The 56,316-nt window shown below is 65.9% G+C and carries 53 protein-coding genes (2 of these 53 cut by a window edge); 23 read left to right on the forward strand and 30 right to left on the reverse strand.

The features are described from left to right. The 3 genes from W930_RS0112210 to W930_RS0112220 all read right to left on the reverse strand — a co-directional run. Positions 1–919, reverse strand: partial view of a PLP-dependent aminotransferase family protein gene (locus W930_RS0112210; protein ID WP_023873027.1) — the 5' portion only. 278 nt of this gene lie to the left of the window's left edge; 919 of the gene's 1,197 nt are visible here — the first part of the coding sequence; it begins with the start codon at positions 917–919; its stop codon lies off the left edge, out of view. A 181-nt stretch (positions 920–1,100) separates the two neighbouring features. Then, entirely contained in the window at positions 1,101–2,600 is a 1,500-nt protein-coding gene (locus tag W930_RS0112215) for an aldehyde dehydrogenase family protein (protein WP_023873028.1), read from the reverse strand. A gap of 122 nt (positions 2,601–2,722) precedes the next feature. Next, complete coding sequence (locus tag W930_RS0112220) at positions 2,723–3,748, reverse strand: DUF1338 domain-containing protein (protein WP_023597691.1); 1,026 nt, start codon at positions 3,746–3,748, stop codon at positions 2,723–2,725. A gap of 166 nt (positions 3,749–3,914) precedes the next feature. On the opposite strand from W930_RS0112220, the gene W930_RS0112225 reads away from it, so the two are divergent. Further along, positions 3,915–4,832 carry a LysR substrate-binding domain-containing protein gene (locus W930_RS0112225; protein WP_023873029.1) on the forward strand — a complete coding sequence of 306 codons (918 nt, stop codon included), beginning with the start codon at positions 3,915–3,917 and terminating at the stop codon, positions 4,830–4,832. Positions 4,833–4,877: 45 nt separating this feature from the next. Here the strand turns inward: W930_RS0112225 and W930_RS0112230 are convergent, their stop codons facing one another. Together W930_RS0112230 and W930_RS0112235 are read right to left on the reverse strand one after the other, a co-directional pair. Then, positions 4,878–5,525, reverse strand: a complete 648-nt coding sequence (locus W930_RS0112230) for a YitT family protein (protein WP_023873030.1) — start codon at positions 5,523–5,525, stop codon at positions 4,878–4,880. A gap of 143 nt (positions 5,526–5,668) precedes the next feature. Beyond that, positions 5,669–6,766 carry a branched-chain amino acid aminotransferase gene (locus W930_RS0112235; protein ID WP_023873031.1) on the reverse strand — a complete coding sequence of 366 codons (1,098 nt, stop codon included), beginning with the start codon at positions 6,764–6,766 and terminating at the stop codon, positions 5,669–5,671. Between the two features lie 414 nt (positions 6,767–7,180). On the opposite strand from W930_RS0112235, the gene W930_RS27200 reads away from it, so the two are divergent. Next, a complete protein-coding gene (locus W930_RS27200; RefSeq protein ID WP_025249872.1) occupies positions 7,181–7,528 on the forward strand; it encodes a hypothetical protein in 348 nt (115 codons plus the stop codon). A 54-nt stretch (positions 7,529–7,582) separates the two neighbouring features. On the opposite strand, the gene yfcF is transcribed toward W930_RS27200, so the two are convergent. Continuing rightward, complete coding sequence (yfcF, locus tag W930_RS0112245; protein WP_023873033.1) at positions 7,583–8,266, reverse strand: glutathione transferase; 684 nt, start codon at positions 8,264–8,266, stop codon at positions 7,583–7,585. A gap of 271 nt (positions 8,267–8,537) precedes the next feature. Between yfcF and W930_RS0112250 the strand changes: the two genes are divergently transcribed. From W930_RS0112250 to W930_RS0112275, 6 genes are all read left to right on the forward strand, one after another. After that, positions 8,538–9,437, forward strand: coding sequence for a LysR substrate-binding domain-containing protein (locus W930_RS0112250; RefSeq protein WP_023597685.1), 900 nt, complete (start codon positions 8,538–8,540; stop codon positions 9,435–9,437). A 104-nt stretch (positions 9,438–9,541) separates the two neighbouring features. Continuing rightward, positions 9,542–10,462, forward strand: a complete 921-nt coding sequence (locus tag W930_RS0112255; protein WP_023597684.1) for a LysR family transcriptional regulator — start codon at positions 9,542–9,544, stop codon at positions 10,460–10,462. A 250-nt stretch (positions 10,463–10,712) separates the two neighbouring features. Then, positions 10,713–11,576: a VOC family protein gene (locus tag W930_RS0112260; RefSeq protein WP_023597683.1), complete on the forward strand. Its 864-nt coding sequence runs from the start codon at positions 10,713–10,715 to the stop codon at positions 11,574–11,576. 46 nt (positions 11,577–11,622) lie between these two features. Beyond that, positions 11,623–12,339, forward strand: coding sequence for a class II aldolase/adducin family protein (locus tag W930_RS0112265; protein ID WP_023597682.1), 717 nt, complete (start codon positions 11,623–11,625; stop codon positions 12,337–12,339). A gap of 156 nt (positions 12,340–12,495) precedes the next feature. Continuing rightward, positions 12,496–13,833 (forward strand): MFS transporter, encoded by a 1,338-nt coding sequence (locus tag W930_RS0112270; RefSeq protein ID WP_023873034.1) that lies wholly within the window; start codon positions 12,496–12,498, stop codon positions 13,831–13,833. A gap of 129 nt (positions 13,834–13,962) precedes the next feature. Further along, positions 13,963–15,123, forward strand: a complete 1,161-nt coding sequence (locus tag W930_RS0112275; RefSeq protein ID WP_031627427.1) for a porin — start codon at positions 13,963–13,965, stop codon at positions 15,121–15,123. 86 nt (positions 15,124–15,209) lie between these two features. On the opposite strand, the gene W930_RS0112280 is transcribed toward W930_RS0112275, so the two are convergent. The 3 genes from W930_RS0112280 to W930_RS0112290 all read right to left on the reverse strand — a co-directional run bounded on the left by W930_RS0112280 (position 15,210) and on the right by W930_RS0112290 (position 20,014). Next, the gene (locus tag W930_RS0112280; RefSeq protein ID WP_023597679.1) at positions 15,210–16,259 is read right to left on the reverse strand and encodes an aldo/keto reductase; all 1,050 of its coding nucleotides are present in this window, start codon (positions 16,257–16,259) and stop codon (positions 15,210–15,212) included. Positions 16,260–16,361: 102 nt separating this feature from the next. Further along, a complete protein-coding gene (gene ligD / locus W930_RS0112285; protein WP_023597678.1) occupies positions 16,362–18,992 on the reverse strand; it encodes a DNA ligase D in 2,631 nt (876 codons plus the stop codon). 8 nt (positions 18,993–19,000) lie between these two features. Continuing rightward, on the reverse strand, positions 19,001–20,014 hold the full coding sequence (locus W930_RS0112290) for a Ku protein (protein WP_023597677.1): 1,014 nt from the start codon (positions 20,012–20,014) through the stop codon (positions 19,001–19,003). A gap of 296 nt (positions 20,015–20,310) precedes the next feature. On the opposite strand from W930_RS0112290, the gene W930_RS27205 reads away from it, so the two are divergent. Continuing rightward, complete coding sequence (locus W930_RS27205) at positions 20,311–21,060, forward strand: membrane protein (protein WP_023597676.1); 750 nt, start codon at positions 20,311–20,313, stop codon at positions 21,058–21,060. Between the two features lie 31 nt (positions 21,061–21,091). Continuing rightward, positions 21,092–21,343, forward strand: coding sequence for an MJ0042-type zinc finger domain-containing protein (locus W930_RS0112300; RefSeq protein ID WP_023597675.1), 252 nt, complete (start codon positions 21,092–21,094; stop codon positions 21,341–21,343). A gap of 11 nt (positions 21,344–21,354) precedes the next feature. Here the strand turns inward: W930_RS0112300 and W930_RS0112305 are convergent, their stop codons facing one another. The 6 genes from W930_RS0112305 to gtdA all read right to left on the reverse strand — a co-directional run bounded on the left by W930_RS0112305 (position 21,355) and on the right by gtdA (position 27,889). Further along, positions 21,355–22,263, reverse strand: coding sequence for a 2-hydroxyacid dehydrogenase (locus W930_RS0112305; protein WP_036641388.1), 909 nt, complete (start codon positions 22,261–22,263; stop codon positions 21,355–21,357). Positions 22,264–22,591: 328 nt separating this feature from the next. Further along, positions 22,592–23,935 carry an MFS transporter gene (locus tag W930_RS0112310; protein WP_023597673.1) on the reverse strand — a complete coding sequence of 448 codons (1,344 nt, stop codon included), beginning with the start codon at positions 23,933–23,935 and terminating at the stop codon, positions 22,592–22,594. 208 nt (positions 23,936–24,143) lie between these two features. After that, positions 24,144–25,361, reverse strand: coding sequence for a 3-hydroxybenzoate 6-monooxygenase (locus tag W930_RS0112315; protein WP_023873037.1), 1,218 nt, complete (start codon positions 25,359–25,361; stop codon positions 24,144–24,146). A gap of 40 nt (positions 25,362–25,401) precedes the next feature. Next, on the reverse strand, positions 25,402–26,043 hold the full coding sequence (maiA, locus tag W930_RS0112320) for a maleylacetoacetate isomerase (protein ID WP_023597671.1): 642 nt from the start codon (positions 26,041–26,043) through the stop codon (positions 25,402–25,404). 9 nt (positions 26,044–26,052) lie between these two features. Then, a complete protein-coding gene (locus W930_RS0112325; protein WP_023597670.1) occupies positions 26,053–26,751 on the reverse strand; it encodes a fumarylacetoacetate hydrolase family protein in 699 nt (232 codons plus the stop codon). A 100-nt stretch (positions 26,752–26,851) separates the two neighbouring features. Further along, positions 26,852–27,889, reverse strand: a complete 1,038-nt coding sequence (gene gtdA / locus W930_RS0112330; protein WP_023597669.1) for a gentisate 1,2-dioxygenase — start codon at positions 27,887–27,889, stop codon at positions 26,852–26,854. Positions 27,890–28,106: 217 nt separating this feature from the next. Here gtdA and W930_RS0112335 point away from each other — a divergent pair, with 217 nt between their 5' ends. The 3 genes from W930_RS0112335 (at position 28,107) to W930_RS0112345 (ending at position 30,679) form a co-directional block, all read left to right on the forward strand. Further along, positions 28,107–29,057, forward strand: coding sequence for a LysR family transcriptional regulator (locus tag W930_RS0112335; RefSeq protein WP_023873038.1), 951 nt, complete (start codon positions 28,107–28,109; stop codon positions 29,055–29,057). Between the two features lie 76 nt (positions 29,058–29,133). Beyond that, positions 29,134–29,715: a Holliday junction branch migration protein RuvA gene (gene ruvA, locus W930_RS0112340; RefSeq protein WP_023597667.1), complete on the forward strand. Its 582-nt coding sequence runs from the start codon at positions 29,134–29,136 to the stop codon at positions 29,713–29,715. A gap of 55 nt (positions 29,716–29,770) precedes the next feature. Further along, complete coding sequence (locus tag W930_RS0112345) at positions 29,771–30,679, forward strand: LysR family transcriptional regulator (RefSeq protein WP_023597666.1); 909 nt, start codon at positions 29,771–29,773, stop codon at positions 30,677–30,679. A 62-nt stretch (positions 30,680–30,741) separates the two neighbouring features. Here the strand turns inward: W930_RS0112345 and W930_RS0112350 are convergent, their stop codons facing one another. The 3 genes from W930_RS0112350 to W930_RS0112360 all read right to left on the reverse strand — a co-directional run bounded on the left by W930_RS0112350 (position 30,742) and on the right by W930_RS0112360 (position 34,267). Continuing rightward, entirely contained in the window at positions 30,742–32,058 is a 1,317-nt protein-coding gene (locus W930_RS0112350) for an MFS family transporter (RefSeq protein ID WP_023597665.1), read from the reverse strand. A gap of 340 nt (positions 32,059–32,398) precedes the next feature. Beyond that, positions 32,399–33,262: a VOC family protein gene (locus tag W930_RS0112355; RefSeq protein ID WP_023873039.1), complete on the reverse strand. Its 864-nt coding sequence runs from the start codon at positions 33,260–33,262 to the stop codon at positions 32,399–32,401. A gap of 132 nt (positions 33,263–33,394) precedes the next feature. Then, complete coding sequence (locus tag W930_RS0112360) at positions 33,395–34,267, reverse strand: LysR family transcriptional regulator (protein WP_023873040.1); 873 nt, start codon at positions 34,265–34,267, stop codon at positions 33,395–33,397. Between the two features lie 190 nt (positions 34,268–34,457). Between W930_RS0112360 and W930_RS0112365 the strand changes: the two genes are divergently transcribed. From W930_RS0112365 to W930_RS0112390, 6 genes are read left to right on the forward strand one after another with little or no spacing between them, the layout of a single operon-like run. After that, positions 34,458–35,318, forward strand: a complete 861-nt coding sequence (locus tag W930_RS0112365; protein WP_023873041.1) for a transporter substrate-binding domain-containing protein — start codon at positions 34,458–34,460, stop codon at positions 35,316–35,318. Between the two features lie 29 nt (positions 35,319–35,347). Beyond that, positions 35,348–36,019 carry an amino acid ABC transporter permease gene (locus W930_RS0112370; RefSeq protein WP_036641394.1) on the forward strand — a complete coding sequence of 224 codons (672 nt, stop codon included), beginning with the start codon at positions 35,348–35,350 and terminating at the stop codon, positions 36,017–36,019. Beyond that, complete coding sequence (locus W930_RS0112375) at positions 36,009–36,671, forward strand: amino acid ABC transporter permease (RefSeq protein ID WP_023873044.1); 663 nt, start codon at positions 36,009–36,011, stop codon at positions 36,669–36,671. The genes W930_RS0112370 and W930_RS0112375 overlap by 11 nt, the downstream gene beginning before the upstream one ends. A gap of 33 nt (positions 36,672–36,704) precedes the next feature. Continuing rightward, a complete protein-coding gene (locus tag W930_RS0112380; RefSeq protein WP_023873045.1) occupies positions 36,705–37,664 on the forward strand; it encodes an agmatinase in 960 nt (319 codons plus the stop codon). A 14-nt stretch (positions 37,665–37,678) separates the two neighbouring features. Further along, a complete protein-coding gene (locus W930_RS0112385; RefSeq protein WP_023873047.1) occupies positions 37,679–38,407 on the forward strand; it encodes an amino acid ABC transporter ATP-binding protein in 729 nt (242 codons plus the stop codon). Between the two features lie 49 nt (positions 38,408–38,456). Next, positions 38,457–38,870, forward strand: coding sequence for a RidA family protein (locus W930_RS0112390; protein WP_023597657.1), 414 nt, complete (start codon positions 38,457–38,459; stop codon positions 38,868–38,870). Positions 38,871–38,946: 76 nt separating this feature from the next. Here the strand turns inward: W930_RS0112390 and W930_RS0112395 are convergent, their stop codons facing one another. The 5 genes from W930_RS0112395 to W930_RS0112415 form a co-directional block, all read right to left on the reverse strand. Further along, positions 38,947–39,537 carry a hypothetical protein gene (locus W930_RS0112395; RefSeq protein WP_025249861.1) on the reverse strand — a complete coding sequence of 197 codons (591 nt, stop codon included), beginning with the start codon at positions 39,535–39,537 and terminating at the stop codon, positions 38,947–38,949. Positions 39,538–39,802: 265 nt separating this feature from the next. Further along, on the reverse strand, positions 39,803–40,138 hold the full coding sequence (locus W930_RS30100) for a DUF6587 family protein (protein ID WP_145929423.1): 336 nt from the start codon (positions 40,136–40,138) through the stop codon (positions 39,803–39,805). A gap of 17 nt (positions 40,139–40,155) precedes the next feature. Then, the gene (locus W930_RS0112405) at positions 40,156–42,018 is read right to left on the reverse strand and encodes a ferrous iron transporter B (RefSeq protein ID WP_023873050.1); all 1,863 of its coding nucleotides are present in this window, start codon (positions 42,016–42,018) and stop codon (positions 40,156–40,158) included. Positions 42,019–42,023: 5 nt separating this feature from the next. After that, the gene (locus tag W930_RS0112410; RefSeq protein WP_023597653.1) at positions 42,024–42,260 is read right to left on the reverse strand and encodes a FeoA family protein; all 237 of its coding nucleotides are present in this window, start codon (positions 42,258–42,260) and stop codon (positions 42,024–42,026) included. A 203-nt stretch (positions 42,261–42,463) separates the two neighbouring features. Then, complete coding sequence (locus W930_RS0112415) at positions 42,464–43,198, reverse strand: hypothetical protein (protein WP_023597652.1); 735 nt, start codon at positions 43,196–43,198, stop codon at positions 42,464–42,466. Between the two features lie 238 nt (positions 43,199–43,436). On the opposite strand from W930_RS0112415, the gene W930_RS0112420 reads away from it, so the two are divergent. Further along, complete coding sequence (locus W930_RS0112420) at positions 43,437–44,756, forward strand: MFS transporter (RefSeq protein WP_023597651.1); 1,320 nt, start codon at positions 43,437–43,439, stop codon at positions 44,754–44,756. 139 nt (positions 44,757–44,895) lie between these two features. Further along, positions 44,896–45,879 (forward strand): M14 family metallopeptidase, encoded by a 984-nt coding sequence (locus tag W930_RS0112425; RefSeq protein ID WP_023597650.1) that lies wholly within the window; start codon positions 44,896–44,898, stop codon positions 45,877–45,879. Between the two features lie 119 nt (positions 45,880–45,998). Here W930_RS0112425 and W930_RS30675 read toward each other — a convergent pair whose 3' ends face one another. From W930_RS30675 to W930_RS0112440, 3 genes are all read right to left on the reverse strand, one after another. Then, on the reverse strand, positions 45,999–47,447 hold the full coding sequence (locus W930_RS30675; RefSeq protein ID WP_023873051.1) for a GntP family permease: 1,449 nt from the start codon (positions 47,445–47,447) through the stop codon (positions 45,999–46,001). Beyond that, positions 47,448–48,566 (reverse strand): patatin-like phospholipase family protein, encoded by a 1,119-nt coding sequence (locus tag W930_RS30680; RefSeq protein WP_024788502.1) that lies wholly within the window; start codon positions 48,564–48,566, stop codon positions 47,448–47,450. A 112-nt stretch (positions 48,567–48,678) separates the two neighbouring features. After that, the gene (locus tag W930_RS0112440; protein ID WP_023873053.1) at positions 48,679–49,101 is read right to left on the reverse strand and encodes a helix-turn-helix domain-containing protein; all 423 of its coding nucleotides are present in this window, start codon (positions 49,099–49,101) and stop codon (positions 48,679–48,681) included. Between the two features lie 169 nt (positions 49,102–49,270). Between W930_RS0112440 and W930_RS0112445 the strand changes: the two genes are divergently transcribed. After that, on the forward strand, positions 49,271–50,272 hold the full coding sequence (locus tag W930_RS0112445) for an LLM class flavin-dependent oxidoreductase (protein WP_023873054.1): 1,002 nt from the start codon (positions 49,271–49,273) through the stop codon (positions 50,270–50,272). A gap of 45 nt (positions 50,273–50,317) precedes the next feature. On the opposite strand, the gene W930_RS0112450 is transcribed toward W930_RS0112445, so the two are convergent. Both W930_RS0112450 and W930_RS0112455 read right to left on the reverse strand, forming a co-directional pair. Next, the gene (locus tag W930_RS0112450; protein ID WP_023873055.1) at positions 50,318–51,586 is read right to left on the reverse strand and encodes an FAD-binding oxidoreductase; all 1,269 of its coding nucleotides are present in this window, start codon (positions 51,584–51,586) and stop codon (positions 50,318–50,320) included. An 84-nt stretch (positions 51,587–51,670) separates the two neighbouring features. After that, positions 51,671–52,504 (reverse strand): aldo/keto reductase, encoded by an 834-nt coding sequence (locus tag W930_RS0112455; protein ID WP_023873056.1) that lies wholly within the window; start codon positions 52,502–52,504, stop codon positions 51,671–51,673. A gap of 579 nt (positions 52,505–53,083) precedes the next feature. Between W930_RS0112455 and W930_RS0112460 the strand changes: the two genes are divergently transcribed. Then, positions 53,084–53,656: a cytochrome b gene (locus tag W930_RS0112460; RefSeq protein ID WP_023873058.1), complete on the forward strand. Its 573-nt coding sequence runs from the start codon at positions 53,084–53,086 to the stop codon at positions 53,654–53,656. Positions 53,657–53,817: 161 nt separating this feature from the next. On the opposite strand, the gene W930_RS0112465 is transcribed toward W930_RS0112460, so the two are convergent. Further along, complete coding sequence (locus W930_RS0112465) at positions 53,818–55,908, reverse strand: TonB-dependent receptor domain-containing protein (RefSeq protein WP_023873059.1); 2,091 nt, start codon at positions 55,906–55,908, stop codon at positions 53,818–53,820. 242 nt (positions 55,909–56,150) lie between these two features. Further along, positions 56,151–56,316, reverse strand: partial view of a DUF2946 family protein gene (locus W930_RS0112470; protein ID WP_023873060.1) — the 3' portion only. The gene runs 332 nt beyond the window's last position; 166 of the gene's 498 nt are visible here — the last part of the coding sequence; its start codon lies beyond the right edge, outside the window — the gene reads right to left on this strand; it ends in the stop codon at positions 56,151–56,153.

Below are 56,316 nucleotides of genomic sequence, written 5' to 3' on the forward strand. Positions count from 1 at the left end.
CGTCGCACTTGCGCCGATAAGCCTCGGTGATCGTCGGCAAGTGTCGAGCGAGCGCGCCATCCGCCAGGTACTCGGCGGCAATTGCCTGCGTCCACGGCACGCTGCACAGATCGACGGTTTGCTTGGCGACCACGCAACGCCGCGCGATCTCGGGCGGCGCGACGGTCCAGCCCACGCGCAGCCCCGGCGCCGCGATCTTCGACAGGCTCGAGAAGTGCACCACCCAGTCACGCGAGCCGGGGACCTCGGCGGTGAGCGCGAGCATCGTCGGCACCGTCTCCCCCGCGAATCGCAGATCCCCGTACGGATCGTCCTCGACGATCACGAAGCGGTACTGCACGGCGAGCCTCAGCAGCGCGAGGCGCCGCTCGCGCGAAAGCGTGGCACCGGTCGGATTGGCAAACGTCGGTACCGTATAGAGCAACTTCGGCACGGGCATCCTGTCCTCGCGCAGCCAGGCATCCAGATGCTCGACATTCAGGCCATCGGCGTCGACGGGCATCGTCACGATCGTCGCCTGTGCAAGGCGCAAGGCCTGCAGTGTCGCGGGATACGCCGGCTGCTCGGTCACGACGACATCGCCCGGGGTGACCATCACGCGCAGCAGCAGATCGAGCCCTTGCTGAGAGCCGGTCGTCACGACGAGCGATTCGGGGGCGCACGGCGCGCCGCGCGACGCCATGAGCGTCATGAGCTGGGTCTTGAGTTCGGCGAGCCCGTCGGTCGGCCCGTATTGCAGGCAACGCGTCGGTTGCGCGAAGGCGCGCGCCTGCGCGGCGGCAAGACCTTCGACGTCGAAAAGCTCGCTCGCCGGGTACCCGCCCGCGAACGAGATCATGCCCGGCTCGGACAGGTACTTGAACAATTCGCGAATCGGCGAACCGGTCGGGTTGGCAAACGGGGAGGTGAAGGCGTACATGTGGGCCTCGCTGGCGAAAGCGTGACGAATCGGGGCGTGGTTCCGAAGGGGGGGCGGCAAGCCGGGGCGCCGGCGCCCCAAACAATATCGACGACGAGCGACGACGAGCGGCGACGAGCGGCGACGAGCAGCGGGACGTCATGCATGGCGCACGTCGTCCCGCGCGTCCGCTATTGCGACTTCACTCGATCGAGAAGTCGATGCCTTGCGCGAGCGGCAGGGCGGAAGAGTAGTTGACGGTGTTCGTGGCGCGGCGCATGTAGCCCTTCCACGCGTCGGAGCCCGACTCGCGGCCACCGCCGGTTTCCTTCTCGCCACCAAACGCCCCACCGATCTCGGCGCCGCTCGGTCCGATGTTGACGTTGGCGATACCGCAGTCGCTGCCGGCCGACGAGGTGAAGCGCTCGGCTTCGCGCAGGTCGTTGGTGAACACGCACGACGACAGGCCGTGCGACGACGCGTTGTTGGCGTCGATGGCTTCGGAGAAGTCGCGGTACTTGAGCACGTAGAGAATCGGCGCGAACGTTTCCGTGAGCACGACTTCCGTCTGCGACGGCATCTCGACGATGGCCGGCTTCACGTAGAAGCCATTCTCCAGGCCTGCCACGGCGTGGCGTTCGCCGCCGGTGACCTTGCCCCCCTGCGCGCGTGCCTGATCGAGTGCGGCCTGCATGCGCGCGAAGGCGCCTTCGTCGATCAGCGGGCCCATGAGCGTGCCACGCTCCAGCGGATTGCCGATGGCGACTTTGCCGTACAGCGTCTTCAGGCGTTCGACGGTTTGTTCGTACACGCTCTCGTGCACGAACAGGCGGCGCAGCGTGGTGCAACGCTGACCGGCGGTGCCCACGGCCGAGAACAGGATGCCGCGCAGCGCAAGTTCCATGTTGGCGCTGTCGGTCACGATGCCGGCGTTGTTGCCGCCGAGTTCGAGAATCGAACGGCCGAAGCGGCGTGCGACTTCCACGCCGACCTTGCGGCCCATTTCGGTGCTGCCGGTCGCGCTCACGATTGCCGAGCGCGGATCGGCGACGAGCGCCTCGCCCACGTCGCGACCGCCGATGACGAGGGCGGTCAGGCCCTCGGGGGCATCGCCGAATTCGGCAATCACCTCTTCCATCAGCTTGTTCACTGCCAGGGCGGTGAGCGGCGTCTTCTCCGACGGCTTCCACACCACGGCATTGCCGCACACGAGTGCGAGCGCGGCGTTCCACGACCAGACGGCCACCGGGAAGTTGAAGGCGGAGATCACCGTGCAAACACCCATCGGATGCCACGTTTCCGCCATGCGGTGGCCGGGACGCTCCGAAGCGATCGTCAGGCCGTAGAGCTGGCGCGACAGGCCCACGGCGAAGTCGCAGATGTCGATCATTTCCTGGACTTCGCCCAGGCCTTCCTGAAGGATCTTGCCGGCTTCGAGCGTGACGAGCGCACCGAGCGCCTGCTTGCGCTCGCGCAGCTTTTCGCCGAGCAGACGCACCAGTTCGCCGCGGCGCGGCGCGGGCACGTTGCGCCAGGCGGTGAATGCGGTTTGCGCGCGCGCAAGGGCGGCCTGGGCGTCGGCGACAGAAGCGCTGGCCACGCGTCCGATCAGTTCGCCGTTGATCGGCGAATGCACGGCGATGTCGCCCGCTTCGGCCAGCTTGGCAATGCCCAGTTCGTTGAGGATGGAAGTTGCGTTCACGTGGATACCCCTATGGAATTCAGTGTTGGCCGCCGGTGCCGCTCACCGGTGTCGGCAGGTGAGGTGGCGGCACGGGCACATGGGTATTGTGCGCCGAGGCCGCCATGCCTCGCTTGACTGGGCTACTTGGCGTTGGCCGTCATCTTGAAGATGCCCTGCGCGTTGCCGGCATCGAAGCGAAGATCGATCTTCCAGCGACGGTTGACGGTGTCGTACTCGCGATGGCGCGTGATGAACTCGTAGAAGGAGCCGGGCACTTCGCGCGCCACGATTTCGCCATCCTTGCCACGGAATTCGCGACGCACCGTGTCGGCGCGATAAGCCGTCTGGAATACGCGGCCCGAGCGCGAGCGCTCGACCTCGGGCTTCATCGGGCGACCCTTGGCCTTCTCGGCGTCCGACAGGGCGAAGACGTCGTCCACGCGATCGGTCGCATGGTTGAACGCGTTGCCTTCGGTCGCGATCCAGGCCATCTCGGCGGATTCGGCCAGCAGCAGTTCGTAATCGGCCTCGCTCGGCACGTCGTGCTGACGCGCGAACGCACCCACGATCACCGGCAGGAGCGCCTGAGCGATATCGAGCGGCAGCGTACCGTCGCGCTCCAGTTCCCAAAGCTGCGCGACGGCTGCCGGCGTGAGCGGGTCCTTCGAAGTTCCCACCACGCGCGACACGGCTTGCTGGAAGGTCTCGGAGAAGCGCTCCGGATGCAGCTCGCTCACGAAGAACTGGGAGATCTCTTCCGGGGCGTCTTCGTGAGCGTAGGCGCGCCCGGTCATGCCCAGACGATCGAGCGGATAGCGACCATTCGGGCGAAAGCCCAGCGGGCGCAGAATGCGCGTGAAGGCCGCCTCGCCCGGTGGCAGGGCGCCATTGTCGGCCCAGCGCACGGTGCGTAGCGCGCCGTGGTCGAGATAGACGCTGCCGCCTGCGGCAATCGCTTCCTCGGTGTAGGTGCGACCGTTCGGCGAGCGTGCCAGCAAGTCTTCGAACAGCGCCATGTTCATCGCCTGCGCCAGTTCGGCGCGGGTCACGAGGCCGGGCTCGCCGTCCGACAGAATCGACGGCGAATTGAGCGTGGCGAACAGCGCGTCGGTACGCGCCTGCCCGATCAGGGAAACCAGCAAGGATTGCACATTCGCATTGCGCATCGTGATGTCTCGCAGGGAAGACGCCGTCTCGGGCGGCGTCGCAGGGGGGCGGGGCGGGCATGGGATGCATTTCCCCATACCTTCTTGCAGTGACAGCATTATTGGAACGGACGCGACGCCCGTAAAGCGAGATAAAATTGCCACTTGATGCCTTTTGGGAATCAACATGCGCAAATTCAAGACGCCCGGCACCGCGGCGCTACTCGCCTTCGAGGCGGCGGCCCGGCACGAGAGCTTTACCCATGCGGCGCGCGAACTGTTTCTGACGGAGAGCGCCGTGTCGCGTCAGATCGCCACCCTCGAGGCACAACTGGGCGTACGCCTGTTCGTGCGCGCCAAGCAGCGCGTGGTGCTCACGCGGGCCGGACGTCTATACAGTACCCAGGTGCGGCGCACGCTCGAGCAACTCGATCGCGACACCCTCTCGATCATGGCGCACGGCAGTGGCGGCGGCTACCTGGAGCTTGCGGTGCTGCCGACTTTCGCGTCGGAGTGGTTGATTCCCAGAATGAAGGACTTCGACGACCGGCATCCGGACGTGCGCGTGAACATGGGCGTGCACACCGACCTCTTCACGTTCGACGAGACGCACTTCGAGGCGGCCATTCACTTCGGTCAACCCACGTGGCCGGGGACGTCGTCGGATTATCTGTTCGGCGAGGAGGTGGTACCGGTATGTCGGGCGTCGTTGCTGCGAGGGCCGGTGCGTACGGCGGCCGATCTGCTGGACTACCCGTTGCTGCACTCGACGACACGGCCGAGCGCGTGGACGCAATGGTTCGCCGAGCAACGCATCGAGGACAACCGTACGTTGCAGGGCGTGCGCTACGAGTTGCATACGATGCTGATCGCGGGGGCCGCGGCGGGATTGGGAATAGCGCTCGTGCCGAAGTTCTTCGTCGAGGGGCAATTGCGCACGCTTGGCCTCACGATTCCGTTCGACGTGAAGAGCGTGGCGGGGTCGGCCTATTACCTCGTCTATCCGACCGAGCTCACGCACGGGCAGCCGCTCAGTGTGTTTCGCGAGTGGCTGCTTGGGCAGGCGAGCGCCTACCGGCCGTCGGGCCGGCAGGACGCACGGTAAGCGCTGGAACCGCTGGAAGCAAGAATTCGGACGAGCGGCGTCGGTTCAGCAACCGGTGTAGCGTCCCGGTCGGTGCCACGCCACCACCATGCCGCTCATGGCGACGGCCGACAGTGCCGACCAGGCGACGCGTCCCGCCGGGATCGTGGCGAGCGAGGCGAGCAGGATCGTGCTGTCAATGCAGACCTGCGAGATGCCCGCATTGATGCCGCGCTTGCGTTGGAGCCACAGGGTAACGATGCCGGTTCCGCCCACGCCGGCACCGTGACGGGCGAGCGCCAGGATACCCATGCCGCACAGCGTGCCGCCGACGAATGCCGCGAACAGCGGATTGACGAAGGCGACGTTGAACGTCTTCGGCATGGCCGCCAGTGCGAAGGTGATGCCGAAGCTCGCGACGGTGGACTTGAGCGCGAAACGCGGGCCCATCGTGAAGTAGGCGAACAGGAAGAACGGAATGTTCACCAACGTGAAGATGGTGCCCACCGGTAGGGGAAAGACGTAGGAAGCGAGCAGCGCAATGCCGGCCACGCCGCCGGTGACCAACCCGGCAGCCTTGAGCAGCACCAGACCGACCACCACAAATGCCATGCCGATGACCATCGCATAGATGTCTTCGAACACGGAGTGCGGAACGCCGATTGTGTCGGCTGCCGCAATGACGCCGGATGCGGCGCCCGAATCGTGTTTCATGATCTGCAAGTCAAGTACAACGAGACGGCGCGCCCGACTCTCCTTATGTCGTGACGCGCCGTCCAAGATTTCCCGCGTCGCTGTCTCGGGCGACGCGCAGCTTCACAGCTTGTTATGGCGATACGGCAGGCGATTGCGTGAAATTACGCCACGTGGTGGACCCAGCCGAACGGATCGGCGACCTTGCCACGTTGAATGCCGGTGAGTTGGTCGCGAATGCGCTTGGTGACCGGGCCTTCGCCGCCGTCGCCGATGGCGAATTCGCCGTTCGCGTGGCGCACCTGGCCGATCGCCGTCACCACTGCCGCCGTGCCGCAGGCAAACGTTTCCTTCACGCGGCCGCTGGCGGCATCTGCCTGCCATTGCGCGAATTCGTACGGCGTTTCATTGACCGTCAGGCCTTCGCGCTTGGCGAATTCGATGATCGATGCGCGCGTGATGCCCGGCAGGATCGTGCCCGACAGCGGGGGCGTCTGGAGCGAACCATCGTCCATGACGAAGAAGACGTTCATGCCGCCGAGTTCTTCGATCCAGCGGTGCTGCGCGGCGTCGAGAAACACGACCTGATCACAGCCCTTGGCGCTCGCTTCGGTCTGCGCGATCAGGCTGGCCGCGTAATTGCCGCCGCACTTCGCCGCGCCAGTGCCGCCGGGCGCCGCACGCGTGTACTGGTCCGAGACCCACACGGTCACGGCCGACTTGCCGGGCTTGAAGTAGGGGCCGACCGGACAGGCGATCACGCAGAAGATGTACTCATGCGCCGCACGCACACCGAGGAAGCTTTCCGAGGCGAACATGAACGGGCGGATGTACAGGCTGCTGCCTTCCGCGCTCGGGATCCATGCCCGATCGATGTCGACCAGCTTTTCCACGGCTTCGAGGAACACGGCTTCCGGCAGATCGGCCATCGACATGCGCTGGGCCGATTCGCGAAAGCGCCTGGCGTTCGCTTGCGGGCGGAACAGGGAGATCTTGCCGTCTTCGCCGCGGTAGGCCTTCATGCCCTCGAAGATTTCCTGCGCGTAATGCAGCACGGCGCATGCCGGGTCGATCTGGAACGGGCGGCGCGCTTCCACCTTCGCGTCGTGCCAGCCGGTGCCCTCGGTCCAGCGGATCGTGACCATGTGATCGGTGAATACGCGGCCGAACACCGGGTTAGCCAGCTTGGCGGCGATCTGGTCGGCGGGGGTGGGGTTGGCGTGCGGCTCCACGACAAAACGCAAAGGATTATCAGCGCTCATGTTTCTTCAATGTCTCGGCAGAGGTGGCTTGAGTCGTCAGTGCCGTTAACGTAAACGGCAAGGTGCCAATATTTTCCTCCTTTCGGGGCCCGGCTGTCGACTGAATTCACCGCGAATCCCGTCACGTCGGGGCACGCGGGCCCGGAACGCCGGAAAATCTCGGAATTTGGCCGTTTTTTGCAGGAATATCGCGAAAATTTCGCCGATAGGTGGCGGGTGCTGGCCAGGAACGGGGCGAGCGGGGGTAACAGTGTGTAAAAAAACATTTCCGGTCACGAGGCGTGCGCGCTGGACATTTAAGATCGGAGGCGGATGATGGCGGCAACGCCAGCGGATACGGTGCCCTGAGTGACAGGGTGGACGCCGCAGGCGTTTCGCCAGGCGGGCGGCAAAGGGAAAGGGGGGAGAAGCCGAATGAAATCGACGACGATTCGGATGTTGCGTGCCTATCTGCTCGTGGCTTCGCTCGGGGCCGTGTGTATCGACGCCTGCGTGGTGATCGCCATGCTGGTGTTCGACGTGCCGGAGTCCGTCTTCACCTCGGCGGATTTTCGTATCGCGATGGCGGGCTCGCTGCTGCTGCTCATGCTCGCAGCCCGCTCGCTGGCCGGTGCAGCCTATCAGGCGGCGCTCTCGAGCCGCCACGCCAGCGTGGACGGCGAGGGGCGAAAGGTCGCATTGCGCGACGACTGCCCTCATCGCTGGCTCGTCCTGTTTCACATCTTCATTCACCGTCAACCGCTGGCTGCGGCGGCCGTCTGAGCCGGTCGGAGCCTGTCGATCCCATCGAGCCTGCCAGTCCGCCGCGGCAGGCGCTTACGCGACCGCTTTTCCTGGCTCGTGGCCGACGGCGTCTCCCGGACGCGGCGGGCGCGCCATGGCCATCCACTCCTGCACGGCCGGTCGGGCGAACTGACGGCGTGCATACGCGACGAGCGGCGCTGGGACCACGTCGTCGTTATAGATCAGACGATTGAGCATCAATGCGAGATCGACGTCGGCGATGCACCACGCATCGAACAGCGACTCGCGGCCGTCGGGCAGCAGGCTTTGCGCGACGGCGATCAGCTTGCTCGCGGCCGTGTAGCCGGCGTCGGACAACGGGGCGGCCGTTGGCGCGTAGAAAATCACTTCCGTCGAGCGCTCGGCCCGCAACGCCCCCAGATCGCTGCGCAGCCATGCCTGCACCTGACGTGCGCGGGCACGCTCGCGCGCCTGCGCGGGATAGACCGGCACCTCCGGCGCGATCGTCTCGATGTATTCGCTGATCGCCGACGATTCCGACAACGTGAAATCGCCGTGCACGAGCGTCGGCACACGGCGCGTAAGCGACATGTCCGCGAAGCGCGACTCGCAATGCGCGCCTTGCAGCAGATCGACGGTGCGCAGCTCGAAGGGCAGCCCTTTCTCGCGCAGCGTGACGAAAACGGAAAGGGCATAGGGGCTGGTGAATTGCGTGTCCACGTATAGCGTGAACGGGGCGGGGGCTGCGGCAGGCACGTTGGGCTCCTGAAAAAGTGAATGGCGGGCGACGCGCGACGCTCGGCATGGCTGCCGGACCTCAGCGCCCGATTTCCTCGCCCGCACAGGCCTATCTTGCCGTACTGCCGCGGTGATAAGCTACGACACAAATCGCCGATCAGCTGTGAGAAATATTCACGGCCAATCGGGTCGTCGGCAAACGCCACGTTGCGCTCCATCGCGCCCTATTTAGCTCCATTTAGCCCTATTGAGCCCTGTAGCTCCCCTCGGGTATTCCGGCCTCCGCCCCATGAATTCACAACGTCGCTCGCGCCCGCCGCTGGCCAATCTGGAAACCGTCTGCCTCGTGGCGCGTCACGGTTCGTTCACCGCCGCGGCCGAGGCGAGCGGCCTGACGCACGGGGCGATCAGCCGCCGTGTCGGCGCCGTGGAGAACTGGCTCGGGTGTCCGCTGTTCGAGCGGCACGGGCGCGGCGTGAGTCTGACGTGCGACGGCCAGCGTTTCCTCGGCCGCGTCGAGCACGCGTTCGACGTCATCGACGCGGCCGCCGACCAGTGGCATCAGGCACGCAAGACACCGGCCGTGCGCCTGAGCGTGGTGCCGTCGTTCGCCAAGCTCTGGCTGCTCGAACGCCTGAGATCGCTCGAAGCCGGCGAGCCGTTCATCGACATTCAGGTGACGACGGAACACCGCAATGCCGATGTCGGTGCGGGCGAGGTTGACATCGCGCTGCGCTACGGCCGTGGCGGCTGGACAAGCATCGACGCGGAACCCTTGATGTCCGAAACGTTGTATCCGGTCGCCTCGCCGGAGGTCGCGGCGCGCCTCGCGGGCGCGGATGTGGCGCAAATGCTGGCCATGCCGCTGCTGCACGACTCCGATCTCACCGGCTGGCGCGCGTGGTGCGGCGCGCAGGGCGCGAGCCTGCGCCCGCGAGCGCGCGATCGTCGCTTCGAGGATTACACCGTGGTGCTGGCGGCCGCCGAAGCCGGTTTGGGCATTGCGCTCGCCCGAGCGCCGCTGGCCGACGGCTGGCTCGCGCGCAGCCGGCTCGTGCGCGTGTCCGATGTGGAAGTCGAGTGTCCGTTGCAGTACCACATCGTGACCGCCAAACGTGAGAAGCGCCCCGAGGTGCTGGAAGTCATCGCGCGTTTGCACGCGGCGGTGCGAGCGGGCGCGCGCACGTGATACCACGAACGTCGCCGTGCGCGCGGGCGGGGTTTACCGCACTGCGCACGCGCCCGAACGTTGCCTAAAATGCGGCAGCTTCTTGCAGGACGGTACGGCTGGGGATGAACTTACGCTCGCTCGATCTGAATTTGTTGCTCGTGTTCGAGTCGCTGCTGCGCACGCGCAGCACGACGGTGACGGCCGAGGAACTGAACCTCACGCAATCGGCCGTGAGCAACGCCCTCAAGCGCCTGCGCCTCGCGTTCGGCGATCCGCTCTTCGTGAAGACACCACAGGGCATGCTGCCGACCGATCTCGCCAACTCGCTCGCACCACCCGTCACCGAAGGCCTTGCCCTCATCCGCAGCGCGCTCGAGGCGCCGCAGGACTTCGAGCCCGCCAACGCACAACGCACCTTCCGCCTGTACCTGAGCGACATCGGTCAGCTGATCTTCATGCCGAAGCTCATGGCCACGCTCGCGGCCGAGGCCCCCGGCGTGCGCATCGTGACCGTCGACACCACGCCGCGCGAGGCGCAGAACGCCATGGCGATGGGTGAGATCGACCTCACGCTGGGTCTGTTCACCCGATTTTCGTCGGGATTCCATCAGCAACGCCTGTTTCGCGAGCACTATGTCGCCCTGGTGCGCGAGGGACATCCCACGATTCGGGAGCGGCTTACGGGGGAGGCGTTCCTCGGCGCCGCGCACGCGGTTTATCGTCCCACTGCCGGTAATCACGACCTCTTCGAGACGGCCGTCGAGCAGTGGTTCGCACAGTCGGGGCGCCAGCGGCACGTGGCGTTGCGCATGGCGCATTCAATGGGCCTCTCGGCGCTGATTGCCGCGAGCGACCTCGTGGTGTGCGTGCCCACGCGGCTCGGACGCGCGCTCCAGGCCGCCGCCGATCTGCGCACGCACGCATTGCCGTTCAACGGTCCCGAGTTCGACATCTCGCAACTCTGGCACGAACGCTTTCATGCGGACGCCGGCCATCGCTGGTTGCGCAGCACCATCTTCCGGCTTTTCCACGGCGAAGACTGATCCCGGCCGGCCGCTTCCTCCGCTTCCTCCTCTCCCTCCTCTCCCTCCTTCCACCGTTCAAGCGAGTCCGGCGCGCGTCCGCCATCGCCCCAGGCCGCGCCGCGTCCATGCTGCACCCCCAATTCACGACGTAAATACCGCGCATTTACGCAATTTGTTGGCGTCATGCGGCGCCGCTCCTTATCGTATCCCTCACGACATAAACCGGGCGCCAGTCCGGGACACAAACTTTATCCGCAGGAGACAGGCGGTGATCAATCTGCACGACATCCGTTACGTGCGGCTGGGCACGCGCGACCTCGAAGGGGCTACGCGCTACGCGCGCACCATTCTCGGTTTGCAGGAAGTGCGCCGCGAGGCCGGTTGCGTATTCCTTCGCAGCGACAGCCGCGACCATTCCGTGTGCTATTTCGAGGGGGATCCGACCGACCATACGGTCGCGTTCGACATCGCGAGCGACGCTCACTTCGACGCGGCCGCGGCCCAGCTCGAGGCGATGCGCATCGATTTTCGCCGGGGCACGCGCGACGAGGCGCACCTGCGCCGCGTGGCGGACTTTCTCTCCTTCCGAGATCCCACGGGTAACCAGATCGAGCTGGTGCTGCGCGCGGCGCAGACCGGACGCGGTTATCACGGCGAGCGCGACGCGGGCATCGACTCGTTCAGTCACGTCGGGTTGTGCACGACCGACGCACGACGCGACGAAGCGTTCTGGACCAGCGTGTGCAACGCGCGGGTGTCGGATCGCATCGGCGAAGCCCCGCTGCTGCGCATCGACGAGGTGCATCACAAGATCGCGTTGTTCCCCGCGAGCCGCGCGGGCATCCAGCACGTGAACTTCCAGGTCAACGGTATCGACGACCTCATGCGCTCCTGGTATTTCCTGCGCGAGCAAGGCGTGCCGATCCGCTTCGGCCCCGGCCGCCATCCGACGTCGCACGCCATGTTCCTGTACTTCGCGGGCCCCGACGGCATGGTCTACGAATACTCCACCGGGGTGCGAACGATTGCCCCGGAAGACGAAGCGACGTACGTGCCACGCCAGTTCCCGTTCGATCCGACCGGCTTTTGCATGTGGGGCGCCAAGCCCGAGATTCCCGAATTTTCGGCCTGACGCATCGCGTCGATTTCTCCGGCGACGACAAGCGTCGCGTTTGCCCATGACACCACACACACTCGACGGCGTCGCCGACCTCGATCGCGCCGTGCGCGTGGCGGCCCGCACGCTCGCCCGCGCTGGTCTGGCTCACGCCTATGGCCATTGCAGCGCGCGTCTGGACGCCGAATCCTTCGTCGTTTGCGCTGCCCGCCCGATGGGGCTGATCGGCGTGGGCGAGGCGGGCACTGTCGTGCCCGTCGACGGACCGCTGCCGGACGGCGTGCTCGGCGAGGTCCGTCTGCATCAGCAGATCTATCGCACGCGGCCCGACATCGGCGCAGTCGCCCGCACCATGCCGCCCCGGACGATGTCGCTCTCGACGCTGCGTCGCACCCCACGCGCGTTGCACGGGCCCGGCACCTACTTCGCGCCCGGCGTGCCGCTCTGGGACGACCCGCAACTGATTCGCACCGATGCGCAGGCTGAAGCGGTCATCGCGACGATGGGCGGCAACGCCGCCGTCGTCATGCGCGGCAACGGCGCGGTCGTCGCGGCGGACACGCTCGAGGCGATGGTCGCACTCACCTGGTATCTCGAAGACGCCGCACGCGTCGACCTGGAGGTGCTTGCACTCGAAGCCGCGCAGCCCGCGTCGTTTTCCGCCGCGGTGCTCGACGCGGAGGCGTGCAGCGCTCGCGCCACACGCTCGGGCCGCATCATCGAGCGCATGTGGGAATACCTTTCGGCGGGCGACCCCGAATTGCCCCCTATCCGGTGACGCCGCGGCGCGCGGCGTAACACGCCGCGAAATCGCGTCATGCGCAGTTGTTTCAGGTAATCGCCCCCAACCGGCGGCGCGGCATTCACAGAGCGTCGACAACAGACGCCACCGCCCGCCGCCTTGCCCGCGGTCACGACCGCACAGGAGACAGACATGGAAATATCCGCTTTGATGAATCGCAGGGGCATCACGCCGTTTCAATGGCGCGTGATCGCCCTGTGCTTTCTGATCGTCACGCTCGACGGCTTCGACACGGCCGCCATCGGCTATCTCGCGCCGGCCATTCGCACGGAATGGGCGATGGCGACAACGAGCCTTGGCACCGTGTTCGGCGCAGGTCTGGGCGGCCTGATGCTCGGCTGCTTCATCTTCGGTCCGTTGGCCGACCGTATCGGCCGAAAGCGTGTGCTGATTCTCTCCGTGATCCTGTTCTCGGTGGGCAGCATCGCCTCGGCCTTCGTCCATAGTCCCAGCGAGCTCGCCGTCATGCGCTTCCTGACCGGCATCGGGTTCGGCGGCGCCATGCCCAACGCCATCACGCTGAGCTCGGAGTACTGTGCCGAGCGCATGCGCTCGCTGCTGGTGACGGCCACGTTCTGCGGCTTCACGCTGGGCTTTGCCATCGGTGGCGAGATCGTCGCGCAGACGCTGCCGCACATTGGTTGGCGCGGCGTGCTGATCGCCGGCGGCGTGGTGCCGCTCGCGGTCGTGCCGGTGCTCATGCGCTGGTTGCCGGAGTCGATGCGTTACCTCGCCGCGCGCGGCGATCGCGCCGAGCAGTTGCTGGGCATCGCGCGTCAAATCGACCCGCAGGTCACGCGCATCGACCCGGAGGTCGCCCCGGCCGGGGCTTCGGATTCGGCGGTGGGCGGACTGTTCGCCCGTCGTTATGTGGTCGGCACGATGCTGCTCTGGGCGACGTACTTCTGCACGCTCTGCGCGTTCTACCTGTTGACGAGCTGGTTGCCGCTCGTCGTCAAGGATTCGGGCTATTCGCTCGCCGAGGCGGCGCGCATCGGCGCAATGCTGCCGCTCGGCGGCACGGTCGGTGCGGTGCTGATCGGCTTCGCCATGGATCGTACGAGCCCGTACCGCGTGCTGGCGGCATCGTACGTGATGGCCGGCGTGGCGCTGTGCGTGCTTGGCACGGTGACGCATCAGGCAGGGTGGCTCATGCTCGTGGTGTTCCTCGCCGGCTTCGGCGTGGCCGGCTCGCAAACCGGTGCCAATGCGTTGACGGCGGCGTATTACCCTACGGCGTCGCGCGCGACCGGCGTCGCATGGGCGCTTGGCGTGGGACGTCTCGGCTCGATTCTCGGGTCGAGCCTGGGCGGCGTGCTGATCGCATCGTCGTCGAGCATCGCGCAGGCGTTCCAGATCGTCGCCATCCCGGCGTTCCTCGCGGCGGCACTCATGCTGGTGATGCGTCGTCGCGTGAGCTGGGCGAGCGCGCGGACGCCGGCGGCCAAGTCCGCGGCAGGCGCCGTCTGAACCCTTTCGTCGGTTACGGGGCGAATGCAACGCGTTCGCCCTCGCAGCATCCGCCACGCCATCGTCCCCCGACGGGCGGCGCGGCGGCGCTTCTCGTCGTTCACCGGCCGACACAGGCCGGACCACCACATGATTCAATGGAGACACACCGTGACCCACAAGGGACTGCCCGCGCTCGCGCTGGCCGCCGGTCTGGCGCTGGCCGGCACATCCGCCTCGGCGCAAACCGTGACGCTGTACGGCATTCTGGACACCGGCGTCGAGTACCTCTCGCATGCCGGCACGAACAACAGCTCGCTCGTGCGCATGCCTTCGAACACCGGCTCGCTGCCATCGCGCTGGGGCCTGCGCGGCGATGAGGATCTCGGTGGTGGCCTGCACACCGTATTCGCGCTCGAGAGCGGCTTCAACGTTCGCGCAGGCGACCTGAACCAGGGCGGCCGGATGTTCGGCCGCCAGGCGTGGGTGGGATTGTCGAATCCTTACGGCACGCTGTCTTTCGGCCGTCAGTATTCGATGACGTTCTGGGTCATGGGCGACGCCGACATTCTCGGCCCCGACCTCTACGGCAGCGGCTCGCTCGACAGTTACATCCCGAATGCGCGCAGCGACAACACGATCGCTTACAAGGGCGTTTTCCACGGCCTGACGCTCGGCGCCACCTACTCGTTCGGTCGCGACAGCGGCGGTACGGGCAACTCGCCGGGACAGGGCACGTGTGCGCAGGTCCCCGGCCAGATGACCGCGTGCCGTCAGGTGTCGGCGATGCTCAAGTACGACACCTCGTGGTTCGGCGTGGCCGGTGCGTGGGACGAGCAGCGTGGCGGCGCCGGCGCGGCGGCGAGCTTCTTCAACGGCGCGGCCGCCGTGCCGCTCACCAGCTCGTCCGACAAGGACACGCGCTGGCAATTGAACGGCTATGTGAAGGGCGGCAACTGGAAGGCGGGTGCGGGGTGGCTGGGGCGTCGCGTGCAAACGGCGTCGGCGGCGGTCGCCGATGTGAATTCCGACATGTTCTACGTCGGTGCGCTGTATCAGTTCACCCCGGCGTTCGCGGTGGACGGCGAAGTGTTCCGCATGCTCAACTCGCGTCAGAACACGCGCGCCACGATGGCCACGCTGCGCGGCACTTACTTCCTCTCGAAGCGTACCGCGCTCTACACGCAGGTCGCCTGGCTGGGCAACAGCGAGCATGCCGCCTACTCGGTCAGCTCGGGCGGGCCGGGCGGCGCACCGGTGGCGGGCAGCAATCAACTGGGCGTGAACATCGGCATGCGTCACACGTTCTGATGCCGTGACGCAAAAGGCCACGGCGCACCGTTTGCACGGTGCGCCGTGGGGCGTTTCGCGCCGAGGCGCCGTGCGCCACGCTCGCGTTACAGCAGACCGGCTTCCGCCAGCTGGGCGCGACGCGGATCGCCCTGGCGCGAGAGCATCCAGCCCGGGTACTCGCTCGGCAGCGCGCTGGCCGCGTCGATGGCGGACAACTCGCGCTCGTTCAGGGTCACCCGTGTGGCCGCGATATTGTCGTCGAGCTGATCGACGCGCTTCGCGCCGATGATGACGGAGGAGACCACAGGCTGGGCGAGCAGCCAGGCAAGCGCGATCCGCGCGACCGAGACGCCCTTCTCGGCGGCGATGCCGCGCATGGCGTCGATCACGTCGTAGGCGCGTTCCACGTCGACCGGGGGGAAGTCGAAGGCCTGACGGCGGCTGCCGGACTCGCTCTGGCCGTCACGCGTGTACTTGCCGGAGAGCAGGCCGCCCGCGAGCGGACTCCACACCATCAGGCCAACGTTCTCGCTGCGCAGCATCGGCACGATTTCGCGCTCGAGGTCGCGCCCGGCGACCGTGTAGTACGCCTGCAGCGATGCAAAGCTCGCGAGGTTCAGGCGAGCGGAGATGCCCAACGCCTTCGCGATTTGCCAGGCGGCCCAGTTGGACACCCCGATGTAGCGGACGTGCCCGTGGCGTACCAGGGTGTCCAGCGCACCGAGTGTCTCCTCGATCGGCGTGGCCGGATCGAATCCGTGTACCTGGTACAGGTCGATGTGATCGAGCTGCATGCGCTTGAGGCTGGCCTTGATGCCGTCCATGATGTGGTAGCGCGACAGGCCTCTCGAGTTGGGGCCTTGCGCTCCCGTCGCGCCGAAGACCTTGGTGGCGACCACGACGCTGTCACGCGGCACCTTGAGGTTGCGCAGCGCCTGGCCGGTGAGCACCTCCGACTGGCCTTCCGAATACACGTCGGCGGTGTCGATGAAGTTGATACCCGCATCGAGCGCGCGACCCACGAGCGCGTCGACGTCGTTTTGCTGCAGGTGCCCGATCTTGCTCCAGAGTTCGCCCTGCCCGCCGAAGGTCATCGTGCCGAGGCACAGTTCCGAGACGAAAAGGCCGGTGTTGCCGAGTTTGCGTTGTCGCATTGCGTCGCTCCGTTGAATTGGCTGCCCATTGCACGAATCGTTGGGGGAGAGGGTGTGCACGGGATGGGATGAATTATGCGGTGCTGCGTTGGTATGACTGTACTAGCGCGCCGTCGCCCGCGTCAGCCGGGTCAATATTTCCTTGGTCAACCGCTGCTGCGCGGCCTTGTCATAGCCCTCCCAGGGGTCTTGCCTCAGGGAGGAGACGTGTTCCACGGCGTTGCGCACATTCCATGCATCGGCGCCGGGCAATGCGGTCAGATCCTCCCAGCGAACCGGCATCGATACCGCCATGCCTTCGCGCGCCCGCGACGAATAGGCGCACACGGTCGTCGCGCCGCGGTAATTGCGCAGATAGTCGATGAAGCATTTCCCCACGCGATGCTTCGGCCCCATCGTTGCCGTGAAGCGATCCGGAAATATGCGCGCCATGTGCCGGGCCACTGCCTCTGCGAAGGCCTTGGCGACGTCCCACTCATGACGGCGTGCCAGCGGTGTCACGATGTGAAGACCGCGTCCCCCGCTGGTTTTCACGAAGGCGGTCAGGCCCAACTCGTCGAGCAATCCGCGAATCAGCCGTGCGCCTTCGACGACGGCCGCGAAATCCAGGCCTTTGCCGGGGTCCAGGTCGAAGATGACGCGATCGGGACGCTCGATCAGATCGCTGCGTGCATTCCATGTGTGAAACTCGACGGCGCCCATCTGCACCGCGCCGACAAGGCCCCGCACGTCGTCGATCTGCATGAGCGCCGCATGATCGGGATCGAGCGAGGGATCGAGCGTGTGCACGCCGGGCATCGTCTTTGCTGCGTGCTTCTGGAAGAACATCTCGCCGCCGATACCCTCCGGCGCACGCAGTACCGCCACCGGGCGCCCGGCCAGATGCGCAAGCATCCAGGGGGCCACGGCGTGGTAGTACGCGGCAAGTTCCGCCTTGGTGACCTCGGAGTGGGTATCCATCACCCGATCGCCGTGGGTGATCTTCACGGGCAACGAAGGGGGTTCTGCGTTCGATTTCGCACTGCGCGGCATTGGCGATGTCTCCTTGTCGGGGCGACCACGTTGGCGGGATGGCGCGAGCGCGTTGACGGTTCCACGCATGCGCGCCTCGCGGCGAATGTCCTTCGCGGGCTTGTCGTCGCGCATCGCCACGAACGACGCCTGGCGCACGTTGCCGTCGCGGGTCCACTCGGCGAAGCGCACCTCGGCCACGAGCGTGGGTTCGAGCCAGCGCACGCGTGCGGCGCCGGCAGGCTTCGGCGCGGGCGACAACGGCGCGCGCGGCGATCGCACGGCATCGAATCGCTTGCGCAGGCGCAGCAAGGCATCGGTGTCGAAGCCCGTGCCGACCTTGCCCGCGTAGCGCAGCGTCTTGCCGTCGTCATCGTAATACCCCAGCAACAACGCACCGAAGCCTTGCCGCGTGCCGGACGGTTCGGTGAAACCGAGCACGACGAACTCCTGACGCTGCGAGCACTTGAGCTTGCGCCACGCATCGCTGCGTCCCGCGACGTAAGGCGAATCGTCGCGCTTGACCATGATGCCTTCCAGTCCGGCCTCGCACGCGCTATGCCACAGCGATTCGAGTTCGCCGCTCACCGGTTGCAGCACGCGCACGGCGTCGGTTTCCCCACCTTCGAATATCGCCGCGAGCGCGGCCTGTCGTTCGCGCAACGGCATGTCGCGCATGTCGTCGCCATTGCACCACGGCATATCGAAGACGTAGATCAGGATGGCGTCCTGCGCGTTCGCATCGAAGGCGCGTTGCAACGCCTGGAAATCGGGTAGACCGTGCGCGCCGACGACCACGGCTTCGCCATCGAGCCACGCGTTGGGCAGGGCGCATTTGCGCAGCGCGTCGCACGCGGGACGAAAACGATGCGTCCAGTCCTGCCCCGAGCGCGTGAATACGCGCACGTCGTCGCCGTCGATGCGGATCAGCACGCGGTAACCGTCGAGCTTGATCTCGGCATGCCAGCCAGCGGACGGCGGCGCTGCGTCGACGAGGGTGGCGAGCATCGGGCTGAGTGTCGTCGGCGGGCTTTGGGACGATTGACGAGAAGTCTTGCGCGTTCGCGTTCGGGTTGTGGTTTTTGCTTCGGTTCTCGCAGCAGCGGACCGCGTTTGCGTGGCGGCGGGTGTCGACGCCTGAAGCGTGGTGGCGTGGCGTGTGCCATCGCGCCGGTGGATCAGCAGCCATTGCGGTTGACGCGCCGGCTTCGTGGTGCGAACGAGCGTCCAGTCTCCGTCGAGACGCTCGCCGTGCAAGGTGAACGACAGCTTGCCGTCCTCATAGTCGCGCCGCGCGTCGCCGTGCGGCTCCCACGTGCCGCTGTCCCAGATGTCGACGTGCCCGGCACCGTAGTTTCCCGGTGGAATGTCGCCTGAAAAATCCGCGTATGCCAACGGATGATCCTCCACCTGAACGGCCAGTCGCGGGCGGCTGACGTCGGGGCCGGGCTGCTTCGGCAGCGCCCACGACTTCAGCGTGCCGTCGAGTTCGAGCCGGAAGTCGTAGTGCAGATGACTGGCGTCATGGCGCTGGATGACATACCGCATCGCGCGTCCTTGCGCGGCGCGCTCGCCGCGCGGTTCTGGCGTCGCCGCGAAATTGCGCCTGGCATCGTAGGCGGCCAAAGCATCGGGCGCGTCGCGCGACGACGAAGGGCGCTGCGAGCGCTTCGGGCGCTTCGGGCGCTTTGGACGTTTCGGACTCGCGTCGCGTCTTGTCATGCGTGACCTCAGTCGGCTTTCGTACGTTTTGCCGTGGGCTGCTTTGACACCTTCGCCGCCTTCGTGGTTTTCCCCGCTTTCGTCGCCTTCGTCGCCTTCGTCGCAGCGGGCTTCCGCGGTTGGCGCGTGGACGCCTTGGCAGCTTTGGCAGCTTTGGCAGCCTTGTCCGCGGCCGCGGTCTTCGGTTCGACATCCTGCACGGCTGCCGCCTCGCGCTTGCCGCGAGTGCCGAGACTCTGCCTGAGCAGGGCCATGAGGTCGGCAGTACCGCCCGCGCCTGGCAGCTTCGGCGCGCTGGCTTCGATCTGGGCGACCTCGCGTGTCTGGCCCGAAGCGATCTTGCGGTCGATGAGCGCCTTCAGGTCGTCCTGGAACGTGTCGCGAAAGTCCTGTGGGCGCCACGGCCCGGACATCTCGTCGATCAGCCGTACGGCCATGTCCAGTTCGCGCTCGCCCGGCGCGGCGAGTTTGCCGAGCTTCTCGCGGGTCAGGCCGACCTCGGCCGGGTCGCGCATTTCGTCCTGCCAGCGCAGGGTGTCGAGCACCAGCGCATCGCCCGCCGGCGCGAGCACCGCCAGGTGTGCGCGCGTGTGCATCACCACGCGGGCGATACCCAGCTTGCCGGCCTTGACAAGCGCCGCGTGCAACAGGGCGTACGCCTTGGCGCCGCCGCGTTCGGGCACGAGATAGTACGGCGTGTCCAGGTACATGAACGAGACGTCGCTGGCGTCGACGAACGCCAATATGTCGACGGTTTGCGTGGCTGCCGGGTTCGCGGCGCGGATCTCATCGTCGCTGAGCACGACATAGTTGCCCTTTTCGAACTCGTAGCCGTGCACGATCTGGTCGCGCGGCACCTCCTTGCCGTTCTCCTTGTTGACGCGCTTGTAGCCGACCGGCGACATGGTGCGCTTGTCGAGCCAGTCGAGATCGAGCGTGTGCGTGGTGGAGGCGGGAAACAACGTGACCGGCACGTTGACGAGTCCGAAGCTGATAGCACCCTTCCAGATTGCGCGAGCCATATGTGCTCCCAAAGCGGCGTTCCGAGGGTTGGCGCGGGTGAATCATCCAATCGGCGGAATTCACATGACTGGATTGACAGGTGCCCGCGGGCGTTACCTTGCCATTACCTTGCCAGTATAGGAGGCATGAAGGTGCGATCGACGCGCCGTCCCGCGGGTTCCCGGGTATTGATTTTCTCAATGCGTCGTCGCCGGCCATAAGGATTCCTTGATGAAACAAAGCCGATGGACGTCTATCCCACAAAGACCACTGCGACCACTGGGACAGTAGGCAAATCAGACAAGGGAGGTTGACGATGGCGATGATCGTGGCAGGACGGTTCACGACGTTCGATCAGGCGAATCTGGTGGCAAGTCGGCTGTACGACCGGGCGTTCCGGCCGGCCGATGTCTCGGTCTTCTTTCTCAATCCCACGGGACAGCACGCCCGGTTTCCCATCGGCGGCGATGTCGATGCGGATGCCGCCGCGCGTCCCGCGGGCCGCGGCGCGGCCCAGGGCGTGATCGCGGGCGGCGCATTCGGATTGGCCGTGGGGGCGCTGCTCTTTGCGTTGGTCTGGCGTTTCTGGTTGGTGCCGGTCGTCGGCATGATGGGCGGCGCCTACCTCGGCGCGTTTTTTGGCGCGTTGCGGCGCATGCGCGGCCGCGAGCGTGTGTCGGCCAGTCAGGCGGGGTTGCGCGACGCCGGCGTGATGCTTGCCACGCACGTGAGCGAGGCCACGGCCGACACCGCGATTGCCGTGCTGCGAGATGCCGGGGCGGCCGAGATCGAACAGGCCGACGGTGTTTGGGAGAACGGCGAGTGGCGAGACTTCGATCCGCGCGAGCGCGTGCATCGCGCCCCGGCGCCGGAGGGCCATGCCGAGCCGACCGTCGGCGTGGCGGCGAACGATTTGCCGACGAAGGCGCCTGCGTCGCCCCATGGCGAGACTGGTGGGGCGACGCGGGATCGACGGCCCGAACTGCCAGACTGGCCCGGCCAGCCCGACGATCCGGAAGCTTCCGATCCTGGCCACGGCCGTCCCCGCCGCACGGACTGGTTGTAGAATCGATCACGTCGTCGACAGGAGAACTGCCATGCGATCGATCCACACCGGTTTCGTTGTCTGCCCGACCTGCAAGGCCCGTTTTCCCGTGGCGGCGAGCGAGCCCACCGTCAAGGCGCTGAGCGATTATCTTCATTCGGATGCCGAAGTGAAATGCCCGACGTGCGAAACGGTCTTCACGACGGGCAGCGCCCGGAGCAGCATCGAGTTCGAACCCGTCAATGACGGCGTCACGCTTTCCGCGTCGCCGGAGCGCAGCATCGACGGGTTGGACAATCACTGACGCGCGCGCACTTACAGCGGCGTCATCACCGGCTCACCGGCAAGGTAGCGTCGCGCGTTTTCGAGGAACATCGCGAGCGTGGCCGCCTCGGCTTCCGGTGAGCGCCCGGCCACGTGCGGGCTGAGCACCACGTTCCGCAAATCGATGAGCGCCGCCGGAGGGGAGGGCTCGCCCTCATAGACGTCGAGCCCGGCGCCGGCGATGGTGCCGTTGCGCAACGCCTCGGCCAGCGCGGCAGTGTCGACGATGCTGCCGCGCCCCAGATTGACCAGAAAGCCGTCTTTGCCCAGGGCCTTCAGGACTTGCGCGTTCACGAGGTGGTGCGACTGCGCGCCGCCGGGCGCGGTCACGACGAGATAGTCCGCCCATTCGGCCAGCGCCAGCACGCTGTCGAAGTATCGGTAATGGGCCGGCACGTCGTCGCGAGGGTTGCGATTGCGATAGCCGATCTGCATGTCGAAGCCTTCGCCGCGCCGGGCGAACTGGCGTCCGACGGCGCCAAGACCCACGATTCCCAGCTTCTTGCCCGACACGCCGGGCTGCATCGGCAGCGCGTCGCGCCACACGCCCTTGCGGCAGGCGGCGTCGTATTCCGGAATGCGGCGCACGGCGGCGAGCAGCAGCGCAAAGCCCTGGTCGGCAACGGTGGGGGCGTTGGCCCCGGCACCGTTGACCGCCGTGATCCGGCGCGCGTGCATGGCGGCCACGTCCAGGTTCTCGTATCCGGCACCCAGTGCGCTCACGAATTCGACCTTTGGCAAATGCGCCAGCTCGGCCGCGCTCAGGCCACGTGCGCCGTTGGTGAGGACGAAGCGTGCGCGCGCGCCTTCCGCTCCCCAGCCTTGCGGCTCGGGATGGTGGCTCGGCCGGTAGATCACATCGAAATGGGTCTGCAGTTCGGACAACTGCTCGGGGTGCATCGGGATGACGACCAGCAAGGGGGGCAGCGACACCTTCAATCTCCGTCAGAGGGCATGGGGTTGCGCGGCGCGCGATGTCGTCTGTCGCGACATCGCTAGGGCGCCGTCATTCAGCACTCTAGCCGGATCCCGAACGATTTGCGCGGCACGTCGCCACGCGCCCCGCTCGCGGGGCCGACGCCGACAACGCCATAAAAAACAGGCGGGCGCCAGCGCGGATGGCGACTGGCGTCCGCCGGGGAGAAAGCGTCGTGGTTGCGTGTGGCGAAACGACTAGACGCGCTCTACGCTGACCGGGGCGCGTGCGGACGTTTAAGCGGTCGCCTCGTCAGACCGTGGCGCCCACGGCAAGCGTGGCCTGACGGTGGCGCAGGCGACCGAGCGTGAGCATCGTCAGACCGGCGAGCACGGCGGGCACGCCGATGGCCGCGAACAGCGCCGGCATCGACCAGCCCATGGCCAGCATCGAGGCACCACCCACCGAGCCCACCACCGACCCCAGGCGGCCGACGCCGTTGGCCCAGCTTACGCCCGTGGCGCGGCAGTCCGTCGGATAGAAACCGGCGGACAGTGCGTTGGCGCCGACCTGGCCGCCCGATACGCAGAACCCGGCCCAGAACACTGCGACCGACGCGAGCAGCGGCGAACCGGCCAGCGGTCCGACTGCCGCGATGCAGACGCCCGCCAGCACGTAAGCCGTTGCCAGCACATAGTGCGGATTGATGCGGTCCATCAGCCAGCCGAGCACGATGGCGCCGAGCGTGCCGCCCACCTGGAACATGGCAGTCACGATGGCCGCGTTGCGAAGCGTCAGGCCGTTCGTGCGCAGCAGCGTTGGCAACCAGCTCGACAGCAGGTAGATCACGAGCAGGCTCATGAAGAACGTGGCCCAGAAGAGCAGCGTGCCGCGCAGCAGTTCGGGCTTGAACAGGTGTCCCACCGGCGAAGTGGTCGATGGCCGGGTCGCGAGGTTGAACGTCGCGCCACGCAGGTCTTCCTGCGGGGCGATGCGCTGGAGCGAGGCCGCCACGCGCTCGGGAGACTTGCCGGCCATGACCAGAAAGCGTACCGATTCGGGAAGCGCGCGCATCAGCACCACGCCGAGCACGATCGGCATGACGCCACCGGCGATGAGTACCGAGCGCCAGCCGAACGTCTCGATCAGACCGGCCGACGCCAGGCCGCCCAGCGCCGAGCCGAGCGTGAAGCCACAGAACATCGTCGTCACAAGGAACGAGCGGCGCGAATCGGGACAGTATTCCGAGGTGAGCGTGATTGCGTTGGGCATGGCGCCGCCGAGGCCCAGCCCCGTAAGAAAGCGCAGGGCCACGAGGTGCCACAGGTCCGTCGACCAGGCCGACGCGAGGCTGGCCACGCCGAAGAACATCACGGAAAAGATCAGGATGGTCTTGCGGCCGAACTTGTCGGCGAGCGGTCCGAAGATGAACGCGCCCGCCATCAGGCCGGCCAGCCCGGCGCCGAAGAGCGGGGCGAGCAGGGCGGGCGAGAGCGACCACTCCGCACGAATGGCGGGGGCGATGAAGCCGATGGCTGCCGTGTCGAAGCCGTCGATGGCCACGATCAGGAAGCACAGAACGACGATCATCATCTGGAACGGCGAAATGCGATGCCGGTCGATGAATGCCGTCACGTTGATGGGGGTGGCTGGCATGGTTGTCTCCTCGAAGGTGCCAGAGGCGTTGTCGGCCGACAGGCCGACATTGCCGAATGCATTGCAGTGTTTGTTGTTATGGGTACGGCATGCCAACGCGTCGCGGGCTGCGGCGCGGCGGACGTTGGCGCGACGTCGTTGGGGACGTCGCGCCAGGGCACTACGTGACTACAGGGTGATTTGGGTGATTCAGCCCGCGCCGTGCGTCTCAGGCGTCATTGAGCCAGGGCGTTTGCGACAGGCAGTTCTCGGCGCGCCAGCCGTGCAGCCACTGCAGCGCGTCGTAATACTGCGTTTGCGTACGACCTTTCCACAGCGAGTTGCGCACCCAGCGATCGACGCCCTTCGCGTGGTACACGCGGCCCATGTCGCGCGCGCCGTAAAGCACGCGAGCCGTGCGCGGAATGCGCGCATGTTCGTAGCGGCGGAACGCGTCGACGAAATCGCCGTTCGCGGCCGCATACGCCGCGCCCAGCGTGACCGCGTCTTCCAGCGCCTGGCAGGCGCCTTGTGCGATGTATTGCGTCATCGGGTGCGCGGCGTCGCCAAGCATCGTGGCGCGCCCGAAGCTCCACTGATCCACCGGATCGCGATCGGCGGTGGCCCAGCGTCGCCACGACGTCGGGCGGTCGAGCATCTGGTGCGGCAGGGGATCGATTCCCTGGAAGTACGACAGCACTTCTTCCTTGCTGCCGTCGCGCACGCCCCAGACTTCCTGCTCGCGGCTGTGGAACGTGACCACCAGGTTGTATTGCTTGCCGCCGCGCAGCGGGTAGTGCACCAGGTGGCAGTTCGGTCCGGCCCACACGACCGGCGCATTGACCTGCAGGTCCTTCGGCATGTTCTCGACGTCGACGACGGCGCGATACACCACGTGACCGGTCACGCGCGGCTCGTCGCCGATCAGCACGGCGCGCACGGCGGACTTCACCCCGTCGCAGCCGATCACGGCATCGGCCGTGTGGCGCTCGCCATGCTGGTCGATCACCGTCACGCCGTGCGCATCCTGTTCCAGCGCGACCACGCGCGTGGCCGTGCGGAACTGGATCAGCGGGTTGCGTTGCACCGCTTCGAGAATCGACAGATGGATGTCGGCCCGGTGAATCACGGCATACGGGTTACCGAACCGTTCGCGGTACGGCGCGCCGACGTCGACTTGCGCGATCACGCTGCGATCGATGGCGTCGCGCAGCGTGATGTGATCGGTGAAGACCGACCGCCCGCGTGCGGCTTCGCCGACGCCGAGGGCGTCGAGCGCGGCGAACGCATTGGCCGCGAGCTGAATGCCCGCGCCGATCTCGCCAATGGTCTCGGCCTGCTCCAGGAGTTCGATGCGCACGCCCTGATTGGCGAGCGCGAGGGCGGCGGCCAGGCCACCGATCCCCCCGCCAACGACGAGGGCCTTGGGTTGATGGGTTTGATTCATGATTGTCTCCTGCGGCCCTTCCAGCCGTTGCGGACGTCGATCAGGCCGAATAATCCGGCTGGCGGTTGGGGGCGGCTGCGAGGAACGCCGGGTGCGTTTGGGCCACGGCGTATACCGCCATCGCGCGCGGATACGCCGACATATCGCAGCCCATGCGCTGTGCGTTGGCGATCTGCGGCACCAGGCACACGTCGGCGAGTGTCGGCGCGTCGCCGAAACACCACTTGCCGTGGCCGTGCCTGGCCAGCAACCGCTCCACGCCCGCCATGCCTTCGGCGATCCAATGGGCGTACCACGTGTCCTTCTGCTGCACCGACAGACCCATCGGGCCCTGCAGGTACTTCAGGATGCGCAGGTTGTTCACCGGATGGATGTCGCAGCTGATGAGCATCGAGAGTTCCAGCACGCGTGCGCGGGTCTCGATGTCGCTCGGGATCAGCGGCGTGCCCGGATACTTGGCGTCGAGGTAGTCGAGAATCGCGAGCGACTGGCCGAGCGACAGATCGCCGTCGACCAGCGCCGGCACCGTCGCCGACGGATTGACCTCGTCCACGTAGGCTTCGGCGCGATGCTCACCCACGCGGATATTCACCGGCACGGTGTCGAACGACAGCCCCTTGAGCGCGAGCGCGATGCGCACGCGATACGACGTCGAGCTGTTGAAGAAGCTGTAGAGCTGCATGACCTTGCCTCAGACCACGCGCACGGTGATCTCGCCGAGGCCTTCGACGGCCGTAACCATGGTCTCGCCCGCCTTGACCGGACCCACGCCTTCCGGCGTGCCGGTGTAGATCAGGTCGCCCGGTTCCAGGCGGAAGAACTGCGAAAGATACGAGACCGTTTCGGCCACCGACCAGATCAGGTGCGTGATGTCGCTCTTCTGCTTCTGCACCCCGTCGACCGTCAGCGAAATCGCGGCCTTTTCGATATGGCCGACGCTCGAGGCGGGGTGGATCGGGCCGATCGGCGCCGAGGCGTCGAAGGCTTTGCCGATTTCCCACGGACGGCCCATCTCGCGCATTTTCATTTGCAGGTCGCGACGCGTCATGTCCAGACCCACGGCGTAGCCCCACACATGCTCGAGCGCCTGCTCGAGGGGGATGTCCGAACCGGCCTTGCCGATCACGGCAACCAGCTCGGCTTCGTAGTGATAGTTGCTCGTTTGCGCCGGGTACTTCAGTTCGAGCGTCTCGCCGTAGGCCACCGGAATCACGGCGTCGGCCGGCTTGCAGAAAAAGAACGGCGGTTCACGGTCCGGATCGAAGCCCATTTCGCGGGCGTGCGCGGCATAGTTGCGGCCAACGCAGTACACGCGGCGCACGGCGAACTGATCGTTGCTGCCAACAACGGGAATGGCGACGGTGGCGGGCGGAGCGAAGACGAAGGACATAGGTTTTGACTCGACGAATAAAGAGGAAAGCGGGGCGCCGCGTTGCGCGTGTTTCGTGTGCGATGTCCGCGGGGCCGATGTGTCGTGTGTGCGCGCTGACTCAGGTGCGCGACTCGCGCAGCAGATTCAGCGCGGCGAGTACCGGGCGGTCGGAGTAGCTGAACAGCACGGCGTCTTCGAGCGCGGCGAGTTGCACCGGGGCCCACGACGGTACGACGAAGTGGTCGCGCGGCTCGAACTGGAACGTCTCGTCGCCGATGCGCACCGTACCGCGACCTTCCACGACCGAGAAGACGGTGGCGTCGGTGCTGCGATAGGTCTTGCCCTGGAAGCCTGCCGGGAGGTACTGCATGAAGGTCGCCATCGTCGGCATCGGCCAGCCGCCGGTGGCCGGATTCACGTAGCGTAGCTTGATGCCGTCCCACGCATCGAGCTCGCCGTTGCGGTACAGCGTGTCGAGCGCCTCGCGCGAGCGCTCGTACGGATAGCTGAATATCGGCGAGGTGGGATCGCTCACCTTGTGGTGCACCGGCAACATGTTGAACCCGTATCGCGCAAAGCTGTCGCCCTCGGGCCGCTGCACGGGCTGCTGCGATTCGGGGTAGTTCTCCGCGAAGCCGGCATCGAAATACTGCACGAGCGGAATGTCGAGACCGTCGAGCCACACCACCGGTTCGCCGTCCGCGGGGTTGCCGTGGTCGTGCCACGTCCACGACGGCGTGATGATGAAGTCGCCCGGGTGCATGGTGGTGCGCTCGCCGTTCACGGCGGTCCAGGCCCCGCGACCTTCGACGATGAAGCGCAGCGCCGACTGCGTATGACGATGACTCGGCGCGATCTCGCCCGGCAGAATCAGTTGCAGCCCGGCGTAGAGCGAGCCGGTAATGCTCGACGAGCCCGGGGTGCCCGGGTTCTGCAGAATCAGCACGCGCCGCACCGCTTCCTCGGCGCTGATGACACGCCCGGCTTCCATTACCAGCGGACGCACTTCGTTGTATTTCCAGATGGCGGGCACCACGCGCGGGCGCGGTTGCGGGGGCACGAGGCTGTGCAGCGATTCCCACAGCGGGGCCATGTGATTGCGGCCGATGTGCTCGTAATAGGCGGCGCGCGCTGCGCTGGGTGCGCGTTCGGACATGCTTGTCTCCGGGTTGGCAGGGGGCCCGGTCGGCGGGCGCCGCATTCGCGTCCTCTCGGTGTCGTGCAGGGCGCGCGCGGCGGGCTTTCGGGTCTATGGATAGCGTTATACTCGGCGAGACATATTCTTTGAAATGAAATAATCATCGGATCCATACGAAAAATCGTATGGGTCGAGACGATTTTGGGGCGCCCCCAGGGGTGCCCGGAGACTGCGCATGGATTGGACCCATCGCCTGCGTCTACGCAACCTGCAGATGCTCCTGACCCTCGCGGAGACCGGCAACATGAGCCAGTCCGCCACGCTGCTCAACACGACGCAGCCCGGATTGTCGAAGTGGCTCAAGGATCTCGAGGACGATATCGGGCTGCCATTGTTCGAGCGTCAGGCGCGGGGATTGCGCCCGACGGTGTACGGGGAATCCCTGATCGAACATGCGCGCCGCATCGAGGCGCAACTCGATACCGCGCGCGACGATCTCGACGCCATGCGCGAGGGCGGCAGCGGTCTGGTGGCGATCGGCACATCGGGCGCGTCGTCGGCCGACACGGTGCCGCTCGCCGTGCTGCTGCTTCTGCAGCGCATGCCGCGTGTGCAGGCGCGCGTGATCGAGAACACGATGGACCGGTTGATGAATCAGCTCGCGCACAGCGAGATCGATATCGTGGTCGGGCGCTCGGCCCCCGAATTGCAGGACCGCAACGTGCGCGCCGAAGCGCTCTATCTGGAGCCGCTGCACTTCGTCGCCCGAGCCCGGCATCCGGTTTTTTCGCTCGCGCAGGTCCAATGGGAGGACATTCAGCGCTACCGCTGGGTCGTATGGCCTCGCGGCACGCCGATACGCAATGCGCTCGAGGCGGCGCTCGCCGAAGCCGGGTATCCGCTGCCGAACGACACGGTGGAGTCGAACTCCACGATTCTCAACCTGACGCTGCTTAACAACAGCGACATGATCGGGCTGGCGTCGCACCGCACGGCCAGCCGCTTGCAGGCGCTCGGCGCGCTGCGGATCGTGCCGCTGCGACTGGCGGGATTCGGGGCGATCTCGATGTACTGGCGCGACGACGGCGCCAACCGCGCGGCCGTGGCGGCCGCCCTCGAGTGTTTGCGCAGTGCCGCCACGCGTTCGACCGGCGACGCGGTGATCGGCGTCACGGACCCGAGGTAGTCCCGCGTTCGCGTGGGTTCGGGGGCGGCCGTTTGCTACACTTGCCGCCTGTCGAAGTCACTCTCTCGGGGCGTCAATGATTGGCCGCATCTCCGGCACGCTGCTGGAAAAGAATCCGCCGCACATCCTGGTCGATTGCCAGGGCGTGGGCTACGAAATATCGGTGCCGATGAGCACCTTCTTCAATTTGCCGAACGTTGGCGAGCGCGTCACGCTGCTCACCCAGTTCATCGTGCGCGAGGACGCCCAACTGCTGTTCGGCTTCGGCTCGCCCGACGAGCGCAACACGTTTCGCGAGCTGCTCAAGATCTCGGGCGTCGGCGCGCGCACCGCGCTGGCGATCCTCTCGGGCATGAGCGTTGCGGACATCGCACAGGCCGTGACGCTGCAGGAATCGGGGCGTTTGACCAAAATCCCCGGCATCGGCAAGAAAACGGCCGAACGGCTGCTTCTCGAACTCAAGGGAAAGCTCGGGGCGCAGTTGGGCACCGTGGCCGGCGTCGCAACGCCGCACGATCACAAGAGCGATGTCGTCAACGCGTTGCTCGCACTAGGCTATTCCGACAAGGAAGCGCTTGCCGCCGTCAAGTCCGTGCCTGAAGGCACGGGCGTGTCGGAGGGCATCAAGCACGCACTCAAGTCGCTCTCCAAGGCATGAGGCTCGGTCGGGGCGAGGGAAAGACGACGCCATGACGATCGCGTGAGGACACGGCATGCAACTGCGATGGCTGGAAGACTTCGTCGAACTCGCGCGCACGCGCAGCTTCACGCGTGCGGCGGAGAACCGCTTCGTCACGCATCCGGCTTTCGGGCGTCGCATCCGCGCGCTGGAAGAATGGGTGGGCACCCGGCTGGTCGAGCGCAGCAAGCCGCTGGAACTCACGGCGGCGGGCACCGTATTTCTCGACGCCGCGACCAACGCGCTCGATATTCTTCACAGCGCTCGCACCCAGTTGCAGGACGCCGCGCCCACGCTGGAAAACAATCTGAAAATCGCCACCGGGCGCACGCTCGCCGCGACATTCTTCCCCGATTGGTACGACCAGATGGTCGCGCGCGTCGGCTTCTTCAGCGCCACGCTGTCCACGAGCGGGGCGGAAGAGGCGATTCTTCGACTGGCGGCGGGAGAAGTGGATCTGCTGATCGTGTATTCGAGTGCGCACACGCGACTGCTCATCGATCAGGAGCGGTTCGACTGGCTCAGCGTGGCGCGTGAAGTGCTGGTGCCGGTCAGCGCCCTGGACGCCAAAGGGCGCGCCAGATACCGTCTGACGGGTGGCCCGGCGCCGATTCCGTGGCTGGCGTTCACGCGCACGCTCACGCTGCGCGCCGTACTGGCCCGCCACCTCGCGGAGATGCCGAACCGCCCGATGCTCAAGCCCGTGTACCAGGCGGATTCCTACGAGGCGATTCTGGCAATGGCACGTCGGGGCACCGGCATTGCGTGGTTGCCTCAGCGTCTGGTGGCCGACGATGTCGCACGTGGCACACTGGCCATCGTCGGCGGCAAGGATTGGCAGATCGGGTTCGACATCGCGCTTTACCGCCGCGCTCACCAGCCGCACAACGTGCTCGACGCCATCTGGCAGAGCGCGCGACAGGCGTCAGGCGACGATGCCTGACACGACCAGCGAGCCTGCGAGCGCAAGGCCGGTGCGGCGAGTGCTCGCACCGGCCGATACGATCAGTGCTCGTGGTGAAGGTACTTCGCCTGACGCGGCAGGCGCAGGCTCACGAGGAACGCCACGATCATCATGCCGGTGACGTACCAGTAGAACGTCGGCTCCATCCCGGCCTTCTTGAGGCCGAGGGCCACGTATTCCGCCGAGCCGCCGAAGATGGCATTGGCGACCGCGTAGGCCAGGCCCACACCGAGCGCGCGCACTTCGATCGGGAACATCTCGGCCTTCACGATACCGCTGATCGACGTGTAGAAACTCACGATCGCCAGCGCCAGGCAGATCAACAGGAATGCGGCGGTCGGGCTTTGCACGGTCTTGAGCGCGGTCAGGATCGGTACCGTGGCGATGGCGCCGAGCGCGCCGAACAACAGCATGTTGTTGCGGCGACCGATCCTGTCCGAGAGCATGCCGAAAATCGGCTGCATGCACATGTAGACGAACAGGCAGCCGGTCATCACGTAGCTGGCCGTCTTGATCGGCATGCCGGCCGTGTTCACCAGATACTTCTGCATGTAGGTCGTGAACGTGTAGAAGATCAGCGAACCGCCCGCGGTGTAGCCGAGCACCGTGAAGAACGCCGCCTTGTGATGACGGAACAGACCCGCGAGCGTGCCCGCCTCGCTGTTGCTGCGGCTCGCATTCGTCGACGTCTCATGCAGCGTGCGACGCAGCATCAGCGCCACGACGGCCGTGACCGCGCCGACCACGAACGGAATGCGCCAGCCCCAGGCCCTGAGCTCGGCGTCGGACAGCAATTGCTGAAGAATCACGACCACGAGCACGGCAAGCAACTGTCCGCCGATGAGCGTCACGTACTGGAACGAGGAGAAGAAGCCGCGGCGGCCCTTGAGCGCCACTTCGCTCATGTACGTGGCCGTGGTGCCATACTCGCCGCCCACCGACAAGCCTTGCAGCAAGCGTGCGAGCAGCAGCAGCGCGGGCGCCCAGGTGCCGATGCTGGCGTACGTCGGCAATGCCGCGATCAGCAGCGAGCCGAAGCACATCATCATCACGGAGATGACCATCGAGTTCTTGCGGCCGTTGCGATCCGCGATACGGCCGAAGAGCCAGCCGCCGATGGGGCGCATCAGGAAGCCGGCGGCGAACACCCCGGCGGTGTTGAGCAATTGCGCCGTGGGATCGGCGCTCGGGAAGAATGCGGGGGCGAAGTAGATCGCGCAGAACGCATAGATGTAAAAGTCGAACCACTCGACCAGGTTCCCGGACGATGCCGCAACGATCGCGAAAACGCGTTTGCGAACTTCTTCGGGGGTGGGCGGCGTGTCGATTCCGGCGGGGGTTGTCGCTGTGTCTCTCATTTCTACTGGCGATGGGGCATCGCGTTAATTACTGCGTTTGCAACATGACGCACCGGCGGTTCGCCGCATCCAGCCCATATATACATTTCATATATGAAGGAGGCAGGCGCCGACGCGTCGCGGGGGCGGGGCCACTATAGCGGTTCGGAACGGGGGCAGACAATGCCCGCAACGTGTATCGATTATTGTGAATATAGAAACAATCGTCTGGATTGTTGCGTTGCAGCATGGTGATGACGCCCGCCGGGCGGGCGTTCGCCCGAGCACGGCGTCTGTTTCGGTGAGCGCGACCGGAAAGCGGAAAACACAAAAATATTTTTGACCGCATGTGCCTGCCGATTCAGCTGCCGTGTTGTTCCTCCACGAACTGAAGCGCGACATGAAAGCCGTCGGCGGCGGCCACCAGCACCGAGCCGTCATCGCGTGTGGTGTGGGGCACGCCACGCTCGCTCAGCGTCGTCCGGGTGCGTGCCAGAGAGCGCGTGCGAAGGATCAGTGCGACACCGCGCTCGCTGCCGTCGTCCGTGACCTCGAGCTTCCCGAAGCGCTCGGCGGCTTCGGCCGGGGTGTAGAAGTGCACGCGGGCACGGCCGGCTCGCATCGAATAGCCGAGCGTGCCGGCGGCTTCGAGTACGCCGGGACCGAAGACGCGATCGTAAAGCGCGGCCGTGACGGCGGGATTCGGCGACGTGAACACGTACCCGGCGATGTCGGTGACGCCATTCGGATGCTCGCGCCACGCGTCGTGCCAGACATGTTCCGGCGTGAGGTGATGGCAGAAGAACGCGCGTCCGTTGCGCACGAGATCGATGCCCAGGCGCACGGTGCGAAAACGGGCATCGTCGGTCGTGCCGTCGGGCAACGCAACGGGACGAAAGAACGTCAACGGCGGCTCCATGGCCACGCCGCGTGCCTGTAACGTTTCGAACACTCGCTGTACATCGTCCGTCTTGAAGCACAGCCCTGTGAGGCCGAGCGGTGCCTGCATCACATCGGGGCGGGCCGTCGACTTGCCGGCTTCGTAACCGAGCAGTTCGAGGTAGTTCTCGCCGAAAACGGCGAGGTGGTTGCTGCTGCCCAGCGAGTGGTGTCCGCGGGGGGTGAGCGAGAAACCCAGGCGGCGGTAGAGGTCGAGCGCGCCGTCCAGGTCGCCCTTGACGTTGACGACGACATGATCGAGCACGGGCGCGGGGAGCCGGGTCATGCCCGGCCTCCCATGCGAAGCGGCGAGAACGAAACGAGGCAGGCAATACGGTAAGGCATGACGACTCCCGGGGGGGCGATAGGACGATGCACCATTCTAAGAGCCTGAGGGTGCACGACAAGGGGTGCCGATTTATACCGGTCGATGGCACTGGGCCAGAAGCTCGAGAAAGAGATCCAGCGCTCGCGTTCTCGGGCGCGACGCTTCGGTGATCGCGCTGATGGCGTTTTCGTACTCCAGTCCTCCGGGCACGCGCATGAGCGCATGGCGCTTTGCGAACGACGCGGCGTAGTACTGCGGCAACAGACCGACGTAATGGCCGGACAGCACCAGCATCGCCACCGCTTCGAGTCCCGAGGCCGTGGGGCCGCGTGCGAGGCCGAGCGAGTTGAGCGCTTCGTGCACGAACGGCTGCGTTCGATAAACGAGCGGCAGCCGGGCGGCCTCCTTCAGTTGGTGCCGCGCGACATACAACTGGTGACGTTCGATGAACAGCGGCTGGTAACGAAATCCGGCCTCGCGCCGGTACATGCCACGAATGGCGATCTGCACGCGGCGCTCGCGCAGCGCGAGATCCAGTTCGTTGAACGTCATGACGGTCAGTTCCACTTTCACGTCCGGCGCCTGCGCCTTGAGTTCCGCGAGCGCTTCCGGAATGTGGCAGCCGACATCCGACACGATGTGCTCGACCATGCCGATGGACAGCGTGCCTGAGAGCACGCCGCGCACGGCGTCGATCTCGGGCCGAATCCGCTCCAGCGACTTCAGTGCGTCGCGTGCCAGTTCCAGCGCGACCTTGCCCGCATGCGTGAGCACGAATCCCGAGGGCCCTCGCTCGCACAAACGTGCGCCCAGGGTCTCCTCGACGTCCCGGATGTGACGACTGATCGACGCCTTGGACATGTTCAGCTGCTTTTCCGCCGCGGCGAATCCGCTCGCTTGCGCCACGGCGCAGAAGATGCGCAACGAGCGCAGGTCGCGCTCACTGAATTCCCGATTCGCCACGATCCGCTCTCCGGCCGGCAGGCGCCGGGGACCGGCCGGACGGCGCATGCGCAAAAGGTTTCGTTTTTTGAAACCATACCAATAAAAAAATCATTTTTCATGCTCTTTTTGCCCGCATACATTGGGTTCACGAGGCCCATCGCGCCGATGCGCCCGAACGACTCGAAACCCACTCCACGCGAGGCAAGCGATGAAGACCTGCTCCAGACGATCCTTTGTAAAGGCGACGCTCGTATCGGGCGCCGCACTGGCCCTCCCGGCCGTTTCCTCGCTGGCGTTCGCCGAAGGCGGCACGCTCGCCGACATCAAGAAGCGCGGCAAGCTCGTCGTGGGAACCGAGGCGGCCTACGAGCCGTTCGAATTCGTGGAAAACGGGCAGGTGGTGGGTTACGGACATGACGTGCTCGAGCTGATGGCCGCCAAACTCGGCGTTCGGCTCGAACAGATGAACCTCCCGTTCCAGGGGTTGCTGCCGGGCCTCATGTCCCACAAGTTCGACTTCGTGGCCACGAGTGTGGGTATCACCCCCGAGCGCGCCAAGCGTTTTGCGTTCAGCCAGCCGGTCGGCGTGGTGCGCTCGGTGCTGATGGTGCGGGCGGACGACGCGGCCATCAAGCAGGACATGGACATCGCGGGCAAGACCATCGGCACGCAGATGGGCTCGTCGTCGCAGCCGGTGGCCGATGAATTCGAGAAGGAACTCAAGGCGAAGACGGGCAAGGGCTATGCTGGTACGCGCCTGTTCCAGGCCTATCCGGACGTGTCGAACGCGTTGGCGAACAAGACCATCGATGTCGCGCTCATGCCCTCGAACATCGCGGCCGTCCAGATGCGTCGGCAGCCCAAAGTCTTTCGCATCGCGGGAACGATCGGGCAGCCCAAGCTGCTTGCGTGGGTCGCCAATCCGAACGATCTCGAGATCCGCAAGTTCATCAACGATTCGCTCGACGAATTCCGTGCGAGCGGCAAACTCGCTGCACTGCAGACGAAGTGGTTCGGTGCACCGATGGAGACGCCGCACGACAACTATCTGCCGCAGGGGGCGATTTGACAGCGGCGGCGCTGCTCGAGGGGCTCGGCATGGGCAGCATGGCAGGCGTGATGGCGCCGTTCCTGGAAGGCGTCGTATCGGGCACGGCGATCACGCTCGCGGCGTCAGCCGCGGCATTCGCGATCGGCCTGGCGCTCGGGATCGTGCTGCTGCTCATGCGCATCTCGTCCATCGCGGCGCTGCGTGCCGTGGTGGTGCTGTGGGTGAGTCTGATCCGCGGCACGCCGGCGCTGATTCACATGCTGATCGCCTACTACATGGTGCCGGCGCTGTTCGATATCTCGATCTCGCCGATCACGGCCGGCATTGCGGCGCTCGCGTGCAACACGAGCGCATACATCGTCGAGATCCTGCGCGGCGCGCTCGGCACGCTCTCGCACGGGCAGCGTGCGGCGGCGTACGCGATGGGCATGCGCGCCACGCAGGTCTGGCGCCACGTGCTGCTGCCGCAGGTCATCTACCGTGCCATTCCGCCGCTCACCAGCGAGTTCACGATCCTGCTCAAGGCGTCGTCGCTGATGTCGATCATCGCCGTGCCCGAGCTGGCAACCGTGGCCCGCAACGCCACCTTGCAGACCGACATGCCGCTACAGGTGTTCGCGATTACCGCCGCGGTGTATTTCATTGCGCTGTTCTGCATATCGGCCGCCTCGCGCGCATGCGAGCGCCGAGTCTCGAGGATGCTGCCCCATGGCCATTGATTTTTCCATCGTGAGGGAAGCGGTCCCGGTGCTGCTCGAAGGACTGCGCGTGACGGCGCTCGTGAGCGTCATCGGCATTCCGCTGGGGATCCTGATCGGCATCGTTGCCGCGTATTCGGCGCAGTCGCGCACGATCCTGCGTCCCATCGCGCTGGGCTACGTCGAACTCGTGCGCAATATCCCGTACCTGATCCTCGTCTACCTGTCGTTCTTCGGTCTGCCGAAACTGGGCGTGAGCGCGTCGGCCATGGCCGTGGCGGTGGGCTGCACGGCGTTCTACACCGGCGGATATTTCTGCGAAATCCTTCGCGCGGCGTTGAGAAGCGTGGCGCGAGGGCAGACGCACGCGGCGCTCTCGCTCGGCATGACCTATTGGCAGACGCAGCGGCATGTCGTCGCGCCGCAGCTGTTCGGCTTTCTGATTCCGCCGACGACCAGCCTGGTGATCATGATGTTCAAGGATTCAGCGATCTTCTCGGTCATGAGCCTGCCGGAGATGACCTACCAGAGCAATCTGCTCACTGCAAACACATTCGCCTACGTCGAAGTGCTCGGCACGACGGCGTTGATCTACTGGGCCAGCAGTGTCTTGCTGGCCGGCGTGGGACGGCGGCTCGAAAACGTGGTCGGGCGACGTACCCGGCACGTATGACGACCGCTCGGACTTTCACCAAAGGACACTGACATGACGACTTATACCGTGGCACCCCGAACCGGCCATCCGACACTGCTGTACTCGGAGCTCGATCTGGATATCGACAACCTGAGGGCCGACATTGCCGTGCTGGGCATGCCATATGGCGCGCCCTACGCGGCGTCGGACTTCAGCAACGATCAGACCAACGCGCCGTCGGCCATCCGCCAGGCGACGGATCGCGTGGTGCGCCGCCCGGGGCACTACGACTTCGACATCGACGGCCCGCTGCTGCAGGGGCGCACCGATATTCGGTTCGTGGACTGCGGCGACATCATTCCCGACCTGACGCAGCCCGGCGAGCACTACGCGCGTGCCGAGGCGGCGGTGCGCCGGATCGCGGCCGGTGGCGCCATGCCGATCGTGCTGGGCGGCGATCACGGCATCACCACACCCGTACTGCGAGGGCTCGATCAGAAGGGGCCGATCACGCTCGTGCACATCGACGCGCATCTGGACTGGCGCGACGAAGTCAATGGTGTGCGCGAGGGACTGTCGAGCCCGATCCGGCGCGCTTCGGAGATGGCGCACGTCGCAAGCATCGTGCAGATCGGTCTGCGCGCCCAGGGAAGCGGTCGTCCGGAGGAGCTTGTCGCGGCGCGCGCTTACGGTGCACAGATCGTGACCGCATACGAGTTGCACGACATCGGCATGGACGCCGTGTTGGCGCGCATTCCCGACGGCGGCAATTACTACCTCACCATCGACGCCGACGGTCTCGATCCGTCGACCATGCCCGCCGTGGCCGGCCCCGCGCCGGGCGGCGTGACGTTCGTGCAGGCGCGCAAGCTGATTCACGGGCTCGTGCGCAAGGGGCGGGTCGTGGGGATGGATATCGTGGAGATTCAGCCTGCCAAGGACGACGCGAACCAGATCTCCTGCATCACCGCAGGCCGACTGATTCTCAATCTCATTGGTGCGTCGATTCGCGCGGGGCACTTCGACAAATGAGCAGCGCGCAACCCATCATCGAGATACGCGACGTCGACAAGTGGTACGGCACCCATCACGTGCTCAAGCAGTGTTCCACGCAGGTCGCGAAAGGCGAGATCGTCGTGGTGTGCGGGCCGTCCGGGTCGGGCAAGTCGACGCTGATCAAGACCGTCAATGCGCTGGAGCCCATCCAGAAGGGCGACATCGTCGTGGCGGGCACGTCGCTCATGGCAGCGTCCACGAATCTGCCGAAGCTGCGCCGCAAGGTGGGCATGGTCTTTCAGCATTTCGAGTTGTTCCCGCACCTGGACATCACGCGCAATCTCACGCTGGCCCAGCAGATCGTGCTCGGCAGGGAGGCCGCAACCGCCCGCGACAAGGCGCGGGCGCTGCTCGACCGCGTCGGCCTGTCGGCACATGCCCACAAGTATCCGGGGCAGCTCTCGGGGGGCCAGCAGCAACGCGTGGCGATTGCGCGGGCGCTGTCGATGGATCCGATGGCGATGCTCTTCGACGAACCGACCTCGGCGCTCGACCCGGAGATGGTCAACGAAGTGCTGGACGTGATGGTGGAACTCGCCCGCGAGGGCATGACGATGATGGTCGTCACGCACGAGATGGGCTTTGCCCGCCGCGTGGCGAATCGGGTCGTGTTCATGGAGGACGGCGCCATCGTCGAAGACAGTCCGACCGACAGCTTCTTCAACGACGCGGCGAGTCCCGCCGCCAAACGTTTCCTTTCCAGGATTCTCGCGCACTGAACCGCAGCGCGCGACATATGACGTTCAACCGATAACCTGACGAGACACCATGACGCACACCCGAATTCGCAAGTTCAATACCCGTGACACCTATCCCGAGCAAAACCTCGACAACGACCTTTGCCAGGCCGTCATCGCCGGCAACACGATCTATCTGCGCGGACAGATCGGCCAGGACCTCGATACCCGCGAGTCGGTCGGCATCGGCGATGTCACCGCGCAAACGGAAAAGGCAATGGCGAACGTCGCCATGCTGCTCGACGAGTGCGGCAGCCGGCTCGCCGACATCTGCAAGGTCACGGTCTATATCGTGGACCCGCGCTATCGCGAGGCGGTCTACAACGTCATGGGGCGCTGGCTCAAGGGCGTTTTCCCGGTGTCGACGGGCATCGTCGTGCAGGCCCTGGCGCGGCCGGAATGGCTCGTCGAGATCGATGTGACGGCTGTGAAGCCGACGGCCTGAGCCCGGTCGTAATACATGGTGCGTAATGCGTAATGCGTAATGCGTTGTGTGTCACACGCTGCGCGCGGGCCGGTGTTCAGAACCGTCGTTTGACGTACACGGTGGCGCCGATGGCGCGTTGGCCGAGCAGCGGTATGCGCGCGGTCGCGGAGACAGTCCAGGCGTCGGTTTTGAGTGCCAGGCCCCGCTTCGGGTCGGACCCCAGCTTGTCGTCGGCGTTGTTCCATTGCACGAACGACAGTGTTGGCGACGAGGATGGGCCGATGAAAAGATAATGCTGCGCCGTTTGCGTGGCCGTGGTTTCGTTCGGCGAGCCGATCCAGTCGGCGAGGTGGTTGTCGTGGGCCGCGATGACACCGTTGACCGCTTCGATGCGCGTGTAGAGCAGCGCGCTGTCGTCGGCGAAGCGGGTCGCGTCGACACGCTCGCCACGGGCGGCGATGTCTTCGCCGGCGCGCCCGAACGGATAGACCGTGACGGGCACGGGCGGCACCACGGCGACGGAGACCGGCGCGGGTGGGGCGGGGACGTGGATCGGCAGGGGCGCCGGGCCAAGATTGGCCAGCATCATCTGTTCGGATGACCCCGGGGTGGCGCCATCAGCGATCGCCACGCTGCTCAGCGTGGCAACGCAAGCGCCTATCATCCATTTGTTCAGGCACGTCATGGACATGCCTCCCATAAAGGAATGGCAACGCTAAGTCGCTGGCCCCACTTTGACTGCGCATGACGCGCTTCGCATTACAAACTTTCTGAAATCCCTGCACCGTCTTGTGCGGTGTTTGCGCGCCGTATGCATTTAGGAAGTGTAGTCAGACATTTGCGTCCCGCCACCCTTATTTGCACCGAGTGTGATCGGGCGCAAATGCGCGCTCGCGCACAGGCCCGCCGGACCGGGCCCGGCGGACGTTCCATGGCGCGCGCTCTCGGGTTTATCCTGAGGGCGGCCGATGGCGCACCGAATTCGCGGCTCGCTCGGCCTTCGCCCATCCTGCCATGTCGCGATGCACCGTGACCGTGACCGTGGACGTCCGTTCCGGCGTGGCGCATTGCGACGTGGAGCAACCGCCGCAACCGCTCGCGCATCCGGAGGCGGGCGTGGAGACCTGCCGCCTCCTGCGCGGCACGGGCACGCCTCGTCGCGCCAAGGCGTCGAAAAGTCGACGGCCGACCGCCCGGGTCTGACGCGGCAACAGATGCCGCAGCACCGACAACGCACTGGCCACGACAATCACGGCGACCACGACATATTGAACGGCAGGGGACATGGTGGCGGCTCCTTGTCTCAGATCAGCCAAAGCGCCAGGCGATACGTGGCGAACGACACGATATAGGCCAGGCCGAACATGTAGCCGAACGAAATCATCACGTAGCGCCAGGACTGCGTTTCCCGGCGGATCATCGCGAGCGTCGACATGCACTGTGGCGCGAAGGCGAACCATGCGAGCAGCGACAGTGCCGTGGCCACCGAAACGTTGGACGACAGCGCGCTCGCCAGTCCGGCCGCGTCCTCGGCGCCGCCGGCGACCGCGTAGACCGTCGCGAGCGCGGTCACCGCCGTCTCGCGGGCCGCGAAGGCGGGAACGAGGGAGAGGCTGATCTGCCAGTTGAAGCCCAGCGGCGCGAAGATGACCTGAAGCGCCCGGCCGATGTATCCCGCGAACGAGTAGTCGATGGCAGGTCCGATGGCGCCCGCCGGCGGCGACGGGAACGTCGAGAGGAACCACATGAGGACCGTGAGCGCGAGGATCACCCCGGTCAGGCGCCGCACGAAGATCCAGCCGCGCTCCCAGAGACCCAGTGCCAGATTGCGGACCTTCGGCATGCGATACGACGGCAGTTCCATGAGCAGTGCCGGCTGCGAGCGTGCACCGCGCAAGCGTCGGGCGATCCATCCCACGGCCATCGCCCCGAGGATGCCCGCGGCGTACATCGCGAAGAGCACCAGCCCCGGCAGCTTGAAGACGCCCAGCACGGGCCGGTCGGGAATGAACGCGCCAATGAGCAGCGCGTATACCGGCAGACGCGCCGAACAGGTCATCAGTGGCGCGACAAGGATCGTGGTGATTCGTTGACGAGGATCGGCGATGCTGCGCGTGCCCATGATGCCGGGAATCGCGCACGCGAAACTCGACAGCAGGGGAATGAAGGAGCGGCCGGTCAGGCCGACCTTGACCATCATCCGATCGAGCAGGAAGGCTGCGCGTGGCAGATAGCCCGATTCCTCCAGCACGAGGATGAAGAAGAACAGCACCAGAATCTCGGGCAGGAAGCCGAGTACCGTGCCCAGGCCACCGAAGAGGCCGTCGACGACCAGACTTCGCAGCGGACCGTCGGACAGCCCGGCGCCGACCTGCTCGCCCAGCCAGCCGAAGCCGTCGCCGATGGCATCCGTCATGGGTTTGCCGATGAAGTACACCGCCTGGAATATCAGGAACATCACGGCAGTGAGCACGATCATGCCGAACACCGGATGCAGCGCGATGCGGTCCAGGCGTTCGTCGACGCTATCGGTCATCGCGGGCGCACTCACCGACGACGCCATGATCCGACGGACTTCGGCGTGAAGATCGCGGCCCGCGAGATCGGTCGTTGCAACGCGGCTTGCGCTTGCGTCGCCCGTACCGCCATCTCGGGTGAAGTCGTCGAGCGCCTCGATCAGCGCGCCTACGCCGGTGCGGACAATCGCCACCGTTTCCACGACGGGAATGCCCAACTCGCCCGAGAGCGCGGCCACATCGATTTCGATGCCGCGTCGACGGGCGGCGTCCATCATGTTCAGGGCCAGTACGGTGGGGCGACCCAGCGCCAGCACTTCGAGCACGAAGCGCAAATGCAGGCGCAGGTTCGTGGCGTCGACCACGCACACGATCACCTCGGGAACCGCTTCGCCCGGATAGGCGCCGTGCAGGACGTCGTGCGTGACCTTCTCGTCGAGACTGGTGGCCGAGAGGCTGTAGGTGCCGGGCAGGTCGAGCACGCGGACCGTCGTGCCCGCGGGCGAGACGAACGCGCCTTCCTTGCGCTCGACGGTGACGCCGGCATAGTTGGCGACCTTCTGGCGCGCGCCGGTCAGGCGATTGAAGAGTGCGGTCTTGCCGCAGTTGGGGTTGCCGACGAGGGCGATGCTGAGCGTGGTCGATGGCATGCGGTTCACCCCAGCCGGACCTGAACGCGCGCCGCTTCGTCGCGGCGCAGTGCGAAGCGCGTCGCGCCGACCTGCACGACCATCGGGTTGCCGCCCCAAGGCGCCAGCGCAACCACGCGCACCGGTTCGCCGGCCACGAAACCCAACTCGCGCAAGCGATGCGCGATGGCATCGGGTTGCATCTGATCGACGACCGAATCCACGGTCGCGGTACTGCCCTTCTTCAACGCCGACAACTGCATGATACGGATATAACGCGAACGATAATTATTCGCAGTATAAGCAGGGTCGGTCGAATTCCGAAGGGCGGGATAGGGGATGGGCGGCGAGCATATTCATGCGCGGCGCACCGGACCTCAATGCGGTCGGGGCGTTCGGGGCGGTAGGGGGCGTGACATCGCCTTCGCCTGCGGCCATATGCCGCACCCGAACCCGCCCTGGCGCATCATTGCCCTGCCAGCGCCTTCGGTAATGCGTAGCGGGCGCCGTCGTATTCAAGGGTGACGTTTGCGCCTCTCGAGGTGCGCTCCTTGCTCGCGCAGTCGTTGCGAGTCGGCTTGTTCGTGGTGGTGGTGGTCTTTTCGCTGACGACGAGGCTGGCGTAGCCATCCTTTCCCGGCGCGCCGACGGAAACGATGCGCGAGGTGTCGGTGAAGCTTCCCGCGCAGTTGCCGTCCCATTCGCCGCCGCTCGACTGCGTGGCCAGCCCGTCGACGACCTTGCGCAGCGTGGCGCCGTCGACGACATACAGGCTGAGCGTCGTTTGCGAGAAGGGATTCACGCGCGACGATCCTTCAAGCGTCGTGCGTGTGCCAAACGCAGTGACTTGAGGTGTCAGGCGCCACGCTGCCGTATCGAGCGCGAGTCCGCGCAGCACGATGGCATCCGACGTGATGGCGGCCTTCTCGAAACGATGCGCGACGATCTTGCCGCTCTGGCTATCGGCGACGAGCACTTCCACGTCATAGACCCGGTCCTCGTCGGTGCCGCCGGGTTGCGGCAAGGGGAGCACGGCGAGCGTCCAGGCGGGGTTCGCGGGCCAGACCTTGCAGGTGGCGAAGTCGGTGTCGAGCGTGCGGCCGGGCTGGAGCGTCTTCGCCCAACCGGTCAGGCGATCCTTGCAATCGGCATGGGCGAGCAACGGCAGGCACAACAGGGCGGCGGCGAGGGCGTGGCGCATAAGTGTCGGGAAAATGGCCGGAGTGAACGTGCATTCATTCTACCGATGGGCTTCGGTTCGAGGCGCGGCCCCATCGCTCCAATCAGCACTTCTGCGTGCCGAAACGGCACGGAGCCAGAATTTCTGCCGCCTACACTCCGCTTCCTGAGACTGGCAGGGGGTCCGGGGCGCGCATCGAGTGCGTGCCGCGCGACCGCCAGACATTTCCAACGCCAGCAGTAATCCAGAGGAGCAGGGCATGACAGGCAACACCCAACCCCACAACCCGTGGCGCGAGATCTGCGCCGCGAGCATCGGCAACGCACTCGAGTTCTACGATCTGCTGATCTACGGCTACTTCGCCATCGTGATCGGTCAGTTGTTCTTCCCGGCGCACGATGCCACGACGTCGCTGCTGCTGGCCGTCGGCACTTTCGGTATCTCGTTCGTCACCCGCCCGCTCGGCTCGATCATTCTCGGCAGCTACGCCGACCGCGCCGGCCGCAAGGCGTCGCTCACCGTGTCCATCGGCCTGATGATGCTAGGCACCGCCATGATCGCGTTCGCACCGACCTATGAGCAGATCGGCATTGCCTCGCCGCTCATGATCATCGTCGCGCGCATGCTGCAGGGATTTTCCACGGGCGGTGAGTTCGGCGCCGCCACAGCTTTCATGGTCGAGCACGCCGACGCCAAGCGGCGCGGCTTTTTCGCGAGCTGGCAGATGTCCACCCAGGGTCTCGCCACGGTGCTCGCAGCCGGAGTCTCCGCGCTGCTGAGCCTGCTGTTGAGCGCCGACCAATTGAGCGCGTGGGGCTGGCGCGTCGCGTTTGCCGTCGGTCTGCTCATCGGTCCGGTCGGTCTCTACATCCGCCGCAACATCGACGAGACCGCCGACTTCAAGAAGCTGGGCGAGAAGCAACGCGAGACGTCGCCGCTGCGCGAGGTCTTCGGCCGCGACCGCGCGAACATGCTGCTCGGCGCCGGCGTCGTGGCCGCCGCCACGGCGTTCAACTACGTTCACAAGCTTTACATGCCGACGTACGCGGTCAAGCAACTGCACATTCCGGCCACGTCGTCGTTCATCGGCGCCGTGGTCACCGGCGTGATGCTGATGATCGCCGCGCCCGTGGTCGGACACCTCTCGGATCGCTTCGGCCGCATTCGCGTGATGCTCTGGGCCCTGATCCTCGTGGGCGCGACGACCTACCCGTTGTTCGTGTTGCTCAACAAGTACCCCACGTTCCAGACGCTGCTCATGGTGCAGGCGCTGGTCGGTCTGCTCATCGCCGTGAGTCTCGCGCCGCTGCCGGCACTGCTCGCCGACATCTTCCCGACGAGTACGCGCGGCACCGGCCTCGCCCTGTCGTACAACTTCTCGGTGACGCTCTTCGGTGGCTTCGCGCCGCTCATCGTGACCTGGCTGATCGACGCCACCCACAACAAGCTCGCGCCGAGCTTCTACGTGATGGCCACTGCCGTACTGAGCATCGCCGCCGTGATCTCGCTGGGTCGCCGCGTTCGGGCGGGCAAGATCGCGGGCGTCACGCACGGCGGTGCGCGCGCCTCGAAAGCCTGATCGCCCGCGGACGATCCTGCACGAGGCCAGTCCAGGCACCAGGATTTCACCGCGGTTCTGTTTCCCGCCGCAAAGACGACGTGCGCCGTTCTCACGGTAACGTCGTCGTCTTTTTCGGCACCCTTGCGGAGCACTACTCATGACCACGCTCGAAGCGATTCGCGCCGCCCTGCCGGCGTACCCCATCGAAGTCCCGTTCCCGGATATCGCCCGCTGGCGCGAAGGCAACACCGGCGTCGACTACCTGCACACGTTCGACAGCGGCAAGCCCGGCAAGCACGTGATGATTCTCGCCCTCACGCATGGCAACGAAGTGAGCGGCGCCATCGCTGTCGACACGCTGCTCGCCGCCGGACTGCGTCCCACCTCGGGCCGCCTGTCGCTGGGCTTCGGCAACGTCGGCGCCTATGAGCAGTTCAGTGCGGAGAATGCCGATGCCACGCGCTTTCTCGACGAGGACATGAATCGCGTATGGACGCCCTCGACGCTCGACGGCGAGCGCCAGAGCCGCGAGCTGACGCGCGCGCGCGCGATGCGTCCGTTCATCGACACGGTGGATCTGCTGCTCGACATCCACTCGATGCACGAAGCGTCGGCGCCGCTGATGATGACCGGCCCGCTGGAAAAGGCCGTTGCACTCGCGGCCGAACTCGGCACGCCCGAACACGTCATCATCGACAAGGGCCACGCGAACGGCACGCGTATGCGCGACTACGGCGGCTTCGGCGACGCGGCCAGCCCGAAGAACGCCCTGCTCATCGAGACGGGACAGCATTTCGCCGCAAGCGCGCGCGACGTGGCGCTCGACAGCGCCGCGCGCTTCCTGCTGCATGCGGGCGTGGTCGCGCAGGCCGACGTCGCACGGTTCCTGACGCAGACGCCGCCCGCCCGGCAGAAGTTCGTCGAGATTACGCAGCCGGTCGTGGCCCGTTCGATGGATTTCCGCTTCTCGCAACCGTTCACGGGACTGGAAGTCATCGAGAAGGCGGGCACCGAGATCGCCCGCGACGGCGACGAGGTCATCGTCACGCCTTACGACAACTGCGTTATCGTGCAGCCGTCGATGCGCCACCTTGGCGTGAATGTCACGATGATGCGTTTGGGTCGCCTGCTCGATCGTTGATCGACGCGGGACGTTGCCGCCGACGCGGTCGGCGGCCCCGGACACGAGAGCACGGGCCGGCGGATCGCAAGATCGACGGCCTGTGCGGCTTCCGGGGCAGGGCGCACGGGCGCGGCGCGCTAGAAGGTGCCGACCAGCGAGCCGACGACGATGACGGCCACGAGCGCAATCAGCGCGCTGACGATACTCGCCATGACGATGTCGAGATAGCTCTCCCGATGCGTGCTGCCGCACACGGCGAGCAGGGTCACGACGGCGCCGTTGTGCGGCAGGCTATCGAGCGTGCCCGATGCGATCACCGCCACACGGTGCATCAGTGCCGGATCGATGCCGTGCTGCGCGGCGAGGCTCACGTAGGCGGGGCCGAGTGCGTCGAGCGCGATGGTCAGGCCGCCCGAGGCCGAGCCGGTGATGGCCGCGAGCAGATTCGCGGACAGGGCCAGCGAGACGAGCGGTCCGCCGTCGATCGACAACACCCAGTCACGCACGACTTCGAAGCCCGGCAGGGCCGCGATCACACCGCCATAACCCACGAGACTGGCCGTACACATGATCGGCAGAACCGACGCGTTGGCGCCGGCGTCCATGGTCTTGCGCAGGGCGGGCAGGCGCCGCCATTGCAGCGCGATGAGCACGACGATCGCGCTGGCCAGCGCGATGCATACGCCCCACACGCCCGCCACGCTTTGCAGCGTCATGCCGCCCCATCTCGGTTCGGCAAGAGAACTCGCGTCGAGCCGGGGGAAGACGATCACGTTCATCACGAAGTTGCCACCGATCACGACGAGCAGCGGCAACGCGGCCGTGAGAATGCCCGGCAACTCACTGCTGCGATGACCTTGTTCGATTTCCGCCGGATCGAATTCCCGCGCGACGCTGGCGCGCTCGCGAACGACTGTCGGGTCGGCGGCCTTGTCCCAGACTTCGTGCTCCGCGTAACCATGTCCGGCGCGGCGCGCCTGCGCCTCGCGCCACGACAGCCACCACAGTCCCGCCCCGAGCATGATGGCGGAGGCCATCAGCCCGAGGCCCGGAGCGGCGAACGGCGTGGTGCCGAAAAAGGGCATGGGAATGGCGTTCTGGATGGACGGCGTGCCGGGCAGGGCGGACATCGTGAAGGTTGAAGTCCCCAGCGCGATCGCGGCCGGCATCAGGCGCACGGGGATGTCCGCTTCGCGAAACAGTGCGTGCGCCATCGGTGCGAGCACGAAAAACGCCACGAACAGGCTGACGCCGCCGTAGGTGACGAGCGCGCCGCCAAGCACCACCGCGAACATCGCCCGGCGTGCGCGGAGTTTGTCGGTGAGAAACGCGGCGATCGCACGCACCGATCCGCTGTCTTCCATCAGCTTGCCGAACAGCGCGCCGAGCAGGAACAGCGGGAAGAACTGCGCGACGAAGCGCGCGGCGTTCTGCATGAAGGTGTGTGTCCAGTGCGCAAGCATCGGCTCGCCGGAAAGCGCGGCGGCGAGCATGGCGGCCGCGGGGGCGAGCAACAGCACGCTCCAGCCGCGGTATGCCAGCCAGACGAGCAGCCCAAGACCGATCAGGATGCCGGCAAGCTCCATTCAGATCGTCTCCTGAAGCGGGTCGAGATCGAACGACGCGCGCCGACCGAGATCGGCACCATGCGTTCGCAGGAAGTGCTCGGCGCAGCGTCGGCCCTCGTCGCGCAGCATCGCGAGGAAATCCCATTCGGCCGAGAGCTTCGATGAGTAGCCCAGCGTGGTCATCATGTCGCTGGCGATGCGGTGCATGCGCATCTGCGCCCAGCGCCGGCCTTCGCTGCTGCCCGCGTCCACGACCTGGCGCAGCACCGAGATCATGCGCAACTCCTTGAGGAGCGTGGCGTTGAACGAGACTTCGTTGACGCGGTTGAGGATCTCGCGGGCCGAACGGGGAACTTCCGTGCGTTCCACCGGATTGACCTGCACGAGAATCGTGTCGCACGACGACGTTTCACGAATCAGCGGCGTGATCGTCGGATTGCCCGCGTAACCACCGTCCCAATAGGGTTCGCCGTCGATCTCGATGGCGTGGTACAGCATGGGCAGGCAAGCCGATGCCAGCAACACGTCCGCCGTCATCTCGGCATTTCGGAAGACACGACCGCGCCCGGTTCTCACATTGGTCGCGGTGATGAACAATTGGATCGGGCAGGCAGCGATGCCGTCGAAGTCGATGTGATCGGCGAGCAGGCGCCGCAGCGGGTTGAATTCGAGCGGGGCGAGGTCGTACGGCGAGACGACCCGTGCGGCCAGATCGAAGAACATGAAGAACGGGGAGTTATCGAGCGACCACCGCCCGAGCACGATGTCGAGCGGCGTGCGGCGCAAGGGACTGAATCGCCCCGCATGCGCGACGTCACGCCAGAATTGCTCGAGCGCGCTACGTGCGCCCTCCGGGCCGCCATGCGCGTAACCGGTAGCGAGCACCGCCGCGTTCATGGCACCCGCGGATGTGCCCGAGATGCCTTCGATGTGAAACGGGCCGCCGCTGGCCATGGCTTCGAGCAGCCGGTCCAGTACGCCCCATGTGAAAGCGCCATGGGCGCCGCCCCCTTGCAGCGCAAGATCGACGGGCAGGGTGCCGGGCGCGGCCCGACTGGCGGTGGCAGGGGCGTCGCCAGCCGTACGACTGGCAGCACTGGCACGTGGCCGGCGTGGATTGCGTTGAGTGCGTGGCATGATCCCTCGGCGATGCGACGCGGCACCGGCAGGGGCCGGCCGCGGGGGGCGTTACGAGAGTAAGGTTGCAGGCGGTACGCAGGTTGCGCTGCAACATAACCACTGTCTCAGATTAGGAAGAAATCGGCAACCGTGCCGAGCGATCGCCGCGATTCTCCTGATCGGCGGTCTGTGACGGCTTGCCTCGTCGCAGGCTCAGTTGAGCGAGCACGTCGGCGTGCTTGTTGCCCCAGCGGTAAAGCATTTCGATCGGTTCGATGAACAACTCTCCTAGCGGCGTGAGCGAATACTCGACCTTGGGGGGCACCACGGCGTAGACCTCGCGGTGAATCAGCCCGTCGCGCTCGAGTTCGCGCAGCGTCTGCGTGAGCATCTTCTTGGAAATGCCGGGCAACCGACGCAGCAATTCGCCGGTGCGGGTGGTGCCGCACTGCAACGCGTAGAGGACCATGCTCGTCCACTTCACGCTGAAGAGTTCCAGCACGCGGCGCGGCACGCAGGTTTCTTCGAAGACGAACGGCTCGGGTTTGTTCATGGTAACCAAATGGTGACTATCTAACGAAAAGGTGCCTACTGGGGGTTTCGATCCTTCGTCACTATACTTTGTGGCGACAGTGCGCGTCACCCGGGAGTGTCGTTCCGGCCGCCCGACGGACTGCCGGAGGATCGCCCCGGACATGACGCGCAGACCAATGGAGAACCCCATGAGCAGTTTGTCGAAGACGGCCATCTCGATGCTGGATCTGGTGCCGGTGCGCGCCGGTGGCACGGTGGCCGAGGCCCTGAAGCAATCCACGGAGCTCGCGCAGCACGTCGAGCGTCTCGGCTTCACGCGTTTCTGGCTGGCCGAGCACCACAACATGGACGGTATTGCGAGTTCCGCGACCGCGCTGCTGATCGGGCACATAGCGGACAAGACGTCGCGCATTCGTGTCGGGTCGGGGGGTGTGATGCTGCCGAATCACCCGCCGCTCGTCGTGGCAGAGAATTTCGGCACGCTGGCCGCGTTGTATCCCGGGCGTATCGATCTGGGACTGGGGCGCGCTCCTGGCGCGGATCAGGCGACGATGCGTGCATTGCGCCGAGACCGGCTGTCCAATGGCGACGACTTCCCTGAACAGGTTGCCGAGCTGCGCGCGTTGCTGGCGCCGGCCCAACCCGGTCAGCGGCTGGTGGCGACGCCGGGCGCGGGCAGCGACATTCCGGTCTGGCTGCTGGGCTCGTCGCTGTTTTCGGCCCAGCTTGCCGCCCATCTGGGCTTGCCCTACGCCTTTGCGTCGCATTTCGCGCCGCGGTTCCTGTTCGATGCGATACGTCTTTACCGCGAGCTTTTCCGGCCATCGGTCGTCCTCGACAAGCCGTACGTGATGGTCGGCGTGCCGGTCGTGGCCGCGCCGACCGACGAGGAAGCGAGGTTCCTCGCCACGTCGTCGCAGCAGAAGATTCTTGCGCTGATGCGCGGTCAGAGCCTGAAGCTCCAGCCGCCGGTAACCGACATGGACGAGCGCTGGGACCCGGCCGAGCAGCATTCGGTGGAAGCCTTCCTCGGGGTGGCGGTGGTTGGCGGGCCCGAGCGCGTGAAGGCGGGGTTGTCGGATCTCGTCGAGCGCACGCAGGCCGACGAGCTGATGCTCGTGACCGACATCTACGACCCCGCACTGCGGCTGCGTTCGTGCGATATCGTGGCCGCCGTCTGCAAGGACTGACATCGCGCGAGTCCGGGGAGGGGCCGGGGCTCCGGGCGCTGCCGACTATCGGAAGCGACCGATGGAGAACGGGGAAAGGTCGATGTCAGGACGTTCGCCCGACACCAGGGCGGCGATCGTGCGACCCGTCGATGCCGCCGCGGTCAGACCCACATGTCCGTGTCCGAAGGCATAGAATGCGTTCGGCACTTTCGATGCGGCGCCGACGACCGGCAGCGAGTCGGGCGTGCTCGGCCGGAATCCCTGCCAACGCGCCCCGTCGACCGATTGCGAAGGCTTGGCGCCCGCCACGGCGCCGGGGAACATCTTGTGCAACTGACCGAGCAGCAGGTCGGCGCGTCGCCAGTTCGGCGGCGCCTGCAGTCCCGCTAATTCGACCGTTCCTGCGCCGCGAAGCCGCCCGTTCATCGGTGTGGCGAACAACTTTCCCTCGGCCCACATGACCGGGCGCGAGGGCATCGTCTGCGGCGACGCGATCTCCACGTGGTAGCCGCGCTCCGTGTCGAAGACGATGCTGTCCCCCAACTGCCGTGCGAACGGCGCGGACCATGCGCCCGCGGCCACGACGACCGCGCCTGCCGCCTCGCGCCCCGCGTCCGAATGCACGGCAACGGCGTGTGCGCCGTTAGTCTCGATCGCCGTCGCGCTGGCGTCGACGACGCGTCCCCCGCGCGCGATCACCTGCGCTGTCAACCGCGCCAGCAAGGCACCGGGGTCCAGCGTATGTCCGGTCTCGCCGATATATCGGGCACCGACGAATTCATGCGAAAGCGTTGGCTCGAACTCGCGCAGCGCCGCGGCATCGAGGGTTTCAATGTGCACGCCGTTCTCGCGGCGCAGGGCCATGCTCCCCTCGTCGCCGCGCATGCCGCGCTCGCTCGAATAGGCGATCAGATAACCGCGTCGCGTGACGAGATCGTTGGCCTGTGCATCGTCGAGCAACGGCTGGTAGGCGTCGAGCGCCGGGCCAAGCAGTGCCCGAAGTGCGCGGGCCTGCGCCGAGACGCGGGCAGGCTGACTCGCCGCCACGAAGCGCATCAGCCAGGGGACCATGCGAGGCAGATAGGACCAACGCAACACGAGCGGGCCGTCCGGTTGCATCAGCCACCCCGGCACCTGCCAAAGCACGCCTGGCATGGCAATCGGCACGACCGAGGACCCATTGATGCAGCCAGCGTTGCCCAACGAGGCCGCCTGGCGTGCGGACTGGCGATCGACGATCACCACGGCATGCCCGGCGCGTTGTAGATAGGCGGCGGTACATACGCCGACCAGACCGCCCCCGATGACGACGACGGGACGTGAATCGTTCATGAAGCCGTCCTGCGGAATTCGAAAGCGCCTAGTGTACTGTGTTGCGCGCGTGTGACCGAGCGCCTTCAAAATTCCCGGATGGCCTCAGATCATCTCCAGCGGACGCTTGCGTGAGGGCGCCTCGAAATGATGGTCGAGCAACGCCAGCTCCTGTTCGGTGAGCACGATATCGTGAGCGGCGCGATTGGCCCGCACGTGCGCCTCCGTGCCCGCCTTCGGAATGGCGATGACGCCTGGGCGGCTCAGCACCCAGGCCAACGCGATCTGCAGCGGTTCGACGTGACGGGCTTTGGCGATGTCGCCGAGCACGCCTTTGGTCGGCAATCGTCCCTGCTCGATGGGAGAGTAGGCCATCATCGGCAAACCGTGCTCCGCGAGCCACGGCGCAAGATCGTATTCGGGGCCGCGTCGAGACAGGTTGTAGAGCACCTGATCGGTGGCGCATGCATTGCCACCGGGCGTGGCAAACAGTTCGTCCATGTCGTCGGTGTCGAGATTGCTTACGCCCCAGTGGCGGATCTTGCCGGCCTCGCGCAGTGCCTCGAAGCCGGCGATGGTTTCCTCGAACGGTTCGCCGCCGCGCCAATGCAGCAGATAAAGGTCGAGCCGATCGGTGCGAAGGCGCTTCAGGCTGCGTTCGCACGCAGCGACCACGCCGCGTCGCGATGCATTGTGGGGATACACCTTGCTCACCAGGAAGACCTGATCGCGAAGGCCGTCGAGCGCCTCGCCGACAAGCGTTTCCGTCGCACCCTCGCCATACATTTCTGCGGTATCGACGAGCGTCATGCCGAGCGATACGCCAAGACGCAACGCCGCGATTTCCTCGCGACGCCGCTCCGCTTTCTCGCCCATCATCCACGTGCCCTGACCGAGCACCGGCACGGTGTCGCCTTGGGGAAAAGAGATGCTTCGCATGATGTGTCCTCCTGGATTTTTGCTTCCATTATCGGCCCCCGAGTCGAGCGATGACCAGCGAAGTGAGGGCTTCGCGCAACACTTCGCGGCATGCGCCTACCTTTCGGGACAGATTCGTCCTGGTCATGGATCGGACAGGCCCGCTATTGCGTTCGTACGGCGATTCTCTCGGATAGTTCACAGGCCTTTGCGAATGCCCTCGCGTTAAGCTGGATCGACCGATGCGCATGGCGAATGTTGCTCTGCAGCGAGACGGCTCAGTGACGGCGCATGCCGTGTGCATCGGCCCGGCGACGACGGCTGGTGTGCCATCGATTGCGTCGTGGACAAAAAAGAAGCCCCGAGCGGGGCTTCAAGGCCGACCCGGCGTGCATCGGCCAAGGAGGTTTGGCGAAGGCGGCTTGAGGGACGGGGAGCGGGCGTGCACCGTATTGTCGATACGGGACAAAGGCGGTGGGGAAGGAGGAGTCCGAATATCGAATGGAAACTTGGAGTAACAAATGTGACAGTTTGCGACCTTTTCGCGTAACAGAACGCGAGGGATAATGAGGCGCCCCATCACAAAACAGGAAGCTGTCAATGGATAACGCGATCAAGTTTCGTTCCCCCGGACCTTCGATGTCGCCTTCGGGACGCTACGCGCCGCCGGCGATCTTCTTTCACTGGGCGGTGGCGCTGCTGATCGTAGTGGCCTACGCAGCTGTCATCACAAAGGGGTATTTGCCCAAGGGCAGCGCACCGCGCGCGCTGTCGATGACGATCCACGAATGGGCCGGCCTGGCGGCGCTCACGCTGGCGGTGCCGCGTCTTCTGTGGCGGCTGATCAAAGGATCGCCGGGTGCGTTGCCGGGGCAGGCATGGGTGGTTCGCGCGTCGTCCTCGCTCGTGCATCTGCTGCTGTATCTGTTCATGTTCGCGCAGCCGGTGCTTGGCTATCTGGCGCTCAACGCGGGAGGCGACGTGCTCACGATTCCCGGACTGGATATTGCGTTGCCTCAATTTGTCGGGCAGGACGACGCGCTGCGCCGCTCGATCAAGGAGATTCACGAGACGATCGGCAGTGCGTTCTATTGGGTGATCGGGCTGCACGCGGCGGCTGCGCTGTGGCATCACTACTTCCGCCGGGACGATACGTTGCGCCGCATGCTCTGAGCGCTCGAATCGAGGGCCCGGGGGCGCGACGACCCGAGTGCGCCGTCGGCCGCCCGCACCTGGCGCCGCAGCGAAGGCGCCAGGTCCGGCATGAACCAGCGCGGCGCGTGACTGATGCGCCTCGCATCAAAACGGGCGAGATACCTGCCCGTCGATTGCGGTCAGAACGCGAACCGAACGCCCGCGAATACGCTGCGACCGTCTCCCGGATAGAAGACGGCGGTGTTGGCGGTGCGCGCGTCGGTCACCGTGCTGAAGTCGGTGACGTAGCGTTTGTCGGTCAGGTTGCGCGCGTCGACATAGAGGGTGACACCGCGCTGCACCAGATACGATGCCTGCAAGCCGATCAGCGTGTAAGCAGGCACGCGCAGGGTGTTGGCGTAATCGACCCATGCACCGGTCGGCACCCAATCGAGCGATGCGGCGACCTGGAAGCGGTTCGACAGGGCATAGCCGAGTGTCGTGCGCAACACATGGGTGGGAACACCGGCAATGCGATTGTTGCCGTATTGCGGATCGTCCCGGAAGCGGAAGTCGCTGTAGTTCCAGAGTTGTGACAGCGTGATGCGGTCTCCGGTGGCGGCGAGGTTCCTGAACAGGTCGACCGACGCGCCGATCTCCAGACCCTGGAGCACGGTCTTGTTGGCGTTGAAGGTCGACGCGGGAATGTCGGCGGACGTGGTGTACTGAAGCAACTGATCGCGCACCAGGGATCGATAGGCGGTGACATCCCATGCCACGCGATCGAGCTTGCCGCGGGTGCCGGCCTCGATCGTCCAGGCATGCTGCGAGGCGAGCGGTACGAAGCGCGAAGTGGCGCCGAACGTCTGCGACAGGTCGGTGAAGTCGGGGACGTCGGCACTGCGGGTGACGTCGACGAATGCCTGTACGTCCTTGCTGGGCTCCCAAAGCAAGCCGATCTTCGGATTCACTCCCGAATAGGCGGCGCTCGTCGACCGGTAGTTGGGGTCACCGGCCAGACCGCCGTAGTCGATGTATTGTCGTACGTCCCGAAAGGCCTTGGCGCCTACCATCAGGCCCAGCGTCGGCAGGAAGAACCACCGGTTCTCGAAGTAGGCCTCGTAGTTGTACGCGCTCTGACGGGCGTCGAGCGTCTGGGCGCCGCGATTGCCGTTCACGTTCGTGTATTGGTTGGCGCTGGTGTTGCCGCCGAAGAAGCGCGCGCCCACGATCAGGTCGTTACGCATGCCCGCGAGCGTGAGGTTGGCGGTGTAGCGAGGCGCCACGCCATACGTCCAGCCGTCCTGATCGATGACCTGGAAGATCGGGTGATAGAGGCTCTTGTGGATCACCCACGAAGCGACGTCGAGTTGGCCAGTCGCAAAGCGAACCGTCGTCAGGTTGCCCAGGCGTTCGGTGCGAGTGTTGCGTGCCTGATCGCCGGAGACGGCCGATGCGGCCGCCTTCGTCGGATGGTTCAGGGCATCGAACAGCGACAGCGTGCCCGGCAGCTTCTGGTCGACGAGGTAGGCGCCGAAGAAGAAGCGGGTCTCGACGCGCGGCGAGAACTTGTATCCGACGTTGGCGTTGATCTGGGCGTAGTTGCCCCTGTCATGATCGCGATAGCCGTCGGCGCGATTGACGGTCACGGTAGCGAGCGCATCGAGGGGGCCGAAGATGCGTGACATCTGCGCACTCGCACGTATGGTGCCGAAGCTGCCGCCATCGATGCGCAACTGGTTGGGCGCATCCGCCGTGTAGGCGGTGGGCGTGACGAAGTTGAGTGCGCCGCCCAGCGTGGTCGCACCGTAGGTCAGACCGTTGCCGCCCTTGTAGACCTCGGTCGAGCGCAGGCCCAGCGGATCGATCTGGTAGTAGTCGCCGCTGCCGTCCGCGGCGTTCGTCGGAATACCGTCCTGCAGGATCTCGAGTCCGCGAGCATGATAGCCGCGGGCGATCCCCGAGCCGCGAATCGAGACGCGTATCTCCTGCCCGTATCGATTCTGCACATAGACGCCCGGGCTGTGCTTGAGAATGTCGCGCAGATTGAAGGCGTAGGTGTTCTGGTACGAGTCGGCGTCGACGAAACCGACGGCGCCGACGGTCTGGAACAGATCGGCTTTTTGCAAGTCCACGCTCGGCGAAGTGAGCGATTCGGGCGGGGCGGTCACCACCGTCACGGGTAATGTGGCCTCGGGGCCGGTCGTCAGTGCGTGTGCTGCACCGCCCAGCGAGGCAAGGGCGAGTGCGATGGCCGTTTGCAACGGCTTCTGCGTCAGGGAACGCGACATGGAATTCTCTCTCTCGCGACCGCATCGGGCGGTCGCCTGATGTACGTGTACGGCCGCACGCGCATTGTGCGAAGTCTTGTGCAGTGCCGGGTGCGGGGGACGCACGGCGTTCGTTGCATCGTGAGAGATGCACGGCGACGGGCGACGGCGTGCGCCGTCGCGCAGCGCGCGAGCAGACGCACGAACCGGCCAGGCATGGCGCGTTCGGCAAGTGTTACCGGTCGGGACCGGCACGGGAAGGATCAGGCGACGCCGGGCGGCGGTGCGCGCGCGAGGGCGGCGCGGAAGCGGGGGCGCGGGTGGTACGGTACCCGTACCCGGGGGGCGGGGTCGATGTTGGCCTGAGCGGCGCGCGGGAGGGTAAGAACGTCGGTCGTGACGAGCGGCTGGTGCGCCCAGAGCGTGCAG

The sequence above is a fragment of the Pandoraea sp. E26 genome (assembly GCF_000681415.1).
GTDB classification, from domain to species: Bacteria; Pseudomonadota; Gammaproteobacteria; order Burkholderiales; family Burkholderiaceae; genus Pandoraea; species Pandoraea pnomenusa.

What these genes read in the sequence shown, in the direction of transcription:
- W930_RS0112220 (WP_023597691.1), bottom strand. Translation starts at nt 3,748, where the DNA reads ATGCGCAATGCGAATGTGCAATCCTTGCTGGTTTCCCTGATCGGGCAG.
- W930_RS0112225 (WP_023873029.1), top strand. Translation starts at nt 3,915, where the DNA reads ATGCGCAAATTCAAGACGCCCGGCACCGCGGCGCTACTCGCCTTCGAG.
- W930_RS0112230 (WP_023873030.1), bottom strand. Translation starts at nt 5,525, where the DNA reads ATGAAACACGATTCGGGCGCCGCATCCGGCGTCATTGCGGCAGCCGAC.
- W930_RS0112235 (WP_023873031.1), bottom strand. Translation starts at nt 6,766, where the DNA reads ATGAGCGCTGATAATCCTTTGCGTTTTGTCGTGGAGCCGCACGCCAAC.
- W930_RS27200 (WP_025249872.1), top strand. Translation starts at nt 7,181, where the DNA reads ATGAAATCGACGACGATTCGGATGTTGCGTGCCTATCTGCTCGTGGCT.
- W930_RS0112250 (WP_023597685.1), top strand. Translation starts at nt 8,538, where the DNA reads ATGAATTCACAACGTCGCTCGCGCCCGCCGCTGGCCAATCTGGAAACC.
- W930_RS0112255 (WP_023597684.1), top strand. Translation starts at nt 9,542, where the DNA reads ATGAACTTACGCTCGCTCGATCTGAATTTGTTGCTCGTGTTCGAGTCG.
- W930_RS0112265 (WP_023597682.1), top strand. Translation starts at nt 11,623, where the DNA reads ATGACACCACACACACTCGACGGCGTCGCCGACCTCGATCGCGCCGTG.
- W930_RS0112270 (WP_023873034.1), top strand. Translation starts at nt 12,496, where the DNA reads ATGGAAATATCCGCTTTGATGAATCGCAGGGGCATCACGCCGTTTCAA.
- W930_RS0112275 (WP_031627427.1), top strand. Translation starts at nt 13,963, where the DNA reads ATGATTCAATGGAGACACACCGTGACCCACAAGGGACTGCCCGCGCTC.
- W930_RS0112280 (WP_023597679.1), bottom strand. Translation starts at nt 16,259, where the DNA reads ATGCGACAACGCAAACTCGGCAACACCGGCCTTTTCGTCTCGGAACTG.
- ligD (WP_023597678.1), bottom strand. Translation starts at nt 18,992, where the DNA reads ATGACAAGACGCGACGCGAGTCCGAAACGTCCAAAGCGCCCGAAGCGC.
- W930_RS0112290 (WP_023597677.1), bottom strand. Translation starts at nt 20,014, where the DNA reads ATGGCTCGCGCAATCTGGAAGGGTGCTATCAGCTTCGGACTCGTCAAC.
- W930_RS27205 (WP_023597676.1), top strand. Translation starts at nt 20,311, where the DNA reads ATGGCGATGATCGTGGCAGGACGGTTCACGACGTTCGATCAGGCGAAT.
- W930_RS0112300 (WP_023597675.1), top strand. Translation starts at nt 21,092, where the DNA reads ATGCGATCGATCCACACCGGTTTCGTTGTCTGCCCGACCTGCAAGGCC.
- W930_RS0112305 (WP_036641388.1), bottom strand. Translation starts at nt 22,263, where the DNA reads ATGCACCCCGAGCAGTTGTCCGAACTGCAGACCCATTTCGATGTGATC.
- W930_RS0112310 (WP_023597673.1), bottom strand. Translation starts at nt 23,935, where the DNA reads ATGCCAGCCACCCCCATCAACGTGACGGCATTCATCGACCGGCATCGC.
- W930_RS0112315 (WP_023873037.1), bottom strand. Translation starts at nt 25,361, where the DNA reads ATGAATCAAACCCATCAACCCAAGGCCCTCGTCGTTGGCGGGGGGATC.
- maiA (WP_023597671.1), bottom strand. Translation starts at nt 26,043, where the DNA reads ATGCAGCTCTACAGCTTCTTCAACAGCTCGACGTCGTATCGCGTGCGC.
- W930_RS0112325 (WP_023597670.1), bottom strand. Translation starts at nt 26,751, where the DNA reads ATGTCCTTCGTCTTCGCTCCGCCCGCCACCGTCGCCATTCCCGTTGTT.
- gtdA (WP_023597669.1), bottom strand. Translation starts at nt 27,889, where the DNA reads ATGTCCGAACGCGCACCCAGCGCAGCGCGCGCCGCCTATTACGAGCAC.
- W930_RS0112335 (WP_023873038.1), top strand. Translation starts at nt 28,107, where the DNA reads ATGGATTGGACCCATCGCCTGCGTCTACGCAACCTGCAGATGCTCCTG.
- ruvA (WP_023597667.1), top strand. Translation starts at nt 29,134, where the DNA reads ATGATTGGCCGCATCTCCGGCACGCTGCTGGAAAAGAATCCGCCGCAC.
- W930_RS0112345 (WP_023597666.1), top strand. Translation starts at nt 29,771, where the DNA reads ATGCAACTGCGATGGCTGGAAGACTTCGTCGAACTCGCGCGCACGCGC.
- W930_RS0112350 (WP_023597665.1), bottom strand. Translation starts at nt 32,058, where the DNA reads ATGAGAGACACAGCGACAACCCCCGCCGGAATCGACACGCCGCCCACC.
- W930_RS0112355 (WP_023873039.1), bottom strand. Translation starts at nt 33,262, where the DNA reads ATGACCCGGCTCCCCGCGCCCGTGCTCGATCATGTCGTCGTCAACGTC.
- W930_RS0112365 (WP_023873041.1), top strand. Translation starts at nt 34,458, where the DNA reads ATGAAGACCTGCTCCAGACGATCCTTTGTAAAGGCGACGCTCGTATCG.
- W930_RS0112370 (WP_036641394.1), top strand. Translation starts at nt 35,348, where the DNA reads ATGGGCAGCATGGCAGGCGTGATGGCGCCGTTCCTGGAAGGCGTCGTA.
- W930_RS0112375 (WP_023873044.1), top strand. Translation starts at nt 36,009, where the DNA reads ATGGCCATTGATTTTTCCATCGTGAGGGAAGCGGTCCCGGTGCTGCTC.
- W930_RS0112380 (WP_023873045.1), top strand. Translation starts at nt 36,705, where the DNA reads ATGACGACTTATACCGTGGCACCCCGAACCGGCCATCCGACACTGCTG.
- W930_RS0112390 (WP_023597657.1), top strand. Translation starts at nt 38,457, where the DNA reads ATGACGCACACCCGAATTCGCAAGTTCAATACCCGTGACACCTATCCC.
- W930_RS0112395 (WP_025249861.1), bottom strand. Translation starts at nt 39,537, where the DNA reads ATGACGTGCCTGAACAAATGGATGATAGGCGCTTGCGTTGCCACGCTG.
- W930_RS30100 (WP_145929423.1), bottom strand. Translation starts at nt 40,138, where the DNA reads ATGTCCCCTGCCGTTCAATATGTCGTGGTCGCCGTGATTGTCGTGGCC.
- W930_RS0112405 (WP_023873050.1), bottom strand. Translation starts at nt 42,018, where the DNA reads ATGCCATCGACCACGCTCAGCATCGCCCTCGTCGGCAACCCCAACTGC.
- W930_RS0112410 (WP_023597653.1), bottom strand. Translation starts at nt 42,260, where the DNA reads ATGCAGTTGTCGGCGTTGAAGAAGGGCAGTACCGCGACCGTGGATTCG.
- W930_RS0112415 (WP_023597652.1), bottom strand. Translation starts at nt 43,198, where the DNA reads ATGCGCCACGCCCTCGCCGCCGCCCTGTTGTGCCTGCCGTTGCTCGCC.
- W930_RS0112420 (WP_023597651.1), top strand. Translation starts at nt 43,437, where the DNA reads ATGACAGGCAACACCCAACCCCACAACCCGTGGCGCGAGATCTGCGCC.
- W930_RS0112425 (WP_023597650.1), top strand. Translation starts at nt 44,896, where the DNA reads ATGACCACGCTCGAAGCGATTCGCGCCGCCCTGCCGGCGTACCCCATC.
- W930_RS30675 (WP_023873051.1), bottom strand. Translation starts at nt 47,447, where the DNA reads ATGGAGCTTGCCGGCATCCTGATCGGTCTTGGGCTGCTCGTCTGGCTG.
- W930_RS30680 (WP_024788502.1), bottom strand. Translation starts at nt 48,566, where the DNA reads ATGCCACGCACTCAACGCAATCCACGCCGGCCACGTGCCAGTGCTGCC.
- W930_RS0112440 (WP_023873053.1), bottom strand. Translation starts at nt 49,101, where the DNA reads ATGAACAAACCCGAGCCGTTCGTCTTCGAAGAAACCTGCGTGCCGCGC.
- W930_RS0112445 (WP_023873054.1), top strand. Translation starts at nt 49,271, where the DNA reads ATGAGCAGTTTGTCGAAGACGGCCATCTCGATGCTGGATCTGGTGCCG.
- W930_RS0112450 (WP_023873055.1), bottom strand. Translation starts at nt 51,586, where the DNA reads ATGAACGATTCACGTCCCGTCGTCGTCATCGGGGGCGGTCTGGTCGGC.
- W930_RS0112455 (WP_023873056.1), bottom strand. Translation starts at nt 52,504, where the DNA reads ATGCGAAGCATCTCTTTTCCCCAAGGCGACACCGTGCCGGTGCTCGGT.
- W930_RS0112460 (WP_023873058.1), top strand. Translation starts at nt 53,084, where the DNA reads ATGGATAACGCGATCAAGTTTCGTTCCCCCGGACCTTCGATGTCGCCT.
- W930_RS0112465 (WP_023873059.1), bottom strand. Translation starts at nt 55,908, where the DNA reads ATGTCGCGTTCCCTGACGCAGAAGCCGTTGCAAACGGCCATCGCACTC.